Source organism: Salmonella sp. SJTUF15570 (genome assembly GCF_043357055.1).
Lineage (GTDB): Bacteria > Pseudomonadota > Gammaproteobacteria > Enterobacterales > Enterobacteriaceae > Salmonella > Salmonella enterica.
Window position 1 is genome coordinate 1 of sequence record NZ_JBEUKJ010000016.1, and the last position, 57,671, is coordinate 57,671.

General features: G+C 51.9%; 53 protein-coding genes, 2 tRNA genes, 1 rRNA gene and 7 pseudogenes. 50 read left to right on the forward strand and 13 right to left on the reverse strand.

Translation table 11 applies throughout. The features are described 5' to 3' along the window. Positions 1-134: 134 nt before the first annotated feature. From rrf to dkgB, 3 genes are all read left to right on the forward strand, one after another. Positions 135-250, forward strand: a 5S ribosomal RNA gene (gene rrf, locus ABVN44_RS21990). A gap of 191 nt (positions 251-441) precedes the next feature. Next, positions 442-518, forward strand: a tRNA-Asp gene (locus ABVN44_RS21995). Between the two features lie 164 nt (positions 519-682). Further along, positions 683-1,486, forward strand: coding sequence for a 2,5-didehydrogluconate reductase DkgB (dkgB, locus tag ABVN44_RS22000; protein WP_000154878.1), 804 nt, complete (start codon positions 683-685; stop codon positions 1,484-1,486). Between the two features lie 20 nt (positions 1,487-1,506). Here the strand turns inward: dkgB and yafC are convergent, their stop codons facing one another. Continuing rightward, positions 1,507-2,421, reverse strand: coding sequence for a DNA-binding transcriptional regulator YafC (gene yafC / locus ABVN44_RS22005; RefSeq protein WP_000648534.1), 915 nt, complete (start codon positions 2,419-2,421; stop codon positions 1,507-1,509). A 104-nt stretch (positions 2,422-2,525) separates the two neighbouring features. On the opposite strand from yafC, the gene ABVN44_RS22010 reads away from it, so the two are divergent. The 3 genes from ABVN44_RS22010 to ABVN44_RS22020 all read left to right on the forward strand — a co-directional run bounded on the left by ABVN44_RS22010 (position 2,526) and on the right by ABVN44_RS22020 (position 5,481). Next, the gene (locus ABVN44_RS22010) at positions 2,526-3,701 is read left to right on the forward strand and encodes an MFS transporter (RefSeq protein ID WP_023232359.1); all 1,176 of its coding nucleotides are present in this window, start codon (positions 2,526-2,528) and stop codon (positions 3,699-3,701) included. A gap of 131 nt (positions 3,702-3,832) precedes the next feature. Beyond that, complete coding sequence (locus ABVN44_RS22015; protein ID WP_001230970.1) at positions 3,833-4,633, forward strand: endonuclease/exonuclease/phosphatase family protein; 801 nt, start codon at positions 3,833-3,835, stop codon at positions 4,631-4,633. 77 nt (positions 4,634-4,710) lie between these two features. Next, positions 4,711-5,481: a class I SAM-dependent methyltransferase gene (locus tag ABVN44_RS22020; protein ID WP_000207237.1), complete on the forward strand. Its 771-nt coding sequence runs from the start codon at positions 4,711-4,713 to the stop codon at positions 5,479-5,481. A gap of 55 nt (positions 5,482-5,536) precedes the next feature. Here ABVN44_RS22020 and mltD read toward each other — a convergent pair whose 3' ends face one another. Together mltD and gloB are read right to left on the reverse strand one after the other, a co-directional pair. Beyond that, positions 5,537-6,904 (reverse strand): murein transglycosylase D, encoded by a 1,368-nt coding sequence (gene mltD, locus ABVN44_RS22025; protein WP_000644706.1) that lies wholly within the window; start codon positions 6,902-6,904, stop codon positions 5,537-5,539. A gap of 71 nt (positions 6,905-6,975) precedes the next feature. Further along, the gene (gene gloB, locus ABVN44_RS22030) at positions 6,976-7,731 is read right to left on the reverse strand and encodes a hydroxyacylglutathione hydrolase (protein WP_001052773.1); all 756 of its coding nucleotides are present in this window, start codon (positions 7,729-7,731) and stop codon (positions 6,976-6,978) included. Positions 7,732-7,765: 34 nt separating this feature from the next. On the opposite strand from gloB, the gene ABVN44_RS22035 reads away from it, so the two are divergent. Next, complete coding sequence (locus tag ABVN44_RS22035; protein ID WP_000801238.1) at positions 7,766-8,488, forward strand: class I SAM-dependent methyltransferase; 723 nt, start codon at positions 7,766-7,768, stop codon at positions 8,486-8,488. Here ABVN44_RS22035 and rnhA read toward each other — a convergent pair. Beyond that, a complete protein-coding gene (gene rnhA / locus ABVN44_RS22040) occupies positions 8,485-8,952 on the reverse strand; it encodes a ribonuclease HI (protein WP_000917872.1) in 468 nt (155 codons plus the stop codon). The genes ABVN44_RS22035 and rnhA overlap by 4 nt on opposite strands. A gap of 63 nt (positions 8,953-9,015) precedes the next feature. Between rnhA and dnaQ the strand changes: the two genes are divergently transcribed. Together dnaQ and ABVN44_RS22050 are read left to right on the forward strand one after the other, a co-directional pair. Next, positions 9,016-9,747, forward strand: a complete 732-nt coding sequence (gene dnaQ / locus ABVN44_RS22045) for a DNA polymerase III subunit epsilon (RefSeq protein ID WP_001670675.1) — start codon at positions 9,016-9,018, stop codon at positions 9,745-9,747. 133 nt (positions 9,748-9,880) lie between these two features. Then, positions 9,881-9,957, forward strand: a tRNA-Asp gene (locus ABVN44_RS22050). Between the two features lie 323 nt (positions 9,958-10,280). Here ABVN44_RS22050 and ABVN44_RS22055 read toward each other — a convergent pair. The 6 genes from ABVN44_RS22055 to tagK are packed head-to-tail and all read right to left on the reverse strand — an operon-like array spanning position 10,281 to position 16,442. After that, positions 10,281-11,336 (reverse strand): ImpA family type VI secretion system protein, encoded by a 1,056-nt coding sequence (locus tag ABVN44_RS22055; RefSeq protein ID WP_000367619.1) that lies wholly within the window; start codon positions 11,334-11,336, stop codon positions 10,281-10,283. Positions 11,337-11,346: 10 nt separating this feature from the next. Further along, complete coding sequence (gene tssG, locus ABVN44_RS22060; RefSeq protein ID WP_052908396.1) at positions 11,347-12,342, reverse strand: type VI secretion system baseplate subunit TssG; 996 nt, start codon at positions 12,340-12,342, stop codon at positions 11,347-11,349. Beyond that, a complete protein-coding gene (tssF, locus tag ABVN44_RS22065) occupies positions 12,339-14,222 on the reverse strand; it encodes a type VI secretion system baseplate subunit TssF (RefSeq protein WP_000371506.1) in 1,884 nt (627 codons plus the stop codon). The genes tssG and tssF overlap by 4 nt, the downstream gene beginning before the upstream one ends. A 15-nt stretch (positions 14,223-14,237) precedes the next feature. Further along, the gene (gene tssE, locus ABVN44_RS22070; protein WP_000108007.1) at positions 14,238-14,732 is read right to left on the reverse strand and encodes a type VI secretion system baseplate subunit TssE; all 495 of its coding nucleotides are present in this window, start codon (positions 14,730-14,732) and stop codon (positions 14,238-14,240) included. Next, positions 14,729-15,553 (reverse strand): type VI secretion system accessory protein TagJ, encoded by an 825-nt coding sequence (locus ABVN44_RS22075; protein WP_023232360.1) that lies wholly within the window; start codon positions 15,551-15,553, stop codon positions 14,729-14,731. The genes tssE and ABVN44_RS22075 overlap by 4 nt, the downstream gene beginning before the upstream one ends. Next, entirely contained in the window at positions 15,540-16,442 is a 903-nt protein-coding gene (gene tagK, locus ABVN44_RS22080) for a type VI secretion system-associated protein TagK (protein ID WP_000806686.1), read from the reverse strand. The genes ABVN44_RS22075 and tagK overlap by 14 nt, the downstream gene beginning before the upstream one ends. Positions 16,443-16,808: 366 nt before the next feature. On the opposite strand from tagK, the gene tssH reads away from it, so the two are divergent. The 26 genes and pseudogenes from tssH to ABVN44_RS22210 all read left to right on the forward strand — a co-directional run bounded on the left by tssH (position 16,809) and on the right by ABVN44_RS22210 (position 44,417). Then, entirely contained in the window at positions 16,809-19,448 is a 2,640-nt protein-coding gene (gene tssH / locus ABVN44_RS22085; RefSeq protein ID WP_023232361.1) for a type VI secretion system ATPase TssH, read from the forward strand. Positions 19,449-19,547: 99 nt separating this feature from the next. Then, complete coding sequence (gene tssB / locus ABVN44_RS22090) at positions 19,548-20,090, forward strand: type VI secretion system contractile sheath small subunit (protein WP_000996815.1); 543 nt, start codon at positions 19,548-19,550, stop codon at positions 20,088-20,090. A gap of 23 nt (positions 20,091-20,113) precedes the next feature. Continuing rightward, positions 20,114-21,622, forward strand: coding sequence for a type VI secretion system contractile sheath large subunit (gene tssC / locus ABVN44_RS22095; protein ID WP_000013884.1), 1,509 nt, complete (start codon positions 20,114-20,116; stop codon positions 21,620-21,622). A gap of 14 nt (positions 21,623-21,636) precedes the next feature. Then, positions 21,637-21,795, forward strand: a complete 159-nt coding sequence (locus tag ABVN44_RS22100) for a BPSL0067 family protein (RefSeq protein WP_001584850.1) — start codon at positions 21,637-21,639, stop codon at positions 21,793-21,795. Between the two features lie 12 nt (positions 21,796-21,807). Next, the gene (locus tag ABVN44_RS22105; RefSeq protein WP_024148498.1) at positions 21,808-22,251 is read left to right on the forward strand and encodes an STY0301 family protein; all 444 of its coding nucleotides are present in this window, start codon (positions 21,808-21,810) and stop codon (positions 22,249-22,251) included. Between the two features lie 253 nt (positions 22,252-22,504). Then, positions 22,505-22,990 (forward strand): Hcp family type VI secretion system effector, encoded by a 486-nt coding sequence (locus tag ABVN44_RS22110; protein ID WP_000312802.1) that lies wholly within the window; start codon positions 22,505-22,507, stop codon positions 22,988-22,990. Between the two features lie 66 nt (positions 22,991-23,056). Next, positions 23,057-23,251, forward strand: a pseudogene (locus ABVN44_RS22115) (type VI secretion system lipoprotein TssJ); the annotation flags it as partial. Positions 23,252-23,293: 42 nt separating this feature from the next. Next, the gene (locus ABVN44_RS22120; RefSeq protein ID WP_001081550.1) at positions 23,294-23,779 is read left to right on the forward strand and encodes a type VI secretion system amidase effector protein Tae4; all 486 of its coding nucleotides are present in this window, start codon (positions 23,294-23,296) and stop codon (positions 23,777-23,779) included. After that, entirely contained in the window at positions 23,764-24,147 is a 384-nt protein-coding gene (locus ABVN44_RS22125; RefSeq protein WP_000379146.1) for a type VI secretion system amidase immunity protein Tai4, read from the forward strand. The genes ABVN44_RS22120 and ABVN44_RS22125 overlap by 16 nt, the downstream gene beginning before the upstream one ends. 142 nt (positions 24,148-24,289) lie before the next feature. Continuing rightward, positions 24,290-24,775: an Hcp family type VI secretion system effector gene (locus ABVN44_RS22130; RefSeq protein ID WP_000119443.1), complete on the forward strand. Its 486-nt coding sequence runs from the start codon at positions 24,290-24,292 to the stop codon at positions 24,773-24,775. Between the two features lie 66 nt (positions 24,776-24,841). Then, positions 24,842-25,378, forward strand: coding sequence for a type VI secretion system lipoprotein TssJ (tssJ, locus tag ABVN44_RS22135; RefSeq protein WP_023206382.1), 537 nt, complete (start codon positions 24,842-24,844; stop codon positions 25,376-25,378). 3 nt (positions 25,379-25,381) lie between these two features. Further along, positions 25,382-26,725, forward strand: a complete 1,344-nt coding sequence (tssK, locus tag ABVN44_RS22140; RefSeq protein WP_000118732.1) for a type VI secretion system baseplate subunit TssK — start codon at positions 25,382-25,384, stop codon at positions 26,723-26,725. Beyond that, the gene (gene tssL / locus ABVN44_RS22145; protein WP_023232363.1) at positions 26,722-28,026 is read left to right on the forward strand and encodes a type VI secretion system protein TssL, long form; all 1,305 of its coding nucleotides are present in this window, start codon (positions 26,722-26,724) and stop codon (positions 28,024-28,026) included. The genes tssK and tssL overlap by 4 nt, the downstream gene beginning before the upstream one ends. Before the next feature lie 4 nt (positions 28,027-28,030). Further along, complete coding sequence (locus tag ABVN44_RS22150; protein WP_023232364.1) at positions 28,031-28,816, forward strand: Rap1a/Tai family immunity protein; 786 nt, start codon at positions 28,031-28,033, stop codon at positions 28,814-28,816. Then, positions 28,813-29,307: a T6SS effector amidase Tae4 family protein gene (locus ABVN44_RS22155; protein WP_023216589.1), complete on the forward strand. Its 495-nt coding sequence runs from the start codon at positions 28,813-28,815 to the stop codon at positions 29,305-29,307. Before ABVN44_RS22150 ends, ABVN44_RS22155 begins: the two co-directional genes overlap by 4 nt. Before the next feature lie 236 nt (positions 29,308-29,543). Further along, a complete protein-coding gene (gene tssM, locus ABVN44_RS22160; RefSeq protein WP_023232365.1) occupies positions 29,544-33,413 on the forward strand; it encodes a type VI secretion system membrane subunit TssM in 3,870 nt (1,289 codons plus the stop codon). Next, complete coding sequence (locus ABVN44_RS22165) at positions 33,413-34,180, forward strand: TagF domain-containing protein (RefSeq protein ID WP_023232366.1); 768 nt, start codon at positions 33,413-33,415, stop codon at positions 34,178-34,180. The genes tssM and ABVN44_RS22165 overlap by 1 nt, the downstream gene beginning before the upstream one ends. A gap of 42 nt (positions 34,181-34,222) precedes the next feature. Continuing rightward, positions 34,223-34,693, forward strand: a complete 471-nt coding sequence (locus ABVN44_RS22170) for a glucosaminidase domain-containing protein (RefSeq protein WP_000528843.1) — start codon at positions 34,223-34,225, stop codon at positions 34,691-34,693. Between the two features lie 88 nt (positions 34,694-34,781). Then, complete coding sequence (locus tag ABVN44_RS22175) at positions 34,782-35,138, forward strand: hypothetical protein (RefSeq protein WP_001519428.1); 357 nt, start codon at positions 34,782-34,784, stop codon at positions 35,136-35,138. Between the two features lie 8 nt (positions 35,139-35,146). After that, positions 35,147-35,269: pseudogene (locus ABVN44_RS22180) on the forward strand (cytoplasmic protein); the annotation flags it as partial. After that, positions 35,266-35,682, forward strand: a complete 417-nt coding sequence (locus ABVN44_RS22185) for a DUF2195 family protein (protein ID WP_001596567.1) — start codon at positions 35,266-35,268, stop codon at positions 35,680-35,682. The pseudogene ABVN44_RS22180 and the gene ABVN44_RS22185, both read left to right, overlap by 4 nt. Positions 35,683-35,705: 23 nt before the next feature. After that, positions 35,706-36,227, forward strand: a complete 522-nt coding sequence (locus ABVN44_RS22190; RefSeq protein ID WP_000968384.1) for a DUF2778 domain-containing protein — start codon at positions 35,706-35,708, stop codon at positions 36,225-36,227. Between the two features lie 395 nt (positions 36,228-36,622). Further along, complete coding sequence (locus ABVN44_RS22195) at positions 36,623-38,857, forward strand: type VI secretion system Vgr family protein (protein WP_023232367.1); 2,235 nt, start codon at positions 36,623-36,625, stop codon at positions 38,855-38,857. Between the two features lie 59 nt (positions 38,858-38,916). Continuing rightward, positions 38,917-39,375, forward strand: coding sequence for a DcrB-related protein (locus ABVN44_RS22200; protein ID WP_000186514.1), 459 nt, complete (start codon positions 38,917-38,919; stop codon positions 39,373-39,375). 15 nt (positions 39,376-39,390) lie between these two features. Further along, positions 39,391-44,085, forward strand: coding sequence for an RHS repeat-associated core domain-containing protein (locus ABVN44_RS22205; RefSeq protein WP_223508140.1), 4,695 nt, complete (start codon positions 39,391-39,393; stop codon positions 44,083-44,085). Continuing rightward, entirely contained in the window at positions 44,085-44,417 is a 333-nt protein-coding gene (locus ABVN44_RS22210; RefSeq protein WP_001750702.1) for a barstar family protein, read from the forward strand. Before ABVN44_RS22205 ends, ABVN44_RS22210 begins: the two co-directional genes overlap by 1 nt. Positions 44,418-44,473: 56 nt before the next feature. Here the strand turns inward: ABVN44_RS22210 and ABVN44_RS22215 are convergent, their stop codons facing one another. Beyond that, entirely contained in the window at positions 44,474-44,749 is a 276-nt protein-coding gene (locus ABVN44_RS22215; protein ID WP_023232369.1) for a SymE family type I addiction module toxin, read from the reverse strand. Between the two features lie 126 nt (positions 44,750-44,875). Here ABVN44_RS22215 and ABVN44_RS22220 point away from each other — a divergent pair. The 5 genes and pseudogenes from ABVN44_RS22220 to ABVN44_RS22240 form a co-directional block, all read left to right on the forward strand. Next, positions 44,876-45,049: pseudogene (locus tag ABVN44_RS22220) on the forward strand (RHS repeat-associated core domain-containing protein); the annotation flags it as partial. 24 nt (positions 45,050-45,073) lie between these two features. Further along, positions 45,074-45,307, forward strand: a complete 234-nt coding sequence (locus ABVN44_RS22225; RefSeq protein ID WP_124741005.1) for a hypothetical protein — start codon at positions 45,074-45,076, stop codon at positions 45,305-45,307. Positions 45,308-46,179: 872 nt separating this feature from the next. Next, a complete protein-coding gene (locus ABVN44_RS22230) occupies positions 46,180-46,647 on the forward strand; it encodes a hypothetical protein (protein WP_023232370.1) in 468 nt (155 codons plus the stop codon). A 29-nt stretch (positions 46,648-46,676) separates the two neighbouring features. Further along, a pseudogene (locus ABVN44_RS22235) lies at positions 46,677-46,834 on the forward strand (RHS repeat-associated core domain-containing protein); the annotation flags it as partial. Between the two features lie 130 nt (positions 46,835-46,964). Then, a complete protein-coding gene (locus ABVN44_RS22240; protein ID WP_012543321.1) occupies positions 46,965-47,243 on the forward strand; it encodes a hypothetical protein in 279 nt (92 codons plus the stop codon). Positions 47,244-47,309: 66 nt separating this feature from the next. Here ABVN44_RS22240 and ABVN44_RS22245 read toward each other — a convergent pair whose 3' ends face one another. Then, a complete protein-coding gene (locus tag ABVN44_RS22245; RefSeq protein WP_023892102.1) occupies positions 47,310-47,624 on the reverse strand; it encodes a SymE family type I addiction module toxin in 315 nt (104 codons plus the stop codon). A gap of 91 nt (positions 47,625-47,715) precedes the next feature. On the opposite strand from ABVN44_RS22245, the gene ABVN44_RS22250 reads away from it, so the two are divergent. The 10 genes and pseudogenes from ABVN44_RS22250 to ABVN44_RS22295 all read left to right on the forward strand — a co-directional run bounded on the left by ABVN44_RS22250 (position 47,716) and on the right by ABVN44_RS22295 (position 56,795). Further along, complete coding sequence (locus ABVN44_RS22250) at positions 47,716-47,874, forward strand: transposase (protein WP_371254939.1); 159 nt, start codon at positions 47,716-47,718, stop codon at positions 47,872-47,874. Beyond that, a pseudogene (locus ABVN44_RS22255) lies at positions 47,808-48,381 on the forward strand (integrase core domain-containing protein); the annotation flags it as partial. The gene ABVN44_RS22250 and the pseudogene ABVN44_RS22255, both read left to right, overlap by 67 nt. Positions 48,382-49,129: 748 nt before the next feature. Then, positions 49,130-49,627, forward strand: a complete 498-nt coding sequence (locus tag ABVN44_RS22260; RefSeq protein ID WP_048348967.1) for a Saf-pilin pilus formation protein SafA — start codon at positions 49,130-49,132, stop codon at positions 49,625-49,627. Between the two features lie 74 nt (positions 49,628-49,701). Continuing rightward, positions 49,702-50,442, forward strand: a complete 741-nt coding sequence (gene safB / locus ABVN44_RS22265) for a pili assembly chaperone SafB (protein ID WP_000691916.1) — start codon at positions 49,702-49,704, stop codon at positions 50,440-50,442. Positions 50,443-50,465: 23 nt separating this feature from the next. After that, positions 50,466-52,976 carry a fimbrial biogenesis outer membrane usher protein gene (locus ABVN44_RS22270; RefSeq protein ID WP_023231369.1) on the forward strand — a complete coding sequence of 837 codons (2,511 nt, stop codon included), beginning with the start codon at positions 50,466-50,468 and terminating at the stop codon, positions 52,974-52,976. Positions 52,977-52,997: 21 nt separating this feature from the next. Further along, entirely contained in the window at positions 52,998-53,468 is a 471-nt protein-coding gene (gene afaD, locus ABVN44_RS22275; RefSeq protein WP_023231370.1) for an AfaD family invasin, read from the forward strand. A 407-nt stretch (positions 53,469-53,875) separates the two neighbouring features. After that, the gene (locus tag ABVN44_RS22280; RefSeq protein ID WP_000119391.1) at positions 53,876-54,697 is read left to right on the forward strand and encodes a polysaccharide deacetylase family protein; all 822 of its coding nucleotides are present in this window, start codon (positions 53,876-53,878) and stop codon (positions 54,695-54,697) included. Positions 54,698-54,779: 82 nt separating this feature from the next. Continuing rightward, positions 54,780-55,017, forward strand: a pseudogene (locus tag ABVN44_RS22285) (PerC family transcriptional regulator); the annotation flags it as partial. Between the two features lie 496 nt (positions 55,018-55,513). Continuing rightward, positions 55,514-56,461 (forward strand): LysR family transcriptional regulator, encoded by a 948-nt coding sequence (locus tag ABVN44_RS22290; protein WP_000970302.1) that lies wholly within the window; start codon positions 55,514-55,516, stop codon positions 56,459-56,461. Between the two features lie 119 nt (positions 56,462-56,580). Continuing rightward, positions 56,581-56,795, forward strand: a pseudogene (locus tag ABVN44_RS22295) (hypothetical protein). A 3-nt stretch (positions 56,796-56,798) separates the two neighbouring features. Here ABVN44_RS22295 and pagN read toward each other — a convergent pair. Continuing rightward, entirely contained in the window at positions 56,799-57,518 is a 720-nt protein-coding gene (gene pagN / locus ABVN44_RS22300) for an adhesin/invasin protein PagN (protein WP_000787603.1), read from the reverse strand. Positions 57,519-57,671 lie beyond the last annotated feature (153 nt).

The window sequence follows — 57,671 nt, forward strand, 5'->3', positions numbered from 1 at the left end:
CGCAATAATTTGCGCAGCAGCAAGGCGGCAAGCGAAGGAAAGGAAGGAGCATACAGAAGTATGTGACTGACTTTACGAGCGCAGGCAACGCCGCTGATGCGATAAAGAATTGCGTACAGAGCACAAAGAATTTGCCTGGCGGCAGTAGCGCGGTGGTCCCACCTGACCCCATGCCGAACTCAGAAGTGAAACGCCGTAGCGCCGATGGTAGTGTGGGGTCTCCCCATGCGAGAGTAGGGAACTGCCAGGCATCAAATTAGAAGTATGGCATTAACTTTCGGGGCAGTTCACTACTCGACAGAGAGTAGGACAAAAGCGAAAGCTTTTGAACGTTGCGAAGCAACGGCCCGAAGGGTGAATCACGAAGTGATTCATAAACTGCCAGGCATCAAATTGCAGTAAACCGGGATGAAAATCCGGGTTGTGACAAAGAAATTCGGTGGAGCGGTAGTTCAGTTGGTTAGAATACCTGCCTGTCACGCAGGGGGTCGCGGGTTCGAGTCCCGTCCGTTCCGCCACTTATTAAGAGCCCTGAGCATTAGCTCAGGGCTTTTTCTTTGCATGTCATTTAATTATTGCTCAATTCGCAAAAATCCTCTGCATTTCTCGCTCTTTTTCTGCAAAGCGCTGAAGGTCATAATCCCCTCAGTTAACGAACATAGTGATTAAAAAGAGGAATTCTATGACTATCCCTGCATTCGGTTTAGGTACTTTTCGCCTGAAAGACGACGTGGTTATCGCTTCTGTTAAAACGGCGCTTGAACTAGGCTACCGTGCTGTCGACACTGCGCAAATCTATGATAATGAAGCGGCTGTTGGACAGGCGATTGCTGAGAGCGGCGTACCGCGTAATGAGCTGTACATCACCACCAAGATCTGGATTGAAAACCTTAGCAAAGACAAGCTAATCCCAAGCCTGAAAGAGAGCCTGAAAAAACTGCGTACCGATTATGTCGATCTGACGCTGATCCACTGGCCATCTCCGGGTGATGCTGTGTCTGTCGAAGAATTTATGCAGGCATTGCTGGAAGCTAAAAAACAAGGGCTGACTCGCGAAATTGGCATTTCAAACTTCACCATTCCGTTGATGAAAAAGGCTATTGCCGCGGTGGGCGCAGACCATATCGCCACCAACCAGATTGAGCTATCTCCGTATCTTCAGAATCGTAAGGTGGTTGACTGGGCGAAAGCGCACGGTATCCATATCACCTCTTACATGACGCTGGCATACGGTAAGGCGCTGAAAGATGAAGTGATTGCGCGCATTGCGGCTAAACATAATGCGACCCCGGCGCAGGTTATTCTGGCATGGGCAATGGGTGAAGGTTACTCGGTGATCCCTTCATCCACCAGGCGTGAAAACCTGGCAAGCAACCTGCTGGCGCAGGACCTGCATCTGGATGCCGAAGATAAAAATGCGATCGCGGCACTGGACTGCAACGATCGTCTGGTTAGCCCGGAAGGACTGGCCCCTGCCTGGGATTAATTACCCGATCCTTTGTACCTTTATCCCTCTTTCACAGCTCCTGCGGGGGCTGTTCTTATATATTCGCTCAAAAAGTCGATAAATGCCCGAATGCGTGTGCTGACTGCGCGATCGCTGTAGTAAACGGCGCTGAAAGGCATTTCTACCGGCAGACGTTTATCGGCCAGCAGTTCCACCAGTTCTCCCCGTGCGATCTCTTTATCAATCATATAATCTGAAAGACATGCAATGCCGTTACCGTTCAGGCAAAGCTGTTTTAACGTTTCTCCGCTGTTGGAAGAAATCCCACATTTGATCTCATGGAGCTGCCCGTCGCTACAGGCAATCGGCCAGGTATTGAGCGAAACAGGTTCTGAGAACCCCAGGCACAGATGCCGTTTTAACTCTTCAACGGTCTCTGGCTTGCCAAAACGGGCAATATAATCCGGTGAGGCGATAATCTTACGATAACTGGTAAATAACGGACGCGCGCGCAGACTTGAATCTGTCAACGTGCCTGCGCGTATCGCAACATCCACTTTTCGTTCAATAAGATTGATGAACGTTTCTGAGGAGACAAGAGACAACGTTATTTCCGGATACCGTTCACGAAAAGGTTTAATCAGCGGCATCAGGAAATGCAGCATTACCGGCGTTGCCGCATCGATACGCAGTAAGCCGCGCGGGGTATTACGCGACTCCATGATTTCCGTTTCTGCGGCGGCCATTTCTTGCAGTATCTGCTGCACGCGCCTGAAGTATCGCTCTCCTTCTTCAGTCAGGCTCAGCTGTCGGGTCGTACGATTAAGCAGACTGACGCCGAGCTTCATCTCCAGCTTTTTAACTGCCCGGCTGACAGCGGAATTGGCCTGTCCAAGCTGCTCTGCCGCCCGGCTGAAGCTGCCGCTTTCCACGACAGCGACAAAAATTGCAAGTTCTTCGGAGGTGGCTTTCATCTTTGCTCCTGAAGCAAAATTAAATTGATATTTTGGCTATTTTTGTCATTAAAACATCCAGGCATACTGCGTGTCATCTGATTACTGTTGTTATGGAGTTATGTATGCCTCTCGCTTTATTTGCACTGACAATAAGTGCCTTCGCTATCGGTACGACTGAGTTTGTGATTGTCGGCCTGGTGCCGACCATTGCACAACAACTGGCTGTCTCGTTACCTTCCGCCGGAATGCTGGTTTCAATCTATGCGCTGGGTGTGGCTATTGGCGCGCCGGTGCTGACCGCGCTGACCGGACGCCTGCCGCGTAAACAGTTACTGGTCGCGCTGATGGTCTTGTTTACGGCGGGGAATTTGCTGGCGTGGCAGGCACCGGGCTATATGACATTAATCGTCGCCCGTCTGCTGACGGGCCTGGCGCACGGCGTGTTCTTCTCGATTGGATCTACCATCGCGACAAGTCTGGTGCCAAAAGAGAAAGCGGCTTCTGCTATCGCTATTATGTTTGGTGGTTTAACGGTAGCTCTGGTCACGGGCGTGCCGCTGGGGACATTTATCGGTCAGCATTTTGGCTGGCGTGAGACCTTCCTTGCGGTATCACTGTTAGGGGTGATTGCGCTGATGAGCAGTCAACTGTTGATCCCGGCCAATATTCCCGGTCGGGCGGCCGCCAGCATTCGTGACCAGGTGAAAGTACTGACTCATCCTCGTCTGTTGCTGATTTACGCCGTTACGGCGCTGGGCTACGGTGGGGTATTCACGGCATTCACCTTCCTGGCGCCGATGATGCAGGATCTGGCGGGATTCTCCCCGGCAGCGGTAAGCTGGATCCTACTGGGGTATGGCGTATCAGTGGCTATCGGCAATATCTGGGGCGGTAAACTGGCGGATAAGCATGGCGCCGTGCCGGCGCTGAAATTCATTTTCGCCGCGCTGTTTGTTCTGCTGATGGTCTTCCAGGTGACGGCTTCCACGCAGTATGCCGCGCTGGCTACCATTCTGGTGATGGGGATCTTTGCTTTCGGTAACGTACCAGGGTTGCAGGTCTACGTGGTACAGAAAGCGGAACAATTCACGCCTAATGCGGTAGATGTGGCGTCAGGTCTGAACATTGCGGCGTTTAACATTGGTATTGCGCTGGGCTCCGTGATTGGCGGGCAAACGGTGGAGCATTACGGTTTGGCGCAGACGCCGTGGATTGGCGCCCTCATTGTTCTGGTGGCTTTCCTGCTGATGGGTGTCAGCGGGCGTCTTGATAAAACTGTACGCATTGCTTTGGAGTAAATTATTGATGTAAGCGCCTACTTACAAAACAAACTGCAATTGTTCGTTGAAAGTGAGTGCTAAAATCCCTATAACAGAAGAACCAGTCCGGTTGAGGACTGGTTGACGTTACAGAGGTTTGAAAGTCAAAAGTGCGAAAAAACACCTATGCGATGCGCTATGTTGCCGGACAGCCCGCTGAGCGGATTTTGCCGCCAGGGTCGTTTGCGAGCATTGGCCAGGCATTGCCCGCCGGGGAACCGCTAAGCAGTGAAGAGCGGATCCGTATCCTCGTGTGGAATATATTCAAGCAGCAGCGAGCCGAATGGTTATCGGTGCTGAAGAACTACGGCAAAGATGCGCATCTGGTCCTGTTGCAGGAGGCACAGACGACGCCTGAACTGGTACAGTTTGCCACCGCTAACTATCTTGCCGCCGACCAGGTTCCCGCTTTTGTACTACCTCAGCATCCGTCTGGCGTCATGACGCTTTCTGCCGCCCATCCTGTTTACTGCTGCCCTTTACGGGAAAGAGAACCGATTTTACGTTTGGCGAAATCAGCCCTGGTGACGGTATATCCCTTGCCGGATACCCGTTTATTAATGGTAGTAAATGTTCATGCGGTAAATTTTAGTCTGGGCGTGGACGTATACAGTAAGCAGTTACTTCCGATCGGCGACCAGATTGCGCACCATAGCGGCCCTGTCATTATGGCGGGTGATTTTAATGCCTGGAGCCGCCCACGTATGAATGCGTTGTACCGCTTTGCACGTGAGATGTCGCTGCGCCAGGTGCGTTTCACTGACGATCAGCGCCGTCGTGCGTTTGGACGACCGCTGGATTTTGTTTTTTATCGTGGTTTAAACGTGAATGAAGCCTCCGTACTGGTGACGCGCGCTTCCGATCACAATCCGCTACTCGTTGAATTCAGTCCCGGCAAACCTGAGCAATAAAGGTGCGTCAGGTCTGCCGTGGGGCAGGCCTCTTCGGGTGCTGCCCTTTACTTTTCTCATAACAGAAGGGCACTACCATGACAACGCATTCCCACCATGACAATGTTGAAAAGCAGTTTGGTTCACAGGCGAACGCCTATTTACATAGCGCCGTTCACGCATCGGGTCGTGACTTAGCGCGGCTGGCGCAAAGGCTGTCTGATTTTTCCCACGCGAACGTACTGGATATGGGATGTGGGGCTGGACACGCGAGTTTTGTCGCTGCGCAACATGCCAACTCGGTCGTGGCATACGATTTATCCGCCAGCATGCTTGAGGTTGTCGCTGGAGCGGCGGAAGAAAGACATTTAAGTAATATTACTCTCCGCCAAGGCTATGCCGAAAAACTGCCCTTTGAAGATGCATCGTTTGAGGTGGTGATTAGCCGCTATTCCGCGCATCACTGGCACGACGTTGGTCAGGCATTGCGTGAGGTTTATCGTGTATTAAAACCCGGCGGCGTGCTGATTATCATGGATGTCATGTCGCCTGGACATCCTGTACGCGATATCTGGCTGCAAACGGTGGAGGCGTTACGCGACACGTCGCATGTCCGTAACTATTCCAGTGGCGAATGGCTGACGATGGTCAATAACGCGATGCTGGTAACGAATACCGTGATAACCGATCGTTTATCGCTGGAGTTTCGCTCATGGGTAACGCGGATGCGTACGCCAGCGCCGTTGGTTGAGGCGATTCGATTATATCAGGCGAGTGCCCCGGTAGAGGTGAAGCGTTATTTTGAGTTGCAGGATGACGGCTCGTTTAGCAGCGATACTATCATGCTGGAAGCGCATAAAGCGGTATAGCAATTTAAAAGGCGCCGGGGGAAGCGGCGCCTTTTGGCTTTTTCGTCGGGCAATATCAGGAGTCTGGCGTGCTATTGTCCTTCACAAACAACGTAAGCTGATCGCCCGGTTGTAGATTATCCGTATCATGGTTCCAGCGCATCACATCTTTGATATTCACCCCGTGACGTCTGGCGATACTGGAAAGCGAATCGCCTTTACGGACACGATAGGTAATGCTATCGCTATTGTTTGCCAGTCGTTGTGCGCTGCTGCCAGCGCCTACGGTCAGGCTTTGCCCGATTTTCAGGCGCGAACCACGCAGGTTGTTCCACTGCTGCAAGTCCTTCGTGCTTACGCCAAGCCGCGAAGCAATACCGGAAAGCGTATCGCCAGAGCGCACCTTATAGCTACGGCTATTCAATGGCGTATTGTCGGCGATCAGTTGGGACTGAACGGCGTCAATCTCACCGGAAGCCAGCGACTCACGCAACTGCTCGGCATGCTTTTTGGGCACCATAACATATTGCGGACCGCTTACGCCTAAGGTAGACCCTTTTACACCGGCATTAAACGTCTTCAGCTTGCTGATAGACATGCCCGCCATATCCGCAACCTGGGCCATTTCAACTGGACTGTTTAAACGAACTCGTGCCAGCGCTCGGCTTTCATCTGTTGTTGGCAGACGTACGCCGTAGCGTTTGCTGTTTTTGAGAATTTCACTCAATGCCAGCATCTTAGGTACGTAGAGTTTCGTTTCTCTGGGCAAAGAAAGCGACCAGAAATCCGTCGGTTTTCCACGCGCTTTGTTTGCTTTAATTGCCCGCATAACACGGCCTTCGCCGCTGTTATACGCTGCAACGGTTAACAGCCAGTCGCCGTCAAACATTTTGTTCAGACGCTGCATCATGTCTAACGCGGCGGTCGTAGAGGCTACAACATCGCGACGCGCGTCATAATTACGGGTCTGCTTTAAACCATAATTGCGCCCTGTGCTCGGTATGATCTGCCAGATGCCTGCGGCATTGGCGCCAGACGTTGCGTGAGGATCAAAAGCGCTCTCCACTATGGGTAGTAGTACCAGCTCCATAGGCATGTTACGTTTCTTAACCTGCCCCGCTATCCAGTACATATACGGCTCTGCCCGTAAAGTTACATCGTGGAGATAGCTCTTATTGCGTAAATACTTCTGTTTCTGTTCGCGAATCCGGCTGTTTTCCGGAATTCCCATCTTTAGCTCGTCGCCAATGAAAGCCCACAAGTCCTGATCTGGCGCGATAGACGTTCCGTCGTCCATCCATCGTGCCTGACTCGTAAACTTTCCTGCTTCCCCTTGACCAGCTGCAGAAAGGCTCTGTGCGTGCTGTTGGACGTTGCCAGTGTTCTGAGACGTCTGGCACCCCACAAGCAGGACAGAGGCGAGTAATATCGCTTTTGCCTTCATGTGTGTGTCAATAGTTGCTTAAAAGACGACCGATCATAACGGCGAAGTTAGCGAATGACAAGTAAGAATTATCAGAACGTGTCTTTCTTTGACCTTAACCATGCAAAACGCGCTTCTGGTTGTTGCAATATTGTTTCTTTGTTTATTTCGTTAATTAAATCAATATCTTCAGTTCTTAAAAAAAGATTAATCTTACGCTCATTTTTAAGAATAACGGGTAATGTCATTTGTTTTTTTACACGTAACTCTTTAACTTTACGATAATATTCATTTATGAACGAATCGTGCGGAAGTATGCTCAATGCGAACTTAATGTTAGCTAAAGTGTATTCGTGAGCGCAGCAAATGAGCGTGTCGTCAGGCAGAGAGTTAATTTTCATAAGTGACTGATACATCTGTGATGGCGTGCCTTCAAACAGTCGACCACAGCCGCCAGAGAACAGCGTGTCGCCGCAGAATAAGTAAGGGTGGCTAAAGTAACAGACGTGTCCTAACGTGTGGCCCGGCGTGGCAAAAAGAGTAAATTTCTCGCCTAAAACGCGAATAGTATCGCCATCGCCAACAAGATGGGTTGCTCCCTTGTCTTGCGTTTCCGCCGGTCCATAAACCGTCATTTGCGGGAAGTGTTGCAACAGCTCTTTGACTCCGCCAACATGGTCGTGATGGTGATGCGTCAGAAAAATCGCCTCCGGCATCCACTTATGTTCAGCAATGGCCTTTAAGACGGGGGCCGCTTCGCCGGGATCAACAATCACACAGCGGCCTTCATCATTGGTCAGCACCCAGATGTAATTGTCCTGAAACGCGGGAATACTGTTAAGATTCATATATTACCTCTCAAATAATTAGCGGAAGGTTGCGATGAAACCGGCAAGGCTCTCTCAAACTGTCGTTGCGCCCGGATGTTGGGGTGAGTTGCCCTGGGGCAATTACTACCGTGAGGCGCTGGAACAGCAGCTAAATCCGTGGTTTGCAAAAATGTATGGTTTCCATTTGCTTAAAATCGGTAATTTAAGCGCAGAAATCAATTCCGAAGCGTGCGCGGTCTCTCATCAGGTGAATGTTTCATCGCAGGGCTCACCGATGCAGGTTCTGGCCGATCCGCTACACCTTCCTTTTGCAGATAAATCCGTCGATGTTTGTCTGCTGGCGCATACTTTGCCGTGGTGTACCGATCCGCACCGTTTATTGCGGGAAGCCGACCGCGTATTGATTGATGACGGTTGGCTGGTCATCAGTGGATTTAACCCGCTGAGTTTGATGGGGTTACGTAAACTGGTACCTGTTTTACGTAAAACACCGCCCTATAATAGTCGGATGTTTACCCTTATGCGGCAACTGGACTGGCTGTCTTTACTCAATTTTGAAGTGCTACATTATAGCCGTTTTCATGTCTTACCCTGGAAAAAGCAGGGGGGGCGGCTTTTAAATACGCATATCCCGGCGCTGGGCTGTTTACAGCTTATTGTGGCCCGTAAGCGGACCATTCCGCTTACGCTTAATCCGCTGCGACATAATAAAAGTAAAACCCCTATCCGCCAGACCGTTGGCGCCACCCGGCAATATCGCAAACCGGATGGCTAAGCTTCCGCTTGGTAGCCACTATCTTCCTGCGTGGGATTCATTGCCGCGGCGCGCGCCAGTTCATCACAACGCTCGTTTTCGGGATGGCCTGCATGGCCTTTGACCCATACCCATTTGATCTGATGCTGACCTAACGCAGCATCGAGACGTTTCCACAGATCGACATTTTTTACGGGTTTCTTTTCCGCAGTTTTCCAGCCGCGTTTCTTCCAGTTATGAATCCATTGGGTAATTCCTTGCCGCACATATTGGCTGTCGGTGCTCAATGTCACTTCGCAATGTTCTTTTAACGCTTCAAGCGCGACGATCGCCGCCATCAGTTCCATACGGTTATTGGTGGTCAGCGTGTAACCTTCACTAAACGTTTTTTCATGACCGCGATAGCGTAAGATAGCGCCATAACCACCAGGCCCTGGATTCCCCAGGCAAGAGCCATCGGTGAAAATTTCTACCTGTTTAAGCATCTCTGGTAGACTTCCTGTAATTGAAATCGATAACAAAACGCAAGTCTGACATAAATGACCGATATGAGCACTGCAATTACACGACAGATTGTCCTCGATACCGAAACCACCGGTATGAACCAGATAGGCGCGCACTATGAAGGTCACAAGATTATTGAGATCGGTGCGGTTGAGGTGATAAACCGTCGTCTGACCGGCAACAATTTTCATGTTTACCTGAAGCCGGATCGGCTGGTGGATCCGGAGGCGTTTGGCGTACACGGTATTGCCGATGAGTTTCTGCTGGATAAGCCGGTTTTTGCTGATGTGGTCGATGAGTTTCTTGATTATATCCGCGGCGCGGAGCTGGTCATCCATAACGCATCGTTCGATATCGGCTTTATGGATTATGAGTTTGGTCTGCTTAAACGCGATATTCCTAAAACCAATACTTTCTGCAAAGTTACCGACAGCCTGGCGTTGGCGCGGAAAATGTTCCCCGGCAAGCGTAACAGCCTTGATGCGCTGTGTTCGCGTTATGAGATAGATAATAGCAAACGTACTTTGCACGGCGCATTGCTCGATGCCCAGATCCTTGCCGAAGTGTATCTGGCGATGACGGGCGGACAAACGTCCATGACGTTTGCGATGGAAGGAGAGACGCAACGGCAGCAAGGTGAAGCGACCATTCAGCGAATCGTTCGCCAGGCCAGCCGGTTACGGGTCGTTTTTGCCTCTGAGGAAGAGCTGGCTGCGCATGAATCGCGGCTTGATCTGGTGCAGAAAAAGGGCGGAAGTTGCCTTTGGCGGGCATAATTTATTCCTTTTTAGGCTATAAAAATCATCCTTCGGGCGATTTTTGCAGCAACTGATTCAAAAGGTGAGAAAAAGCGTTGACGGGCGACACCGCAAACCGTAATATTCGCCTCGTTCCCAGCGGGAACATCACGGAGCGGTAGTTCAGTTGGTTAGAATACCTGCCTGTCACGCAGGGGGTCGCGGGTTCGAGTCCCGTCCGTTCCGCCAGATACAAATCTCAGGGTGTTTTTATACATCCTGTGAAGTAAAAAAAAACCGTATCACTGTAAAAGGGATACGGTTTTTTTTTCGTCTTCAAGAAGTTCCACCGCCTATCGTGGAATCTAATGCAAATGGGCCTACGCCTGGATGACGAACAGGATATTACCGCCACTTCTTTCACTGTCATGGCTATTTTGATCCCACTGACATTTAAGGCGCGGCCTCATGGCGGTGCTTAACCGGGATCGGGACATGTTCAGCGCAGAAGCAGACTGCGTAATGTTGATGTCACTCAGATAATTACGGAGAACCGCCAGACATGCGCATCATCACTCCAGGGCATCCCACTTCTCCAGCAACTCCACCGGGATCTCATTGATCACCTCCGAGAACCGTTTTCCCACCAGTCTTTCAGCCTGGCGTAACAGTGGGATGGTTGGGCTGCTGGGTTCACTGCTCTCAAACCAGCGACGAATACACCGCAGGCGTTCCAGCGCATCATTACGATCGCGAATTGGCCCCGGTTCAGCATTGTGTGGGAGGGATATACCGGGTGGCGCGTTGACAGGCGGCACATCCTCTGCCCGTGCCGGAACGGCATTATCCATAACCGTGCCTGCGGGGTCTGGCACTGGCGCTGGCGACGGAGGGATTTCCGGTGTGGTTGTCTGTACCACGTCAGGCAGCAGCGCTAACAACTGCCGCAGGCGTGAAAAATCTGGAGCCAGATCGCCTAATGTCTCACGCGCCCACACTTGCAGGCGTTCTGCGCTTTCCTGCGCTTCGCGAAACGCCGCCAGCGGTAATGCCCCACGGGCTTCGAGGTCGGCCAGTTGCTGGCGGACGGATTCGGGGGCCAGCGCATCAGCCGGGCGGGGAGCGGATAACGCGCGCTCGACATCCCGTACCTGCAGGCGCAGGGCGGCGCTGTTTGACAGCGTGATACCGCGAATGTCTGCCATCACGCCTTCGTGATCCAGCAGCGCCGCCAGGGCATTACTGCGCGCCAGCGCCGCATCTTCAATAGATTCTGCGGATGCGCCTTCGCCGGTAAGCAGCTGTGGATGGAGTGCATCGGACCAGATTACGCTCAGTTCTGCCAGTTGCGTGAGCATTTCCGCCAGTCCCTGTGCGCCAGCCTGCTGGATGCGACTGCGCAGCAGCAGGATCAACACCCGGATATCCTTACTGCGCGTGAGCAGACGGCGCGCATCACGCTCAATTTCCGGCCAGTTCACGGCTTCCGGCGTACTGACAAAATCACCATATTGCGCCTCCGCCTGGGGGGCGGCGCGGCTGAACAGCAGCAGGTACTCCGGATCGTACTCCGGATCGGGGCCGCAGGGTTGTTCCGCGCTTACCGGTTTAGTCAGGGACATGTCCATATCATTACTCTCAGTGGGTTAAGCCGTGTTCAGGTTCAAAAATCATGCCGGTCACCGGACGGTCATGCATGGCTTTACCTGCCCAGGCCGTCCAGCCAAGCCGCTGCGCGCCGCCGATCACCGCAGGCGGTGCGGCATGAGGCTTCAACTGCAGCTCAATTTCCCAGCAATATTCAAAACCAATGAACGTACGCACCAGTTCTGTCAGCACGGGCAGATTGTTGCCGCCGGGCAGAAAACGCAGGTAATCCTCCAGCGTGAGCGGGCCGATAATTAGCTGGAATTTGTACTGCATATCCGGTACGGCCTGGCCGATAAGCGCCCCGTTGCCCAGCACCGAAGACTGCGCGGGCGTGCCCAGACGGGTGATTTCATCGTTCGCCACCGTTATCCAGTGCAGGGCGAACTCTTTCACCGCAAAAGGTACGCTGAAATAGTGTGCCAGCGTGGCGGCCAGCCCGTCAGGATTGCGCGATTCGCGTACCAGATGGGCGGAGGCTGCCAGGCGAACATGATCTGACAGCGGGCTTTCGGCGCTTTCCCGTAGATCCTGCCCGCTGAGACTGGCGATATAAAACGCAAAACGGTCGTGTTCCGGTTTGTCCAACCCGCCACCAGCGGACTGGGCGCTGCGCCATGCCTGCCAGAACTGCGTCAGCCAGCGGTGGTGAAAAATATTGGAAAAATGAACCAGCGTCGGATCGTGACGACTCTCTGAGCGGTTTAGTGCCAGCTCGGTATAGTGCAGCGGCAACGGGCCGTTTGGCCCCCATAGTCCGAGGCTGTACAGGCTCAGGTGCAGGCGTCCATCCTGCCAGCTGACCTGGGCGATTTCCCGTGGCGCAAAGGTCATCGTCGGCGTCTGTCCCAGACGGAATTTTTCCATCCGTGGCTGCCAGATACTGCCTGCCGGAGTATCACAGAGCTGGGCATCCACGCGCCGCATCAGGTTCAGGAATCCGTAACGCCAGGGGGTTTTCTGCGCCTGGTTGAGAGCGCCGGTCATACGCTCCCCCGTTGCCCGGTTCTGACCGGCCAGGTCATGACATGCCCGCGTTGCATCGAGTGCAGCGTCATCTGCGAGAAGGTATTAATGGAAACATGGCGGGCAATATAGTGTTCCAGCACCAGACCGAACAGGTAAGGACTGATACCGGAAAATCCTTCTTCGTCCACGGTCAGTTCGCAACTGACGCCCCGGCCATAGACCAACAGGCCGGAGCCGGGCAGGCGGCGGGTCACCGGGGTGGTTTTGCAGCCAATCAGGCTGCGCACCTGGCGCGACTGCGGGCTGTCGTGAGCCGGGATAAACAGATTCAGCAGATCGCGCAGCGCTTGGCCGCCGGTGCGGTGATCCAGATCGGCCAGCGGCAGATAATTAAACGACAACTGCCGGATCAGCCGCCAGGCCATTTCGCGTTCAGCCAGCGGCGGCTGCGGCGGGCGCGGCGGTTTGATAAGACCCACGCCCGCCACCGGAATCGCCGCATCTACGGTCAGATCATCCCGGCCATTACGTGGAATAAGGCAGGGCAGATCGCGGTTAGTCACCATTGCCGTGACGGTGATATGGCGCAGATTTTCCGGGTAGGGCGCTTCATGCTGATCAACCAGCGACAGGAAGACTTCCGAGCCGGTATAGGGGGTTCGGGTGCCATAGCGGCGGGCGTTTTCTGACGAGCGGCGCGGCTCACGACGCAGTGAAAAATAACGCCCGTGGTTGCCTTCGTCATTATTACGGGTGTGATACAGCGGACGAAAAATCATCTTCCGTGTGGTTTCCGCTTCCAGGCCTTCGACTTCCTGGACAGAAAACACCTCGTAATCCAGCGGACGGGTACGATCCACCACCAGATGCTGTTCCGTCACGCTGTGAGTGACTTCAATCCGGGTGGTGGTGCGGGGAAACAGGTTGATCACCGGCGTACAGAACAGGCTGAACTGTGCGGCGTCCGTCTGATGAATCAGCCAGTCCGGCGGCAGGCGGTTAAGCAGTATGACAATTTCCGCCACATTGCCCTGCACCTTTTGTAACCCGGCAGACAATCCGGTCGGGGTGAAGAAGTAAAACCGTTCCGGACAGGCGAAAAATTCATGCAGCAGATTATGGCCGTGAAACACGTTCCAGGCGAGCGGCAGCAGCCCCTGCCCTGGCTCCAGCCCTTCGTGCGCCACCGGGTGTTGAAGATTCACATTCAGTTCGCCGTCAAAGTGACCGGGTTCACCGGCCAGTGTGGCGACGGCGCTGGTATGCAGCAGCTCAAACAGGTGTGACGCAATGCGTTCTTCGCCGCAGAGGTAAAAGGGCAGCCGTGCCGGACCGGCCAGCTCGCTGAAAGTCAGTTCCCCGAAGGTTCGCAGGGTGATGCGCAATGCCCCGGCGACATGAATATTAGGCGGCAGATAGCGGTGCAGGGCGGGCATATCCGGCGGCGCGGCGGTCAGGCGTACCTCCTCGATGGACAGCGGCCACAGCGTGACGTCCTGGCTGCTGCGAAACTGGCAGGCGGTATTTTCGCCTTCCGGGATAGGGGAAACGAACGCGGTATCGCGCGGCACGGTGACCCCTTTCGCCAGGTCGCCTTCCTGCGTATCGGGATACAGCTTTACCACTGCCATCGATGGCGTGGGGGTGACGTAATTGGGGCTGACGACTTCCAGTAACCGCTGTGTGAAGCGGGGAAACTCGGCGTCAATTTTTAGCTGAGTGCGGGCGCTCAGAAAGCTGAACGCCTCGATCATGCGTTCCACATACGGGTCGGCAATATCGGTTCCCTGCATCCCCAGTCGGGCGGCAATTTTGGGATGGAGGGTGGCGAACTCAGCACCAGTCTCCCGCAGGTAGCTCAGTTCGCGGTTGTAATACTCCAGTAGCCGTGGATCCATGAATAATGCCCTGTATTAAAAGAACGTAATGCGGCTCAGCTCCATATCCAGCGCGCTGCGTACCAGAAACTCCGTGGGATACGGCTGCGTCAGAATTTGTCCGCGAATTTCAAACTGTAGCGTGTTATAGCTACCCTGCCGGGTTTTATCGAGCAATGGCGTGACCCTGAGTGTGGCGGCGTTCAGCCGGGGTTCGAAACGGATAATGGCGCGCCGGATCGCCTCGCTGATATCGTCCCACTTATGCTCATACATAAAGCTGCCCGCCAGCGGCGGCAGGCCATAGTTGAGCACTGACGCCGCCGCCTGCGGATAGCGCCGGGCGTCGATGTCACCCTCGTGGCTAATGGTATTGAGCAAAAAGGAGAGATCCCGACGAATGATCTCCTTCAGTTGTACCGGCGTGACGCTGATATCCCGGTCAATTTTCTGATACGGAGCATTGTCACACAGCCGATCAAATAGGGTGGGCAGCAGGTGGTTAGCGGGTGTAAAACGAGACGTGCTCATGCGCCATCGTTTTCCTGAGCATGAAAGGTACAATGGGTCATGTCCAGCAGGCTGATATCGCCGTGGCTGGTCAGCCACACTTTCTGCCCCAGCGCCCGCACGGTGGTTTCGCCGGGGCCGTCCTGCCAGGCGGTTTCCCGGCACAGACGCAGGGCGTCAGATGCACTTTCCGAACCGCTGTAGCGGGTAAAGAGCCAGGCGCCGTGCGTATCGCCATTCATCAGGGTGATATTAATGGGTTTCCACAGCAGATCGGTCAGGCGCGTCGGTTGCGGCGATTCCAGCGAGCGTATTTGCGAAAACGGCAGCCAGATATACACGCCGCCGGTGACTAGCTCAAGTACCGGGCCAAGGCGGGAATCGCTGTCGCTCGCCCAGTCAAATGCGCCGCCGTTCCACTGCCCGCCCGTGTCTGTTATGGCTTCCAGTGCGGTATTACGGTGTTTATCAACCTCACCGGTATCGTCATGACAGGCGAGTGCCGCCAGCAGTGACTCCACCCAAACGGGCTGCGGCAGAAGAAAACCGGGTCGTTGTTCACCCTGAAAAACGGTGTGGCGGAACATTTCGCAGCGAACCAGCTCCCGGTACAGCCGGGCCTCCTGGGTATAATTGGCCTCCATCCTGGCGCATAGCTGAAGCTGGTGTAGCGCCCGCGACCAGTCTCCGGCCACACACAGCAACTGAAACAGGCTGTGGCGGCAGAGCGCTTTCGCCGGATTTTCCCGAACCTGCTGCTCCGCCATCTGAATCCCCTCCGCAATAGAGTATTCCTGTATCAGCGCGGACAGGGTAGCAGGAAGCGTGTCAGTTTTTTTCATGGGCGGTATTTCCATTTTTCTGTGTCGGAGTGATTCGGTAGTGGCTGTCGATGCCAATAATACGATGCTCGCGGCGGGTCAGATCGGGCAGTATCTCGCTATGTGCGGTTTTCCCCGCCTGTTCCGGCGAGAGCAGTTGCAGGATATCGGGCATTGATTCCATCGCCAGCCAGTGCATTTCACCCTCACCGGTCGTGTCCAGCATATCCAGAATGGCATCAATACCGGGCGCGCCTGCCACCATATCCTGTAACGTGTCGGTGTCGCCCTTTTTATCGTATAACGACGTCAAATCCTGGGTGACAGCGTCTTCATTTCGGGGAAACGGTTTAGGACGGAGGGGCTTTTCCTGCCCGGAGGGCCGCAATGCCTGCTGATATTCCTGGTAAAGCTGGTGTAGCGTGCTATCCGCTTCATGGCCGGTGTAAGAGGATGCGGTTTCCCGGACGGGAATAATATCGAACGGGTTCTGCGGATTGAGCTGTTGTTGTTTAAACCAGTCCAGATCCAGGTACTCAGCAACGGATTCAGATGACTGAACCAACTGAGGAAACGAAACATCGGGACGGGACTCATCATTGGTGCGGGCAAGGCACCAGGATGACAGACCCCATTCAATCGTATCTCCATCATTCAGCCGCATACGGTGATGAGGTTCCATCACCTGCTCATTGACGGCACAGCACAGTTCATCGGAGTGATTAACAATCCACCACGCCTCTTCGTGGCGAACAAGACTGAGCGCGATATCGTCTTTCCCATGTTGCTCAAAAAGCGGAATGTAGGGGGCGGCGGCAGTAAATACGATGTATGTCCCTGCGGGATACTGTGCGTTATCCGTTATACCCTGCGACTGTATTTTCCGTAATTCCCACATGTCTTGTTTCATTATGTCCCTTAAATGTATTTATTTTTCTGGAGGAAACGTTTAGGGAGTTTTAATTCATAAGTAATTTTAACTAAATTCATAGGGGGCATTATTGATGACACCCTTTTTATTATTTTCGTCGTGAATGCATTGTTGTATGCATAGATGTCTTTTTTGAAATATTATTTCTTTTAATTCTGCAATTTCGATTTTTATCTTGCTGTTCATTGATTATTTAATATTAACGGCTTAGTTGCTAATTAGTCCCTGATCTGTATCATTGTTTTGTTTCGATATTTTTTCGAGGCTATCAATAAAGAATTGTTTATATATTTATATGCATTGATGCATTATTTTTATGAATTTTTATGTCACAAGGCATAACACATGGAAACTCCTGTTTCACGCAGTGCGTTGTATGGAAAACTGGCCGGCCCACTATTCCGGTCGCTGGAATCGGCAACGGCATTTTGCAAACTACGCTCTAATCCCTGGGTTGAGCTGACTCACTGGCTGCACCAGTTAACACAGCAGCCCGATAACGATATTCTCCACCTTCTTCGGCATTACCAGATCCCTCTTTCTGATGTGGAGAAAGCGTTACTCCGGCAACTGGATATGCTGCCCGCCGGGGCCAGCGCCATTAGTGATTTTTCTCACCATATCGATCTCAGCGTTGAAAAGGCCTGGATGCTGGCGAGCGTCCGTTACGGCGATAACAAAATTCGCAGCGGCTGGTTGCTGCTGGCCTTGTTGACCACGCCAGAACTGCGTCGAGTACTGAGCAGTATCTGCGCGCCGCTGGCCACGCTTCCGGTTGATGAACTGACGGAAATACTGCCCTCGTTGATCGAAACATCGCCGGAAGCGCAGGAGCGCCCTTACGACGGCTCCGGCCTGGCATCAGCCATTCCCGGTGAAAGCAGTCAGGCGATTCCCAACGGCGGGCAGGACGGTAAATCCGCGCTGGCAAAATACTGTCAGGACATGACGGCACAGGCGCGCGACGGCAAAATCGACCCGGTGACGGGGCGTGAGCATGAAATCCGCACCATGACGGATATTCTGCTGCGCCGTCGCCAGAATAATCCACTACTGACTGGTGAGGCGGGCGTCGGAAAGACGGCGGTCGTCGAAGGTTTTGCCCTCGCGATTGCGCAGGGAGAAGTACCGCCCGCGCTGCGGGAAGTACGGCTGCTGGCGCTGGACGTTGGCGCTCTGTTGGCCGGAGCCAGCATGAAAGGCGAGTTTGAATCGCGTCTGAAAGGGTTACTGGAAGAGGCCGGGCGCTCGCCGCAGCCGGTTATTCTGTTTGTCGATGAAGTTCACACTCTGGTGGGCGCGGGCGGCGCATCCGGCACGGGCGATGCCGCTAACCTGCTGAAACCGGCGCTGGCGCGCGGCACCCTGCGGACTATCGGCGCCACCACCTGGAGCGAATACAAGCGGCATATTGAGAAAGATCCGGCGCTGACCCGGCGTTTTCAGGTGTTGCAGATTGCCGAACCGGAAGAGATCCCCGCAATGGAAATGGTGCGTGGTCTGGTGGATACGCTGGAAAAACACCATAACGTACTGATTCTGGATGAGGCGGTACGTGCGGCGGTACAGCTTTCTCACCGCTACATTCCCGCCCGGCAGTTGCCGGATAAGGCTATCAGCCTGCTGGATACCGCCGCGGCCCGCGTGGCGCTGACGCTGCACACGCCGCCTGCCAGCGTACAGTTCCTGCGCCAGCAGCTAAAAGCGGCGGAAATGGAACGGTCGCTGTTGCAGAAGCAGGAAAAAATGGGGATTCAGTCAGATGAGCGGCGCGATGCGCTGACGGCGCGAATTTTCTCGCTCAACAATGAACTGACTGCATCCAGCTCCCGCTGGCAGCGGGAGCTGGAACTGGTACATACGTTGCAGGAACTGCGTGTCGCAGAGTCTGATGCTGATGACAAAACCACGCTGCAACAGGCCGAAACGGCGCTAAGGGAGTGGCAGGGCGACGCGCCGGTGGTGTTCCCGGAAGTCAGCGCGGCGGTTGTCGCGGCGATTGTCGCCGACTGGACCGGTATTCCTGCCGGGCGCATGGTGAAAGATGAGGCCAGTCAGGTGCTGGAACTGCCTGCCCGACTGGCGCAACGCGTTACCGGGCAAGACGGCGCGCTGGCGCAGATTGGTGAACGTATTCAGACCGCCAGGGCGGGACTGGGCGATCCACGCAAACCGGTGGGCGTGTTTATGCTGGCCGGGCCGTCCGGTGTCGGTAAAACCGAAACCGCGCTGGCGCTGGCGGAGGCTATCTACGGCGGTGAGCAGAACCTGATTACCATCAATATGAGCGAGTTCCAGGAGGCTCACACCGTTTCCACGCTGAAAGGCGCGCCCCCCGGCTATGTGGGCTATGGCGAGGGGGGTGTGCTGACGGAAGCGGTGCGTCGCCACCCCTGGAGCGTAGTGCTGCTCGACGAGATCGAAAAAGCGCACCATGACGTCCATGAACTCTTCTATCAGGTGTTTGACAAGGGCGGGATGGAGGACGGCGAGGGTACACATGTCGATTTCAAAAACACCACGCTATTACTCACCACCAACGTGGGTTCCGACCTCATCAGCCAGATGTGTGAAGATCCGGCTTTAATGCCCGATGCTACGGGGCTTAAAGAGGCGCTAATGCCGGAATTGCGCAAGCATTTCCCGGCGGCATTTCTGGGCCGCGTGACGGTGATCCCTTACCTGCCGCTGGATGAAACGTCGCGTGGCGTGATTGCCCGTCTGCACCTTGACCGGCTGGTGGCGCGGATGGGTGAACAGCACGGCGTGACGCTGACGTATAGCGAGGAACTGGTCGCACATATTGTGGCGCGCTGTCCAATGCATGAAACGGGCGCGCGGTTGCTGATTGGCTACATCGAACAGCACATCCTGCCGCAACTGTCGCGCTACTGGTTGCAGGCCATGACGGAAAAAGCCGCTATCAGGCAAATTGATATCGGCGTTAATGGTGATGAGCAGATTGTTTTTGAGATCGTTTGCTGAAACCGGCCGTTCGAAGTGTCCGTAGTGCGATTTTAAAAACTGTACCGGTATACCGCTCCCCTTGCGGCAACCAGTTGACTAAAAAGGAAATGAAGGATTATGGCTATCAACAATAGCGCGCAGAAATTCATCGCGCGCAACCGCGCGCCGCGCGTGCAGATTGAATATGACGTAGAGATTTACGGTTCCGAGAAAAAAATCGAGCTGCCGTTCGTGATGGCGGTGCTGGCCGATCTGGCCGGGAAACCGCGTGAAGAACTGCCGCCGGTGACGGATCGCAAATTCCTCGATATTGATATTGATAACTTCAATGAGCGCATGAAAGCCATTGCGCCGCGCGTGGCGTTCGCTGTGCCGAATACGCTGACGGGTGAAGGTCAGTTGATGGTCGATATCACGCTGGAAAATATGGACGACTTTTCGCCGGCACAGATTGCCCGCAAGGTGGACGCCCTGAACCAGTTACTGGAAGCCCGCACCCAACTGGCGAACCTCCAGACCTACATGGATGGCAAGGCCGGGGCGGAAAATCTGGTCAATAAACTGTTGCAGGACCCGACCCTGCTGAAAACGCTGGCGAATGCGCCGAAACCGGCCGCTACCCAGCAAGGTGTGTCAGCGGATAATGAATCAGCGGAATAATGTCGAATTTTTAAGGAATTTTCATGGCAAACAGTAATATGCAGGCAACCGACGCAGTTGCTCAGGATACCGTCTCCGCATCCGGTGAATTTGATGCGTTGCTGAATCAGGCCTTCCGACCCAAGACTACCCAGGCGGCAAAAGCCGTGGAAGCCGCGGTGCAGACGCTGGCGCAACAGGCGCTGGCGAACACGATCACCGTCAGCGATGACGCCTATAAAAGCATCAGCGCTATTATTGCGCAGATCGACTTTAAACTGACCGAACAGATCAAACTGATCCTGCAACATCCCGACTGGCAGAAGCTGGAATCCTCGTGGCGCGGTATGGAGCATCTGGTTTACAACACCGAGACCGACGAAAAGCTGAAAATTCGCTTCATGAATCTGTCAAAAGATGAATTGCGGCGCAACATGAAGCGTTACAAGGGCATCGCCTGGGATCAAAGCCCGATGTTCAAGAAACTGTATGAAGCCGAATACGGCCAGTTAGGCGGCGAACCTTATGGCTGTATCATTGCGGATTACTACTTCGACCATACACCGCCCGATGTGGATCTGCTTGGCTCTATCGCCAAAGTCGCCGCGTCGGCCCATGCGCCGTTTATTGCCGGGGCTTCCCCCTCGGTACTGCAAATGGACTCTTGGCAGGAGCTGGCGAATCCCCGCGACCTGACCAAAATCGTCACCCAGAACCTGGAATATGCGCCGTGGAACTCGCTGCGGGCCAGCGAAGACTCCCGTTATATTGGCCTGACGATGCCGCGTTTTCTTGCCCGCCTGCCGTATGGCGCAAAAACCAACCCGGTGGACGAGTTTGATTTTGAAGAAGATGCGGATGGTTCTGACCATACCAAATACGTCTGGAGCAACGCGGCCTACGCGATGGGCGTAAACATCAACCGTTCCTTCAAACACTACGGCTGGTGTACGTTGATTCGCGGTGTGGAATCAGGCGGTGCGGTGGAAAATCTTCCCTGCCATACCTTCCCGACTGACGATGGCGGCGTGGACATGAAATGCCCGACCGAAATCGCCATCTCTGACCGCCGCGAGGCTGAACTGGCGAAAAACGGTTTTATCCCGTTGATCCACCGTAAAAACTCAGACTATGCCGCCTTTATCGGCGCACAGTCGCTGCAAAAACCACAGGAATACTACGATCCGGACGCGACGGCCAACGCTAACCTGTCTGCCCGTCTACCGTACCTGTTCGCCTGCTCGCGCTTCGCTCACTTCCTCAAATGTATCGTCCGCGACAAAATCGGTTCCTTTAAAGAGCGTGAGGATATGCAGCGCTGGCTAAATGAATGGATTATGAATTATGTCGACGCCGATCCGGTGAACTCCTCGCAAGAAACTAAAGCCCGTCGTCCGCTGGCTGCCGCTGAAGTAGTGGTGGAAGAGGTCGAAGGCAATCCAGGTTATTACGACGCGAAATTCTTCCTGCGTCCGCATTTCCAGCTTGAAGGGCTGACGGGATCGCTGCGCCTGGTGACAAAACTGCCGTCAGTGAAGCAGGGCAATGCCTGATATATATTTTGTGAATGTTTAAGCGAGTGAAGTCAGAGAAGATAGAGAATATAAAGAGGGATATGAAGAAAAGAATTTCGTCTCGCCCACGGTCTCGTAAAGGTGGGGTACGTAATGATGACACATATCCGAATGCCAGTAACAATGCCGAAGCTTTTTATATTATTGAGTAGGAAATACATATTATGACCATAAGCTCAACTTTTCATCTGTTACCTATTGTTCTGCTCTTTTCACAATATGCTGTGGCCTGGGAAGTCAGTTGCCCGGCTGTTATTGATACTCAGTCTTCTGCTGTGAGCCTGAAGTCTGATGTCCCAGCGGCGTGGCAGCTTTCTCCCCGATATATGTCGCGTTTATGGTTAAGTAGTATTGGGGTAACGCAGGGTAAACCTGAAAACCTGATGGATCTCAAACCAGAGACTAAAAAAGTAAACGGTGAAAATTGGTCTGTATGGGAAACAGAACGTGGTAGCGATAAAGAAACCGATCGCTATTGGGTTTCGTGTATTTATGGTCATGAACAGATATGGTTGACGCAACCAATACCTGCTTCTTCTACTCGCTGTAAGACTCGTAATTTTGAGGGATCGCCAGAAGACCAGTCTGTATCTTTTATCTGTAATTAGCGATTTGAGACGTGAAAATTTCAGTACAGGTTATGGTTTTTATTATCGGAAGTTATGAAGCATTATTTATATGCATTAAATAATGCAAATTCATAAAATAACTAAATACATTATCGGTACCGGAAAAATATACAGTCCTCTGTTCTCCTGAAGTTATTGGAGAAGGATTCTGTACGGCAATGATTTATCTATAAACAAAAAGATATAGATAAAATCAGGTTTATTTTAAGTAAAACTTAATAAGGATATAAAAATGGCTTATGACATTTTTTTGAAAATTGACGGCATTGATGGCGAGTCAATGGATGACAAACACAAAAATGAAATTGAAGTACTGAGCTGGCGCTGGAATATTCATCAGGAATCCACCATGCACGCCGGTAGCGGCCTCGGCTCCGGTAAGGTCTCCGTCACCAACCTGGATTTTGATCACTATATCGACCGCGCCAGCCCGAACCTGTTCAAATACTGCGCCTCCGGCAAGCACATTCCGCAGGCCATTCTGGTTATGCGTAAGGCTGGCGGCAATCCGCTGGAGTACCTCAAGTATACCTTCACCGACCTGATTGTCGCCGTGGTTTCCCCGAGCGGCAGCCACGATGGTGAAATCGCCTCCCGTGAAACGGTAGAGCTTTCTTTCAGCACTGTGAAACAGGAATACGTGGTGCAGAACCAGCAGGGCGGCAGCGGCGGCACTATCACCGCAGGTTACGATTTCAAGGCGAACAAAGAAATTTAACGGCTGTTTTTCCGGCCAGATTTATATCTGGCCGGATTTATTGTTTTGATTTTAAAGGAATTTACAGTGAATGAATGGCGTAACCCCACTCGGTGGTTATGTGCGGTAGCTATGCCTTTTGTACTGCTCCTGCTTTCCGGATGCGGCAGTAGCGATTCGCTACCTGACCCCTAATCGCAGCGGCCTGGCTTGAGCGTGAAAGCATTTTACAAGGTGAATTCTGACAATCAGAAGAAAGCGGCGTCCATGAAGATACGTGTTGAGAATTAATGATCTACACAGAATTTTTAGAGGGTAAGCAAAATGAACAGACCTTCATTCAATGAAGCGTGGTTAGCTTTTAGGAAGGTGAATCATTCCGTCGCTGATGTGGGTAGCATTATTGGTGGAAACGTTGGGAAAAATATAACTGGTGGTTATTTTCAAAATGCCTGCCCTATTCGAATGAGCTATGTTTTGAATGCGACAGGATTCCCAATAGCCCGTAACTCTCCGTATGCAAAGGTTAGTGGTGCCGATAATAAATTCTATATTTATCGCGTGAATGATATGATTGATTATCTTACTCATACTATGGGCAAGCCTGATCTTATTGTTAATAATCCGAAACAGAGTGACTTTATAGGGAAGAAAGGAATTATCGTAGTAAAAGGGCATGGCTGGAGCAATGCCAGAGGACACGTTACATTATGGAATGGCAGTATCTGTTCAGATCAGTGCCACTTATTAAATGACCCAGATAATGGACCATTTGTTCCTGAAGTTGGGACTCTGTGGATACTGCCGTGAAATGGTTAATATTAGTTACTTTCAGCATAAGTGGAATGCTGGTATGGCAGCCATCCTTTGCACAAGAAGCATTGACCACACAATATTCACAGTCGGAACTCTTAAAAAACTGGGCGCTGAGTCATTGTCTGGCATTAGTATACAAAGATGATGTCGTTAAAAACGATGCCAGAGCTACGGCCAGTGCTTACCTTGAATATGGTAAACAATCTGTGGAGATTTACCATGAAATTGATGAGATTGCGAAAAAATATTCAGGGTTGAAATATAACGGCTCGATATCATCAGATTTTAATACCATGAAGTGCATAGATTTTATCCACGACAGGGAATTAAATGAATTAATTAAAAGGCGTGTCGAGAAGTAAAATTCAAAGATATTAAAAGCATACGTTCTCTTGCTCTGATGAATTTATGGGTAAGAAAGAGCTGTACAGGAATAGTTAATCTGTTCACCTAATAAAGCAGATAAATCAGGGCTTAATTTAGGTAGTTAAAAGGATAGTAGATATGTCTTATGACATTTTTCTGAAAATTGACGGCATTGACGGCGAGTCAATGGATGACAAACACAAAAATGAAATTGAAGTACTGAGCTGGCGCTGGAATATTCATCAGGAATCCACCATGCACGCCGGTAGCGGTCTCGGTTCCGGTAAGGTCTCCGTCACTAATCTTTCATTTGAACATTACATCGATCGCGCCAGCCCGAACCTGTTCAAATACTGCTCTTCCGGTAAGCACATTCCGCAGGCCATTCTGGTTATGCGTAAGGCTGGCGGCAATCCGCTGGAGTACCTCAAGTACACTTTCACAGATCTGATTATTGCAATGGTATCGCCCAGCGGAAGCCAGGGAGGGGAAATTGCGTCTCGCGAATCAATTGAACTCTCCTTCAGCACTGTGAAACAGGAATACGTGGTGCAGAACCAGCAGGGCGGCAGCGGCGGCACCATCACCGCAGGCTACGACTTCAAGGCCAACAAAGAAATTTAACGGTTGTTTTTCCGGCCAGATTTATATCTGGCTGGATTTATTGTTTTGATTTTAAAGGAATTTACAGTGAATAAATGGCGTAACCCCACTCGGTGGTTATGTGCGGTAGCTATGCCTTTTGCACTGCTCCTGCTTTCCGGATGCGGCAGTAGCGATGCGTTACCTGACCTCGAATCACAGCGACTCGACCTGAGCGTGAAAGCCTCCGATAAGGTGAATCCTGACAATCAGAAGAAGGCCGCGCCCATTGAGATACGTGTTTATGAACTAAAAAATGACGCCGCTTTCACGACAGCTGATTACTGGTCGCTCCATGACAACGACAAATCCGTCCTTACCGACGATTTAGTGCGTCGCGACAGCTTTATTTTGCGTCCCGGCGAAGAGAAAAAACTGCGTCGCCCGCTGAATGCGCAGACCACGGCAATCGGCGTACTGGCCGGATACCGTAACCTGGCCAAATCGGTCTGGCGGGTAACCTACAAAATTCCGGAAGCCCCGGAAAAAGCCTGGTACAGCAGCTTCATATCGGGGAAAGGAAAAGTGCAGTTGGAGGCGGAACTGGAACAAAGCGCCATTGTAATTACGGAACGGGATAAATGAATTATGAGCTGGAATGACCGCGTAGTCTGGAGTGAAGGACAATTTTTACTGCCGCAGATGTTTCAGCAGCAAGAGCGTTATCTGGAACACGTCATGCATTACCGCAGCCTGCCGCTGACCCCCTTTTTCTGGGGATTCAGCCACTACAATATTGATGGCGAAGCGCTGAACATCGGTAAACTGATACTGAAAGAGGCATCAGGGATTTTTCCTGACGGCACGCCGTTTAACGCACCGGACCACACCCCGCTGCCGCCGCCGCTGACCATCCTGCCGGAGCACCTGAACCAGCAGATTTGTCTGGCGGTACCGGTACGCGCGCCGAACAGCGAAGAAACCACGTTTGACAATAACCCGGAATCACTGGCGCGTTTCTCGGTACATGAACACGACATCCGCGACGCCAACTCGCTGGGACGTGGCGCGCAGTTATTACAGCTCAGTCACCTGCGCCTGCGGCTGCTGCCGGAAAAAGCGGTGACGGGCGCCTGGATTGGCCTGCCGCTGACCCGCATCACCGGGCTAAACCCTGACGGGCGGATAGATATCGACCACGACCTGATCCCGCCCATCATTAATTATCAGGCCAGTTCACTGATGTGTACCTGGCTGTCGTGGATCAACGATCTCATCCGAATGCGGGCCGATTCGCTGGCGGAACGGCTGACAGGCAGCGACAACCACGGCCATGAAGCAGCGGAGGTCTCCGATTACCTGCTGTTGCAAATTCTCAATCGCTTTGAGCCGCTGTTGACCCACCTGGCGAAAACGCCGCTGGCCCCGGAAGTGTTGTATCGCTACCTGTCCGAACTGGCCGGGGAACTCTCCACCTATGTGCGTCCACAAACGCGACGGCCCGCTGAATACAAAGAGTACAAACACCTGACGCCCTATGCCGGGTTGAAATCGCTGGTTGATGAGGTGCAGTTCCTGCTGAATGCGGTACTGATCCGGGGCGCGCAGCGCATCGAACTGAAAGAGGGGACTTACGGCATCCTGAATGCGGTGGTGGCTCCTTCCGATCTTGCCGATTTCAGCACGCTGGTACTGGCGATAAAGGCTTCAATGCCGACCGATGTGCTACTGCAACATTTTGCCGCCCAGACCAAAATCGGGCCATCCGATCGCCTGCCGGAACTGATCCGCTCGCATCTGCCGGGGCTGGCTTTGCAGGTTCTGCCTGTACCACCGCGCCAAATCCCGTTTCAGGCCGGATACATCTATTACGACATCCGCCGCGAGGGAGCATTGTGGGAACACATTGCCCGTTACGGCGGGATGGCCATGCATACCGCCGGGGAATTTCCGGGGCTGGAGACAGAACTGTGGGGAGTGCGCGATAAATGACAGACAGTACCCTGACGCCGCCAGCGGCGGACATGATGTCCTTTTTGTCCACCACGCCGGAGCATAAGGACAGTGAATATGAAACGCCGGTACACACCAGCCAGCGCACGGAACTCAATGTCATCGTTGAAGACGGTCCGGACAGCAAACTTCGGCTGGCTGAAATCAGCTCGGCGGCTAATCCGTTGCTCGCCGCTGCCCGGCCTTTATTGTGCGCTCTCGCAGCCATGCCCGCTAAACTGGATGCGGCCCTGGTAGAGCCTTACCGTAATCTGTTGGTACGCGAGATGCATCTGTACCAGACATTATGCGATCAGGCGAACCTGCGGCGCGAGCACGTACTGGCGGTACGTTACTGCCTGTGTACGGCGCTTGATGAAGCCGCCAATAACACAACCTGGGGACGGCGCGGCATCTGGGCCGGAAAAAGCCTGCTGGTAACATTTCATGGTGAAAGCGAAGGCGGGATAAAACTTTTCCAGATCATCGGGCGTCTGGCGGCCAGCTTCCAGGAGCATGGCAACGTACTGGAGGTTATCTACCACCTGCTGGGGCTGGGATTTGAAGGCCGCTACAGCGTGCAGCCAGACGGGCGTAAGCAACTGGACAATATTCGTCAGCAACTGCTGACACAGCTTTCACAGCGTCGCGATCCGGTCATGCCCGCGCTCTCGCCTGACTTTCAGGGGGCGATAAGCGGACGACTGCGGCGGATGCGCCGGGTGCCGGTCTGGCTGAGCGCCGGGATAGCCCTGTTGGCGATGCTGACGCTGTTTGGCCTTTACAGCCACCGGATGGATGTGCAGACCGTCACCGTACAACAGCATATTGATGCGATTGGTATAAAACTGCCGCCGCCGCCCGTGCCGGTTCATAAGCTGCGGCTGAAAATCCTGCTGGCAAACGAAATCGCCCGTGGCCTGCTGACCGTGGACGAAGATGACCAGCACAGTAGGGTGGTCTTCCGTGGCGACGCCATGTTTGTACCGGGACAAAAAACGGTGAGTGACGCAATCCGGCCAGTGATTAACAAAGCGGCGCGGGAAATCGCCCGCGTGGGCGGCGCAGTCACTGTAACGGGTCACACTGACAGCCAGCCCATTCATTCGGCTGAATTCCCATCCAACCTGGTGCTGTCGGAAAAACGGGCGGCGGAAGTTGCGGCGTTGCTGACCTCCGGCGGCGTACCTGCCGGACGGGTACATATCGTCGGCAAGGGCGATACGGTGCCGGTGGCGGATAACGGCAGTAAAGCCGGGCGGGCGAAAAACCGTCGGGTGGAAATTCTGGTAGTGGAGTGAATGAATGATGAAAAAATCAACCTATGATGTGTCTCATCATTCGGCAGTATGTGGCGTGACGGGGGATTATTATCGGATCTCAGCGACATATCACATAAAACGATCTATCCGTGTTTTTTTGATCATTTTATGTTGTTTATTACCCGGTGGCGTTTTTGCCGGGTCCCTGATTAACGCTGGATTCATTTCCCCCGATAATGTCAACCTCAGTATACGGGATTTTCTGGGATTTTATGCCAGTGATAACTTACAGGAAAAAGATAATACACTGATGTATGTGTTGGGGGTAGCGGATGCCACAGAAGGTAAGACGTGGTGTGGATATGGTCAGGTTGACAGTATAACAATAAACCATACTGTGCTGGCCTGGCTTGATCGGTACTCTGTGAAAAAGCCTGATGCAAGAGCTTCGGTGCTGATAGAGGAAGCATTAGTTAAAAATTTCCCCTGTCAGGGGACTGAACCCTCCGTAAAAATTGCTTCCCGGTCATCTCCTGTGTTATCCCTGACGCCGGATGCGCTTAATCTTTCAGGTAATGACTTTTTTAAATTTTGGGTATCTGGTAATCAACTGGATAAACTCAGGGCGGGTATCTATCTGCTTGGCGTGGAGGATGCAACGGAGAAAAAACTATGGTGTGGATACGATTTATTTAAGACGCTAACATTAAATGAAATTGTCTATGTTTTTCTTAAAAATAAAACACATAAAGAACTTAATTCTCGCGCGGCTGAGCTTATTATGGATAAATTAATTAAATATTCATGTGATACAGGGGTTAAAAAATGAAACCTTTATTCTCAGTGCTAAAGTCTAATCATAATTCATCATCTTTTGAAAGTCCTGATTTTGTTGATTCGAAAGATTTCTATGCAGGCATTGGTTATGACCAGGGGAAACTTGGTGCTCAGTTTGAAAATACCTGTGCGGCCCGTATGAGCGTGGCATTAATTAAATCAGGTGTGAAGTTTAAAGGCCGTCTTCTCCCGATAAAAGAGGGCAAGTGGAAGGGCCGGAGCATTGAAACAGGCGCTAAAAATCTGGCAGATATACTTTCGCAGGCAACTGTTTTCGGTAAACCTGCGGTCTGGCGTGATCCGACTAAATTTCAGACAGAACTGGGTAATAAAAAAGGTGTGGTCTTCTTCTGGAAAATTGATGGATATAATGGTGGGAGTGGTAGTCATATCGATCTGATTGAGCCGACCAGTGCCGGGGCAGTATGTCATTCACACTGTTATTTTACCTGTAAGCAAATTTGGTTCTGGGAATTACGCTAAAATTCTGAAATTCCGTTCGTGTGATTTGAGTGAAATGGAATGTAATAATGCCGGAATTCTGAAGGGTTGAGAGACGAAAACACACGTTCAGGGTCCGTGAAGTATTTTTGACTTCCGGATTTATTATTTTTCAAGAGCTTTCTATATTTTTTTTAAATTAATTACGGTAACGGGAGATTGTTTTCTGGTCTCAGCGCTTTGCTGTTACTGATTATTGGGTGGCGAGTCGAAATATAATGCAAAAATTTCTCAGTCTGCTTTTTTCCCGGCGCGCGCTGGCGATTGTGGGCGTTCTGGTTCTGGCGCTGCTGGTCTGGTTTGTCGGGCCGCTGGTGTCATTTGATACCCTGCGCCCGCTGGCCTCCGTGGGTAGCCGGGTAGTGACCATTGCCCTGTTGCTGATGCTGCTGGTACTGTGGCTGGTCAACTGGTCGATGAGTATCATCGGCATCAGTGTCCTGTGCCTGGCGATTGGCTTCGTCACACCGCTGCTGGCCCTGGGCGATGTCCATCCGTTTGCGCCGCTGTGGGTCCGCCTGACATTAATTGGTTTCATCCTGTTGGTGTATGCGCTGTACGGCCTGTACCGGCTGTGGCGTGCGCTGCGTATGGATGAACAACTGCTGCGTCGCTTCCTGCATCCGCGCGGGGAAGAGGTACCGGTGGCAGGCGAGATCAAAGCCGACCTGCGCACCGTCAACCATATTGTCACGCAGGCCATCCGGCAGCTGCGGCAGTTGCGGGTGGATATGCCTGGCTGGCGTAAAATCTTCGAGGGAAAACGCTTTCTGTATGAGCTGCCGTGGTTCATGGTGGTCGGCAGTCCCGGCGACGGCAAAACCACGGCCCTGCTGAACACCGGATTGCAGTTCCCGCTGGCGGAGCAAATGGAGCAGACCTCGCGTATCCTGACAGTACCGGGTGGCGGCACGCTACACTGCGACTGGTGGTTTACCAACGAAGCGGTGTTGATTGATACCGCCGGACGCTACGCCCGCCACGATGACGGCGGCGAAGCGAGCGCCGCGCAGCGTAACGCCGGAGAGTGGCAGGGCTTTCTCGGTCTGCTGCGTAAACATCGCCCCGGCGCGCCGCTTAACGGCGTGATCCTGACGCTAAACGTGGCGGATTTAACCGCACAGTCACCGGCGGAACGCCTGGCGGCCTGCGCCGCTCTGCGGGCGCGACTGGCAGAACTGCGCGAGACCCTGGGGATTCGCTTTCCGGTCTATCTGGTGGTCACCAAAATGGATTTGTTGCCGGGGTTCAGCGAGTATTTTCGTACGCTGACCAGCCATCTTCGCGCACAAATCTGGGGCTTCACGTTGCCGTACAGCCGCAGGCGAAAAGCGGGCGACCCGCAGGCGCTGCACGCCGCCTGCGCGCAGGAGCTGGCGCGCCTGACGCTGCGGTTGGATCAGGGACTGGATACCCGGTTACAGGAAGAGTACGACCTTAAAAGCCGCCAGCGGCTGTATACCTTCCCGCGTGAGTTCGCCGCCCTCGGCGAGCCGTTGCTGGAGGCTATTGAACAGATCTTCCTCGATTCAAAATTCGATGCCACGCAACTGAATAACACGCTGCGCGGGGTCTTTTTCACCAGTGCCGCGCAGGCGCAGGCCGACGCCGTGGCCGACCAGTTGAGTATCTGGCAGCGCTTTGTCCGGGCGATAAAAACCGCCCGTGGCGAATCATCCGCCTCTCTCCCGCACGCTCTGCCGGACGGCAACCGTAGCTACTTCCTGCATGACCTGCTGACACAGTTTATTTTCCGTGAAGCGCACCTGGTGGAGCCAAACCTCCAGTGGGCCTGGCGTTACCGCCTGCTGCGCCTCGGCGGGCACCTGCTGGTACTGGTGCTGGCATTCCTGTTGTGGCAGGGGATGCAGACCAGCCAGCAGACCAACGGCGACTATCTGAATGAAATCAGCGCCCGCGCGACCCGGCTGGACGGTGATGTGAAAGCCTACACCGGTAAACCGGCGATGGCTCCCGTCCCGGCACTGCTGGACAGCGCAAGGGAACTGTCCGCCTGGCCGGAACTGGACCCGGACGCGCCGCCGCTGACCTGGCGCTACGGCCTGTACAGCGTACCGCCGGTAACCGACAGCGTGGCGTCGCTGTACAACCGCCTGCTGGATCAACTGCTGCTGCCGCCGCTGGTGAAACGGATGGAGTATGTGCTGGCGGACGCCATTGCCCGTCAGGACAGTAAAGCGGCCTACGATGCCCTGCGCATCTATCTGCTACTGAATCTGGATAAAGATCACGAAGATAAATACAACGCGGCGGAGATCCAGTCGTGGGTGATTAACGATCTGGGGAACAGCGACAGTGTGGCCGGGTTCGGCGGGCGCGCCGCCGTGCTGACGCATATCGAAGCGCTGTTTGACGGCAGCCGGGTGGTGCATTCACCGTATGAGAAAAATGAGGCGCTGATCCGTCAGGCGCGGGCATTCCTCGACGGTCACACCAGTACCGAGCGTATCTATGCGCGGGCGCTGGCGGCAATGGAGAGCGAAGCGCCGCAGGAGTTCACGCTGGTACGCGCTGTGGGCGCGGATGCGGGAACGGTGTTTGTGCGTAGCAACGGCGCGCCGCTGGATCGGGGCGTGCCGGGTATTTTTACCCGTGAAGGTTACCGGGAGCTGTTCGACAAACGATTACCGGAATTTGTGGCGGCGGCGACGGCGAACGATGGCTGGGTGATGGGCCGGGAGAGTACGCCAAAAAAGCTGACTGACAGCCTGCGCAGCCAGATACCGGGGCAGGAGCAGTCTGTCGCCCGCGAAGTCCGCCGTTTGTACCTGACGGAATATGCCCGCCGCTGGCAGGATTTTCTGGACAGTATCCATAGTATCAACAGTGCCGGGGAAGAGGGCAGTTCCGGCCTGGCCTATGATTTACAGGTGCTGCGCACCCTGGCGTCGCCGGACTCACCGCTGATGCGGCTGGGAAAAGCGGTGGTGGAGCAGACCACGCTGGTGCCGCCGCCGGACCCGCAGGCCAGACAGAAACAGCTGGCGCAGCGCGCGTCCGGTAACGCGGGGAAAGTGGTACAGACGGCAAAACTGTTCCAGGATATTCACCCGGAAGAACGGCTGGAAAAAACGCTGGTGGATGACCGTTTCGCCGCGCTGCGCGAGGTCATTGCCGGGCGGACGGACGGCGGACAGAGCGGCGGTGGGACGATGCAGATCGCTTCGCTGCTGACCATGCTCAACGAGTATTACACCCAACTGACCATTGCTGATAGCGCGCTGGCGGCGGGGACGTTGCCAGCGCGCATTACTGCCGCAGACAAGTTGCAACTGGAGGCGGCGAAACTGCCTGCGCCGCTGAAAAACATCCTGCTGGATCTGACGAAGCAGGGAACGCGCAAAATCAACGCCGGGACCGGCGACGTGCTGAACACCCAGATGGAGGCGATGATGGGCGACGACTGCCGTGACGCCATCGACGGGCGCTATCCGTTCGCCGACAGTCCGCAGGAGGTCAGCGCCGAGGACTTTAACCGCATCTTCGCCAGCGGCGGCGTACTGGATGCTTTCTGGAGCAAACAACTGGCTCCGCTGGCGGACACCGCCAGCGACCCGTGGCGCTACAAACCGACCGAAGGCAACATGACGTTGCAGGGGCCGGATTTAACGCCGTTTCAGCAGGCGAAGCAGATCCGCAGCGTATTTTTTAACAGCGAGGGCGGGAAAAAATTTTCCTGGTCGATGCAGATTAGCGTGGTGGATATGGACCCGGCCATCACGGAACTGGTGATTGATATCGACGGCCAGGTGCTGCGCTACGCCCATGGTCCGGACCGGCCCCTGAAAGTGACGTGGCCGGGACCGCGCAACGGCTCGATGGCGGAAATCACCGCCAGCCCGCGTATTCGCCAGGACACCTCAACGCTACTGACCGGCGGGCCGTGGGCGCTGTTTCATCTGCTGGACGCCGGAATGGTACAGGAAACGGCGGTGCGGGGGCGTCAACTGGTGGAATATGATTTTGACGGTCGCCGGGTGGTGCTGGAAATCACCGCCGGGCGGGATTTTAACCCGGTCAGCCGGGAGCTGTTGCAGAACTTCAGTTGTCCGGCGAGGGCGTTGTAATGCGCCGGCCAGCGGTAGTATCAGCCCCGGCGATGTTCGGCAGGCTGCCGGACCAGCGCGACTATGTGCGCTGGCGGGTGGGCGCTGAAGAGGGACGAATATGGCAGGACTGGCTGAACCGCCAGACATGGGTGGGCAGCGGGCGGCATATCGTGTTGCCGGAAGGCCAGACGACCGATGAAGAACGTGACGACTGGATGCACCTGTCGCCGCGTGGCGAACATGATATGCCCGCGCCGGAACACCATCCGCTGCCGTGGAGCTTTGTGATGTCGCCGGGATTTTTGCCGATGGGTGGGACGACTGACTGGCTGACCGGAGTGCTGATGGCGTCACGGGATAGCGTGGGACGCCCGTGGCCGCTGGTGATTTACCAGCGCTGCGGTCGGGAGTGGCTGGACGAGAGTTTGCAGGAGACGCAGGGCTGGCTGTACTGGCTGGCGAGGCTGGCGGCGCAGCATATCACGCCGGACACGATGCGGCGCGGGCGGCTGACCGAGCAAGTGGACCAGCTATGGGCGATGTGGCAGCCGGGGCCGTGGTGGGCGCAGTGGCTGCGCGGGTTACGACGTACATCGCAGCGCAGCCGGGAATTGACCGGGCTGCCGGATGAAGCACCGGTAGTAGAACTGCCGGGCGTGCGTTATCTGCCGTGGCCGGGCTGGCCGGGTAAGACGCTGGGGCAGGCAACACCGGGGCAAGGCTGGTTCTGGCAGCAGAACAGTGAAGGGCGGTATGTGGATGCGCTGCGACTGGCGGAGAAATAATGAACATGGTGGTTTTAAAAACATCTGCTAAGGAATGAAGAAATGGGTAATTATGATAAAGCGTGTAATAACGTGGGTGCGGTAAGATTTGTCCAGGAGCACATGAAGGTTTGTGAGATAATTGCAAAAGAGCTTGACGTACCGGTAGAGAATATACTGGGTCTTGCTGCTGCCGAAAGTCAATATGGTACAGGTCGTATTGCCAGGGAATATAATAATTACTTTTCTCTCCAGGCTCCTGCATCATTTCAGTCAGGTCGGGTTCATCCAAAGGATAGTAACAAAACTTGGGTGGCTATTTTTTCTTCGTTTTCAGTTTGTGCGCGATCTTTTGCTGTCAAGTATGGTGACGCTGTTCGGGGGAAAAAAGATGCTCTGGCCTTCTCTGAAGCTCTGGTAGCAGCTGGGTTTAATTCAGGATCTCATATTACTGGTGGTACGGATAATTACGCCAGGATAACTGCTGGAATAATTATTATGGTCGGTCGGAGAATAGCATGCCCCGTAAAATAATGCTTGTTTTTTTCTCTTTATATCTGAGTTCTGTTATGCCCAAGCGGTTGTATCTGAATTTAATTTGTCAGATATAAATCGCGGTGGAATGACGAAAGCACAGGCAGAAAAACTACTCATTATTGCACTTAAATATCAAAAATATGATTTATCGCTGGATGGCGTTTTTGTTGACGGTGATTTGCAGGATAAACACGGAAATCCTCCCCATCCGGGATATTATGATTTTAGCCTTGGCTATGATACACCGACTGCCGGAGCAATCGATTATTGGGGACTGTTTTCAGTAAGTTCTCAAACTGGTGATATATGGGAAATAAATAAATGTGAGAGAGTTATATTTCCGCAGTTGCAAAAAATACAACAAGAAATAATGAAAAAAACTGGCGCGACATTTGCCAGTGAAGTGGTACAGCGCCGGGGGCTGGGCTGTACAGATGAATAGCGGGATAGTTGGATCTACCGGGCATACGTTACCTGCCAGGGCAAGGCTGGTTCTGGCAGCAGAACAGTGAAGGGCGGTATGTGGATGCGCTGCGACTGGTGGATGAAAAAAATAGAGGTCAGATGCTGTGAAAAAGTACGCTGTAGAGGTTCTGTTTATGTCTGCCTGTGCAGGAATGTTCCTGCCCGTATTTGCCTGGGGCGGAACAGATGTAAACATTGATAACCCGCTGGCGGAGTGTGTGGATATCCATCCCGTTCATCGTCAGGAAATGGATAACCTTACCATTCTGAAAACAACGGTCACACTGAAAAAAAGTACCGGTGAATGTGGCTGTTTCTCAACATTAATCAACTATACCAGCTTACTGGCGCAGGATGTTGAGGGTTACGGACGCGGAAGTGCATATTCCCTTCAGGAGGGGAATATCTCACTGGCGAAGATGCAGGGACGTTATCCTTTCAGCTTTGTATTATCGGTGGATAACCAGTCTGTACGGGATCAGAAGCTGGCGCTAATGATACGTTGTACACCACCGCTGTAATACACAGAATAGTCAGGGAGAAGATGATGGCGGTAAGACTGACTTTTGACGGGCAAAAGCTGACATGGCCTGGTATCGGGATATTTAAGGCGACCACGGGGTTACCGGATTTACAGTGGCCAGATAAACAGTGTGTGCCGGATGCGGCGATACCGGAAGGGAATTATAAATTGTTTATTCAGTTTCAGGGGGAGGCACCGATAAGAAATGCTGCGGATTGTGATCTGGGACCATCATGGGGCTGGAGTACCATTCCGCGAGGCCAGGCTGCCGGAACATGTGAGATATACTGGGCGAACTGGGGATATAACCGTATCCGGCTGGAATCAGCGGATGAGAAGACCCGAAAAGCCTGTGGGGGCAAGCGGGGTGGTTTTTATATCCATGATTCCACCAAAGGTTACAGTCATGGTTGTATTGAAGTGGAACCGGTGTTTTTCCGTATTCTGAAACAGGAGACGGAAAAAGAAAATGGTGAAAAGACATTTACGGTTAATGTTAAGTATGTTTCTGGTCAGCAAACGAATGGTGGAACAAAACAATAATACCGTTAAAACCGGATGAAATTATCGTGTCTGGACGTGCTGTGGTTGACAATCATTACAATGGTGGCCAGATAAGTAACGAGCACCAATGATAAAGTATATGACTGGCGGTGTGCTGGTTATTAATCAAATTTTTATAAAATGCAATGCGAATCTGGTAAGCGTAATAAAAATAAAATCATAATATTGTTATATTCATTTCCTTATTTATGTAATTCAGTATTTATGTTATGTCTAATTTTTGTGTTTTTATTTTCATGGCTCTTGTCAGCAATATACCCTGTTCTTCTGGTAAATATTTAAATATAACAGGCTGGTTGCATTATAAAGTGCGGGGCACTGTTTCCTGACGGTGAGTCTATTTATTTTAATCCGGTATTAAAGGAGTCACTACCATGAGTTTTGTATCCACAAATAATAAATCCGGTATAGGAGGGCTGACGACAACCACGCCGCCGATAACCGGAGAAAGTGGCGGTGTCACCGCAGATTCAGTCGCCGGAAGCGTGGCAGATGCGGCGGAAGCCGCTGTGGAACAGGCTGCGGGATCGCTGTTTGGCGCATTGCCGGAGCCATCAGGACTGGTGAAAGCCGCGGTGGCAGCGGCGCAGGCTGCCGCCGCCGCAGGTATGGCGCAGGATGCGGTATCGGCCATCGTCTCCGCTGTTGCAGGCGGGCCGGGGGCGCATAATGTGACGGTCAGCGGCAGCGCCGTACCGCCGGGCGCATTACTGTTCGCCAGCCTGGACGGCGGCGAAACATTAAGTGAACTGTTCAGCTATGTGGTACAGCTAAAAACGCCCGACACCCTGAATCTGGGCTATGTCTCCCCGGCGGCCAACCTGCCGCTCAAACCGATGGTGGGCAAAGATCTATGCGTCAACATCGAACTGGATGGTGGCGGTAAACGGCATATCAGCGGGCTGGTCACGGCGGCGCGGGTGGTGGGCCATGAAGGGCGTTCGGTTACCTATGAGCTGCGTATGGAGCCGTGGGTAAAACTGCTGACCCATACCAGCGACTACAAAGCATTCCAGAATAAAACCGTGGTGGATATTCTGGATGAAGTGCTGGCGGAATACCCCTACCCGGTGGAAAAGCGGCTGGTGGAAAGCTACCCGGTACGTACCTGGCAGGTGCAGTACGGTGAAACTGATTTTGATTTTCTTCAGCGACTGATGCAGGAGTGGGGCATCTACTGGTGGTTTGAGCACAGCGAGGACAGCCACACGCTGGTGCTGGCGGATGCCATCAGCGCCCACAAAGCATGTCCGGACTCGCCGCTGGTCGAGTGGCACCAGGAAGGGCTGAAGCTGGACAAGGAGTTTATCCACACTATCACGGCAAACGAGAGTCTGCGGACTGGCCAGTGGGTGCTGGATGATTTCGATTTTACGAAGCCACGTTCATTGCTGGCAAACACGGTGGCAAACCCGCGTGAAACCGGTCATGCCACCTACGAGCATTATGAGTGGCCGGGAGACTACTTCGACAAGAGTGAAGGCGAGATGCTGACGCGCATTCGTATGGAAGCGCAGCGCAGCCCCGGCAGTCGGGTGCTGGGGGGAGGGAATATCCGCACACTCATGACCGGTTATACCTTCACGCTGGAAAACTATCCCACCGCCGAAGTCAATCAGGAATACCTGCTGATGCAGACCTTGCTGTTTGTGCAGGACAACGCGCAGCACAGCGGGCAGGACCAGCACTTTACCTTTTCCACCCGTTTTGAACTGCACCCCACCCGCGAGGTGTACCGCCCGCAGCGGACGGTGAGCAAACCCCACACCAAAGGGCCGCAGAGCGCCATCGTCACCGGCCCGGCGGGCCAGGAAATCTGGACGGATCAGTACGGGCGGGTAAAGGTACAGTTTGGCTGGGATCGCTACGGCAAAATGGATGAAAACAGCTCCTGCTGGATACGCGTCAGCTACCCGTGGGCGGGCAAAGGCTTCGGGATGATCCAGATCCCGCGTATCGGCCAGGAAGTGCTGGTGGATTTCAAAAACGGCGATCCGGATCTGCCGATCATCGTGGGGCGTACCTACAACCAGGACACCATGCCGCCGTGGGGACTGCCGGGCGCGGCAACACAGAGCGGGATATACAGCCACACTATCGGCGGCGGACCGACCAATGCCAACGCCCTGCGTTTTGAAGATAAACCCGGTAGTGAAGAGGTCTGGCTACATGCTGAAAAAGATCAGCGTATTGAAGTTAATAATAATGAAAGTCACTGGGTGGGGAATAATCGGGTTAAGGTCATTGATCAGTCAGAAATAGCCACTATTGGCGCTGTCCGCGACCATAAAGTTCAGTATGACGATACCTCTCTGGCCGGAGGAAATAAAACCATTCAGACGGTAAAAGAGTTATATCTGGCAGCGGGTGATTCTATTACTCTGAGTTGTGGTGACACCGTTCTGTACATGAGCAGTAAGGGGGAATTTTACGTAACCTGTAAAACGTTCAATATTACTGCAACAGATGCCGATGGTCAGATTAATACTATAAAAGGGCAGCTGGATTTAAATATGGATAAAAGAGAACCCAAAGTGGGAACATTTGGTGAGTCAGAAAAAACAGCAATGGCAGCAGTAATTAAGGAAACTTTTCCACCCAAAGAATAGTTTTTATTTTAGTGCCGGACTTATCAACACTTTCAGACCAAAAAGGATTTTATATAATCATGACGAACTATTATATCAACGAAGCCATCTTGAGTTTCTCCGGTAATATATCCCAGGACAGCACCCTCAATATGATCCGCCTGAGCGATCCGGATGCGGCGCTGATTATCAGCCGCGGCAAAATGCAGGACGGTGATGAACTGGCGTCCCAGGTTGAACAACAGATGAAAAAACTGGAAAAGCAGGTTAAGGAACTGCGTTATACGCCAGCACAGGTTGTCCGGCTGGGTATTGACGGGAAAATGGAAGGGCTGGAAATACAGAGTCAGTTCATCCGGGGTAATGAGCATGTATATCAGTACCAGGCGGTATTTGTGCTACAGAGCAGCCGGGTAATGATGGCCCTGACCTATGCCCGCTCAACAGCGTTAACCGAAGTGGATAGGGTGCGCTGGGCGGATATCAAAAAGAATCTGCGTTTCAGGTTGGACCCGGAAAACACGGCAACCGGACAATAACACAGGGAGTGTGGTATGGGAGAAGCATTCTGGGCGGCAAGGGAAGGCGACGCGCTGCTGCATACGTCCTTTCTGGCAGATCTGGTGGGCAGTGCGCTGGAATTCGCCATCAATGCGGTTATTGATTTTGCGGCACTGGCTGTTGTGGCGCTGGCGACGGGGGCTACGGTGGCAACGCTGGGATGCAGCGCTGTATTACTTGTGGGGACCGTGGTCGGCGCGACGATGTTGCTGAGTGGCGCCGGGGAGAAAATCAGTAAAGCCTGTGAAGGCATAGCCAACAGCCTTTTTCCGCCGAAAATTGAGGGATATATCCTGACCGGCTCAGGCGATACCCGGATTAACAGCAAACGGGCGGCGCGGGCGGCGGCAACGGCATTATCACGCCATGATGTAGAAACCCTGGATGCGCAGGCGCAGGCAGAGGCAGAAGAAGAAAAACGCAGGCAGGACGCCAAATCAATGTGGGATGTGGCCGGGGAATATCTGAATGCAGTAAAAGGCCGGGCAGAGAATATGGCTAAGGGCGTCGTTTCCGTGGTGAGCCGGATGGGATCAGCGGAAGGATGGGCCTCGCTGGGAAATGATGCTCTGGCGGAGGCGGGCGATATGCTTTCCGACACGGGCCACTTTATTTCAGAGATGTGGCAGCCCACGGTGGCAACGGCATATCCGGGGTCTGACCCGAAACAGGATGATAAAATCGACTGCCACAAACATCCCTCTTCATTCACCCAGTTTATGGCGCAGAAACTGCAGGCGCTGACGGATGACCCGGTGGGGACGGTACTGGGGGCGATGAACACTTTCGATGTGCTGGAAACCGGTTTTCAGGCGGCAAGCGCGCTTATCGGCAGCGTGTCGAACCTGTTCAAAGGCGACGATGAGCCGCCCGCAGCAGAATATATCGCCGAAGGGACGCGGGATGTGCGTATCAACAGCCAGCCTGCGGCGCGCAGCGGGGTACGCTGTACCTGCGAGGCAAAAGTGGTGGATGAGCCTGAGAACGGCGTACATGTATCCGGTGATGTACGTATCGGCGGGCCGCTTCTGGTGGTACGGGATATCAAAAGCGGTAAGTCACAAATAACCCTGGTGACCACCATTGCGCTGACGTTCATGCAGCCCGGACGGGCGTTAGCTAAAAGTGCCTGCTTTATGATGGGATTGGGCATTAACATGATGGTTCAGAAGGCGGGGAGTGCGCTGAACCGCCCGGTAAACGCCGCCACCGGAGCCAAGTACCTGGCAGGCGATGATGACGTTGATTTCAGTCTGCCCGGCCACTTCCCGCTGGAGTGGCAGCGGACCTACAGCAGCCGTGATGAACGGACGGAGGGGATGTTCGGGCGGGGCTGGAGCGTGCTGTATGAAGTGTGCCTGGAGCGTACGCCGGACAACCCGGATGAAAACTGCATGACGTATGTATCCCCAATGGGACGGCGAATTGACCTGCAGGCGGTGGAGCCGGGGAGCGGTTTTTACAGCCCCGGCGAGGGGCTGGCAGTGCGGCGCAGCGAACAGGGCCACTGGCTTATCAGCAGTGATGACGGCGTGTACAGGCTGTTTGAAGCGGACCCGTTCAGCCCACAGCGTCGGCGGCTGAAAATGCTGGGCGACCGCAACAGTAACTGCCAGCACCTGACCTACGACAACCACGGGCGTCTGGTGGAAATCAGCGGCGATCGGCAGCGCCCCTGCATCCGGCTGCACTATGAGCTGGCAGCGCACCCGCAGCGCGTGACGCGCATCTTCCGCCATTCCCCGGAAGGGGAGCCGGAGCTGCTGCGGCGTTACCGCTACGATGAGGCGGGGCGGCTGAACGGGGTGGTGGACAACGCAGGTCAGTATCAGCGCGAGTTTGCGTACGACGACAACGACTGCATGACGATGCACCGGGAGCCGGGCGGCGAACGGTATTACTACACCTGGGCGTGGTTTGAAGGCCCGGACGATGCGGCGTGGAGGGTGACGGGCCATCATACGGACAGCGGCGAGCAGTACCGTCTGGACTGGAATCTGGCAGAACGTTCGCTGTGCGTGACGGATAGTCTGGGGCGTACGCGCTGCCACTGGTGGGATGCGCAGGGCCTGGTGACGGCGTACCGGGACGAGGCCGGGCAGATGACCACTTTCCGCTGGAGCGATGAAGAGCGGTTACTGCTGGGGATGACGGACGCGCAGGGCGGCAAATGGCGTTATGTCTATGACCGTCTCGGCCACCTGACGGAGACGCATGACCCGCTGGGCCGGGTTGAGCAGACGCAGTGGCATCCGGTGTGGCACCAGCCGGAAACGGAGGTGGATGCCGCGGGGGCGGCGTGGCGTTATGAGTATGATGAGCGGGGCAACCTGCAGGCGGTCAGCGACCCGCTGCACCAGCGCACGGTATACGGGTACGACCGGCACGGTCAGGTGGTGCGGATAACCGACGCGCGGGGCGGAGATAAATACCTGCAGTGGAACGAAGACGGGCAGCTTATGCGCCACACGGACTGTTCTGGCTCGCAGACGGCATGGTTTTATGATGAACGCACGCGGCTGGAAAGGGTGACGGACGCGGAGAGTAACAGTACGCGTTACAGCTATGACGGCAACGGACATCTGACGGAGGTCATGTTCGCGGACGGGCGTACGGAGCGTTACCAGCCGGATGCGGCGGGACGGCTGGTGAAATACACCAGCCCGGCGGGGCAGATAACACGCTGGCAGCGGGACGGCCAAGGGCGGGTGCGCAGGCAGACGGATGCGACGGGTCGCAGGACGGCGTATGAGTACGACGCTTACGGGCGGCTGACCACGCTCACGAACGAGAACGGGGAAAGCTACCGGTTCCGGTACGATGTTCTGGACCGGGTGACGGAACAGACGGACCCCGGCGGCAGCCGCCGGGCATACGGGTATAACGCGCTGAATGCGGTGACGGCGGTGATATACGGCGGGGAGCGCGGGGGAGAAATCCGTCACGGTCTGGAGCGTGATGCGGCGGGGAGGCTGACGGCGAAAATCACGCCGGAGACGCGCACGGAATACCGGTACGACGCGGCGGACCGTCTGCTGGAAATCCGCCGCAGGCGGCATGATGCGGCGGAAGGCGGAGAGCCGGAAGTTATCCGGTTCAGCTACGACAGTGCGGGTAACCTGCTGAGCGAGGAGACGGCGCAGGGCGTGCTGCAGAACCGGTACGATGTTCAGGGCAACCGCACAGAAACGCAGATGCCGGACGGGCGGACGCTGCGGTACCTGTACTACGGGAGCGGCCATCTCCAGCAAATCAACCTGGGGCGTGATGTCATCAGCGAGTTCACGCGCGACCACCTGCACCGTGAGGTGCAGCGGAGCCAGGGGCGGCTGGACACGCGGCGGATGTACGACCGGACGGGCCGGTTAACGCGGAAACTGACCTGTAAAGGAATGCGCGGTGTGGTGCCGGAGACGTTTATTGACCGGGAATATGCGTACAGCGGCCAGGATGAGCTGCTGAAAAAGCGGCACAGCCGGCAGGGGGTGACGGATTATTTTTACGACACGACGGGGCGTATCACGGCGTGCCGGAATGAGGCATACCTGGACAGCTGGCAGTACGACGCGGCGGCGAACCTGCTGGACAGGCGGCAGGGAGAGACCGCGCAGGCGGGTGCAGGCAGCGTGGTGCCGTTCAACCGGATAACGTCATACCGTGGGCTGCATTACCGTTACGATGAATATGGCCGGGTGGTGGAAAAGCGGGGCCGCAACGGTACGCAGCACTATCGCTGGGATGCGGAGCACCGGCTGACGGAAGTGGCGGTCATCCGGGGGAGCACCGTACGGCGTTACGGGTACGTGTACGACGCGCCGGGCAGGCGGGTGGAGAAGCACGAACTGGACGCGGAAGGAAAGCCGTATAACCGGACGACGTTTTTATGGGACGGAATGCGGCTGGCGCAGGAGTGCAGGCTGGGAAGAAGCAGCAGCCTGTATATCTACAGCGACCAGGGGAGCCACGAGCCGCTGGCGCGGGTGGACAGGGCGGCGCCGGGCGAAGCGGATGAGGTGCTGTATTACCATACGGACGTAAACGGCGCGCCGGAGGAGATGACGGACGGCGGGGGCAATATTGTCTGGGAAGCGGGCTATCAGGTATGGGGGAACCTGACGCATGAAAAAGAAACCCGGCCCGTACAGCAGAACCTGCGTTTCCAGGGGCAATATCTGGACAGGGAAACGGGGCTGCATTACAATTTGTACAGATTTTATGATCCGGATATCGGGAAGTTTATATCGGGCGACCCGATCGGGCTGAGGGGCGGAATAAACTTATATGCGTATGCACCGAATCCGTTAAGTTGGATCGATCCGTTAGGTCTTAAATGTTCTCACTCTGCTAAGAATCCGAAAGAATTCCATTCGGCTATAAGTGATAAGTGGGGGCATAAAATGACTCCCGCAGAAATGAGAGAAGTACAAAAAACAATAGATAATATTAAATTAAATAGACCTGCTTATCCTCGTGATGGAATACCTTTTGAAAATAATTTCAAAATATCACCTGATAGCCAACGCCTTAATACGGGAAGTGGCCCTTATAGAGAATGGACTGTAAAAACTCCTGGTGTTGGAAATCGAGGTGCTAGACGTATTGTTGTTGATACGAAAACAGGTCAGGCATACTATAGTCATGATCATTACGACTCTTTCATAGAGATAGATCTTGGAGGATGGAAGTAATGAAGATGATTACTTTATCTATTGATTTAAAAGAGATAAATGGTGTTATTGAATTTCATAATAAATTTAAGCAACTGTTTGGTTTTCCTGATTTTTATGGTAATAATTTTCATGCGTTTGTTGATTGCCTTACTAGTTTGAGAATCCCGGAAGATGGGATGACATCTGTAAATATAAAACAGGATGAATATATATTACTTGAGGTTAGTAATATCAATCATTTATCTGACGATCTTAGACACGATTTTCTCTTGTCAATACAAGAAGTAAATAATAGAAGTATTTTGTTTGGTGAGAAAGCTTCTATATTATTATTGCTTTGTAAATCTTAAAGTTAACAAAAATAAAGCCGGGAAAGAAAATTAAATCTTCCCGGCTCTTTTATTATTTAATTCCCGTTCACCACATCATTTACCCCCGCCTTAATATGCTTCATCGACTTTTTCACCTGATAAAGCTCCTTCCGTAGATCCCTCACTTCGTCCGTCTCTGCAATCAGGATCAAACACCCCTCGGAGCTCTTCACGGTCACGCTCGCCCCGGTATCAAATCCCGCTTCTGCCAGCCAGTCGCCCTTAAGGTGCTGGCTGGGGATTTGTGAGTAACAGGCGGTCATGCAGGTTTCGCTGTTGATGTGGCGGACGCTGACGCCGGAGGCATTCATATTTGCTGACTAAATAAATTCTTATTTATCCGCCGGATGCTGGCTGATTGTGGAGCTCAGGGTGAGTGAGTATGGGCGCGACATCCTGGCACCGCGCCCCCCTCTCCCCGGCCAGTGATGAGCAACCGGCTGCCGGGGCCGTATTTTGACGATGAAGCGGGCCTGCATTAAAATCTGTTCAGATATTATGCACCGGAGTGTGGCAGGTTCGTCAGTCAGGGCCCGACAGGGCTGTAAGGGGGATTAAATCCTTACCACTATCCGTTGAATCCCGTCACAGATACAGATCCGCTGGGATTGTTTACATGTGAATTATGTAGTCGCATGATAGATGAGACTAATAATAGTCTGGATAATCTTCCATTTAATCCGGCAAAAATGTTAACGGCTAGTTTAAATATAGCTAATTCTGCAAGATTGCACACAAGTGGGGTAGCCAAACTCGGGATAGGTATTGCTGCTGATGGATTTATTACATTGTCTCCAGTGGGCAATGTTTCTCTGGTAGGGGGGAATATCACATTAGCAACTGCTTCATATAACAGGGCAAATTTATGATTATCAGAATCACTTAATGAAACCGACAAGGATAGGTGCTGCAAAAATTTATTAGGTGTATTGCCTTATAGTGAACAGTTTGACGATCCAGATGAGCCATCAATTAGCGATGTGTATAAAGAGAAATTCCATAACATGATGGATTCTCCAATGAATTTCATCAAAAAGATAGGGACATTGATGTTTGATGAATATGATTAATAAAATATCCATGTTGATCTTTATTATTGGAAGTGTAATCGCGATAATATGGATGTTATATGCCACTTTATCGAAAAGAGGGATGTTTAGAGATAATCTTAAAAAAATAATCAAGATAATATGTGATTTATTTTGGGGGATAGGCTGATAACTCTGAGTAAAGAATATCAGAGACTGTACATGAAATTATTAATCCTTCGTTGAATAAAAGCCGGGAAATCATTATGGGCGGATAACCGCATCACGGAAGATATGCAGTAACTGTACCGGTATGACCGTTACGGGAGGCTGACGCCAGAGCAGATGGCGGGGCAACTGGAGCCGGAGTACACACCCCAAAGGAAAGAGAGGTTTGTGTGTATTATTCATTGTGTGATCATAGCGGTACAGGTACTTCTGCTGGTTTGTTATTCACACTATCAGCCCCTGATGCTGATTTATCACCAGGAATATCAGAGTCTGGAGGGGATTCTTATGGGGGCACTTCTTGCGGGAATGGCTTATACAGATGCTTGTGATCAAACTGATAGTTATAAATATACAAAAGGTGTGAGTATGGGACCCGGATTTGGAGACTAGGGGGAACTCACATGCTCCCGGCATTCGAGGTGTCTATCGGAGATTTTCGATCTGATGGATAAGGAATATGATTGGTTATCAGGTGAATTCAAGTGAAAAGAAATAGATTTTTTCTATCGTTACTATTTATGGTGTTGATTGTGTTGTTCGTTATTCTATTTTTTACATGGTTAGGTAGAGAGAATATTAAAAATGATAGCGCTATTCGAGACGTTGCGAAAGAAGAAGTTGATAAGCTTTTTTCTCTTTATAATAAAGGGGAGTATGCTGAGATATATGATTTGTCATGTGACTCTTTCAAAAATGCCACTGCGAGAAAAGATTTTTTAACAGTTATGGAAACTAAAATGAAAATACTCGGTGAATTTAAAGGGCGAAAACTTCAATATAGTAATGTCATTAATTCAAAATCCGTGGAGTTATATTATAGAGTGGACTATATTAACTATTCTTTAATTGAAGAATTTAACTATATTAAAAATGATGGACAAAAAATATGCTTGCAAGCAATGTATACGGATGATGCGGGGAAACATGGGGAGGTAATTAAATTACATTAACGTGTGATAACTCCAGTTAGAGCCTATCCCAATGCGATGAAGAATCGGGGCTGTATTATAACTAGCGCCGTTTCTATAATCCGGGACTGGGAAGGTATATTACGTAGATCCAATAGGGCTGAAAGGGGGATGGAGCCGATATCATTATCCTCTGAATCCTATTACAGATAGTGATCCTCTTGGCCTTATTACTTGTGGTACTGATAGAGGTGATTCTGGCAAGTTATTAAGATGAAAAATGGTTGAAAATAATTGCATTAGTGAATGCTCATTTATGCCTTTACCTACAAAAAGTAACGGATTTGCTTGCTGGAATTGTGTTAACGAATGCAAATAAAATCAATGCTGTTGATGTTTTTACTACAGGAATAAGTATGGTTAACGATAAGGATACAGCTATATTAATTAGTGATTTAATGTTGAGATTCGGTAAGGAGCTTGATGAATCTGTTGCTGTTGTTCAGTCCCGTTGTGATGAGGATGAATTTAAGGTATATCGAGAAGCGGTTGGTTTGATCATGGGTGAAATGCTTATTAAAATAATGAATCCATTATATGAAAAACATCCCGAAATAAAACCAAAAGGATTGAAATAAAACATCTGGAACCGGAGGAATAATGTGTAAAAGCCGGAGGGGTTATCTTTTCCCGGCTTTTTATTATCAATTACTCATTAACTCCTGTTCCGTTCTTTTGCGTTTAATCACCGGAATATCTCCGGTATTGTTCAGCGCCCCCAGAAATTTTTTTAACCACTGTTCTGCACTCCGTTTATTAATGCGGGTTACGCCCATCCCTTCAATACAGACAAAGAGTCCGTGGGTATGCTGCGGCGTGATCACGATGCAATCCCTCATTACCCGCACCTTGACGGGCATCCCGTTAATAAACCCCGCCTGCGGCATCCATTCACCGTACAAACGAACTGAAAGTCTCTCAATGCGTGAGTATGTAAGTATCCCGCATAATCGAGCCATTCACATTTAGAGATCATCCGACATAATCAATCTGCCAACGCAGGAGATCGCTGTGCGTAAAGCCCGTTTTACTGCGCACCAGATCATCGCTGTGATTAGAACAGTCGAATCCGGACGGACTGTTAAAGATGTCTACCGGGAGGCCGGTATTTCTGAAGCCACCAGGGACAACTGGAAGTCTGGATACGGCGGCAGGGATACGCGTGGAATCACAAAAGGCTCCACCGTATTTACTGTCTGCTCAAGCTGAATTTTCGCCGTAAGGGTAAACAACGGCTGCCGGTACGCAATCCCTCGCCACAGGTCACGCCGGAAGCGCTGAACCAGAGCTGGTCTGTGGGCGTCGTTTTCGCAAGTTCAATGTTGTTGATGACTGTAATCGTGAAGCGTTGTCGATAGAAATCGATCTGAATCTGCCAGCTCTGCGAGTGGTCCGTGTACTCGACAGGATTACAGCAACCGCGGTTATCCGGCCATGCTGCGTATGGATAAGGGACCGGTATTTATCTCGCTGGCACTGGCTGAATGGGCAAAGAAACATGTAGTAAAGCTGGCGTTTATCCAGCCGGGTAAGCCGAAGAAAAACGTTTTCATCGAGCGTTTTAACCGGACATACCGTACAGAAATACTCAATTCTTATCTGTTCAGAACGCTGAATGAGGTGCGGTAAATTACGGATAAAGGGTTATCAGAATATAACTGCGAACGTCCACATGAATCGCGGAACAATATGATACCCAAGGAATACCGCCAATAACGTTATCTGGCCGGAATCTTAAAAATGCATGGAACTAAAACGGGTCTATTTACGGGGGCACCTGCGATGAATTTCGCTGCACTGAAAAGCGATACCGGATGAGAGCTGCTTCAAATTAATGTGCCATGTTCACGGGGAGGTGGTGCGACGTTTGCATAATCCAGCAAGAACTGAAAGGAAGGGGAGAGCTTTTTCATGCCTGTATAATCAGTCTGGCCTGTGTCAGTCAGCTCTTAGTGTTGAGACTCTCGTTGGAGCTTTATAATTGCTTTTCCGTTTCGGAAAACAAGATTTTCCATTAAAGATCTTCCCTGCGAGGAAAAGTTAACTAATAATCTTACCGTCGAGTTAGGAGATGTATGTTTAAATATAAACAATGTTGCAACGATGCCTGATAATTATCCTCTCTTCGAAGATAAGTTTCCCACACCCAGTGTGGTGGGTGTCATTGTAATGTTATCACTTGAATGTAAATGGAAGGTATAATTGCTTTTTGACTAGCATTCTATTCCCCCCTGACAACACAATGTTAACATCAATACTGGTTATATTTACAACAACGTGATTAAGAGGTGCTCTGATATATAGATTTTTATGACATTACTTATTTGAATTGGTAACAAATACCAATAAGTACAAGCTGTTATTACCAGCCACGGATTTTTCCATACGGTAAGATTTGGTATGGCGTTATGTATTCTGGATGTGCTGGATTATTTTAATTTGGTTAAAAAAAGGTGGTTTTTCGATGAAAAACGTAAAAAATTTAATTATCGCAAGTGCATTAAGCATTATGGCTGCTAGTTGTTATGCTGGCTCGCTCGTGCCGAATACAAGCACTGGCGTGTCGGCGGATGTAAATTTCAGTAATCCTGGACAACTACAAGCACGGCTTACTCCAGTGTCTGGCTTGGTGGCAGGGCCTCATAAGGCTGATGAGGCTATTGCTGTGCTTTCGGTAAGCGGTTCGAGCAAACAATACGCGGTAACGGGAGATTATTCTAAACCTGAAGTAGTGGGCAACGCCAGCGATGTGTGGACGGTAACTGGTAAAAATGGTAATACCATTAAAGTTAACTTTGGGGGGGTAGGCTGTGGCAATAAAGGTTCATTAGTGGATGGTGCTTCGCATAAGTGGTGGGTATATAACATGGCAGATAAAGTCGCTGTGAAATTGTCTGGATCACAAACGGTAAAGGCTGATACTTATCCAGTGACGCTAAACATAGCGGAGTATCAAGCTTAATAGTAAACAACTTTTATTGCGCCTTATTAAGGCGCAATAAATATCAAGTCATACATTTTTTTATAACTTGTAATATGAAAATTATTAGTTTTGGTGTAATGGCGGCTGTTTTATTCGTCTCTAATTCTATAACTCCTCCAGTGTATGCCTCTGAGCAGAAATTAAATTTAAACGCTAAATCATTCAGCGTGAAGCTGGGGGCTACACGGGTGATTTATCACGCTGGTACAGCTGGAGCCACGCTCTCGGTGAGCAACCCGCAGAATTACCCTATTTTGGTTCAGTCTTCAGTCAAAGCAGCAGACAAAAGTTCGCCTGCTCCCTTTTTGGTGATGCCGCCTCTATTTCGTTTAGAAGCGAACCAGCAGAGTCAACTGCGTATTGTCCGTACTGGTGGTGACATGCCAACGGATCGTGAAACTTTACAGTGGGTCTGTGTAAAGGCGGTACCACCCGAAAATGAACCGTCGGATACACAGGCTAAGGGCGCGACCCTTGACCTCAATTTGTCCATCAACGTCTGTGATAAGCTGATTTTCCGCCCGGATGCCGTGAAGGGGACGCCGGAAGATGTTGCAGGAAATTTAAGATGGGTGGAGACGGGCAACAAACTTAAGGTGGAGAACCCCACCCCGTTTTACATGAATTTAGCCTCCGTCACAGTAGGGGGAAAGCCCATTACAGGGCTTGAGTATATCCCCCCCTTTGCTGACAAAACACTAAATATGCCAGGTGGCACTCGTGGTGATATCGAGTGGAGCGTTATTACAGACTTTGGTGGTGAAAGTCATCCGTTCCACTACGTCCTTAAATAAATCCAGGGGCTTAGCGGCAGAATATGAAGTTCAAACATCCTGCCTTGCTACTGTTTATCGCGGGAGTAGTTCACTGCGCAAATGCGCACGCTTACACATTCGATGCATCGATGTTGGGCGATGCAGCGAAAGGGGTTGATATGTCGCTCTTTAACCAGGGGGTACAACAGCCAGGGACTTATCGCGTGGACGTGATGGTGAATGGTAAACGTGTCGACACCCGTGATGTGGTGTTCAAATTGGAAAAGGATGGGCAAGGAACGCCTGTTCTGGCTCCTTGTTTGACGGTCAGTCAGCTTTCACGCTACGGCGTAAAAACGGAAGATTACCCTCAGTTGTGGAAAGCAGCAAAGCCCCCAGATGAGTGTGCGGATCTGACCGCCATTCCACAGGCTAAAGCGGTACTGGATATCAATAATCAGCAACTGCAACTGAGTATTCCGCAGTTGGCGTTGCGTCCGGAATTTAAGGGGATCGCTCCAGAAGATCTTTGGGATGATGGTATTCCGGCGTTTCTGATGAACTACAGTGCGAGGACAACGCAGACGGATTACAAAATGGATATGGTGGGGCGTGACAACTCTTCCTGGGTACAACTGCAACCGGGAATCAATATAGGTGCGTGGCGTGTCCGCAATGCGACCAGCTGGCAGCGGAGTAGTCAACTGTCGGGGAAGTGGCAGGCAGCATATACCTATGCTGAGCGTGGACTGTACTCACTAAAAAGTCGTCTGACTCTGGGGCAAAAGACTTCGCAGGGGGAGATATTTGATAGTGTGCCATTTACCGGTGTGATGTTGGCATCGGATGACAACATGGTGCCCTACAGTGAGCGGCAGTTTGCTCCGGTAGTGCGTGGGATTGCCCGCACGCAGGCTCGGGTGGAGGTCAACCAGAATGGTTACACCATTTACAACACCACCGTGGCGCCCGGACCGTTTGCACTGCGGGATCTGTCGGTAACAGACAGTAGTGGTGATCTGCATGTCACCGTGTGGGAGGCCGATGGCAGTACACAAATGTTTGTGGTGCCGTATCAGACCCCGGCGATAGCACTGCACCAGGGATATTTGAAGTACAGCCTGTTGGCGGGCCGATACCGATCGTCAGACTCTGCAACGGATAAGGCGCAGATCGCGCAGGCTACGTTGATGTATGGTCTGCCGTGGAATCTCACTGCATACGGCGGTATACAGAGTGCAACGCACTATCAAGCTGCATTGCTTGGTTTGGGGGGATCTCTCGGGCGGTGGGGGAGTTTATCTGTCGATGGAAGCGACACACACAGTCAGCGTCAGGGGGAGGCGGTACAGCAAGGAGCCTCCTGGCGACTGCGTTACAGCAACCAGCTGACTGCGACGGGGACAAATTTTTTTCTGACGAGATGGCAGTATGCCTCGCAGGGCTATAACACCCTATCCGATGTGCTCGACAGTTATCGACATGATGGCAACCGTCTATGGTCGTGGCGGGAAAATTTGCAGCCGAGCTCGCGTACTACCCTGATGTTGAGTCAGTCATGGGGGAGGCATTTGGGCAATCTGAGTTTAACCGGTTCCCGTACCGACTGGCGTAATCGCCCCGGTCATGATGACAGCTACGGACTGAGTTGGGGAACCTCTATCGGAGGGGGCTCGCTGTCATTGAACTGGAATCAAAACAGAACGCTGTGGCGCAATGGCGCGCACCGTAAAGAGAACATAACCAGCCTGTGGTTCAGTATGCCATTAAGCCGCTGGACGGGGAATAATGTAAGTGCTAGTTGGCAGATGACTTCACCATCACACGGTGGTCAGACGCAACAAGTGGGGGTCAACGGAGAGGCATTCAGTCAGCAACTGGATTGGGAGGTGCGTCAGAGTTACCGTGCCGATGCCCCGCCAGGTGGTGGTAATAACAGCGCATTGCACTTGGCATGGAATGGAGCTTACGGCCTGTTAGGTGGTGACTATAGCTACAGCCGGGCGATGCGCCAGATGGGAGTCAATATCGCGGGAGGTATAGTTATCCACCATCATGGTGTGACGCTGGGGCAACCTTTGCAAGGCTCAGTGGCGCTGGTTGAAGCGCCAGGGGCCTCGGGGGTGCCAGTTGGCGGCTGGCCTGGCGTTAAGACGGATTTTCGTGGCGACACCACAGTGGGCAACCTGAGCGTCTATCAGGAGAATACAGTCAGCCTCGATCCGTCGCAACTACCGGATGACGCAGAGGTCACACAAACCGATGTGCGCGTGGTGCCAACCGAAGGGGCGGTGGTGGAAGCGAAGTTTCACACTCGCATCGGGGCCAGGGCACTGATGACGCTGAAACGGGAAGATGGTAGCGCCATTCCTTTCGGGGCGCAGGTTACAGTCAATGGGCAGGATGGCAGTGCTGATCTGGTGGATACTGATAGCCAGGTTTATCTCACTGGTCTGGCGGATAAGGGCGAACTGACGGTGAAATGGGGAGCACAGCAATGTCGGATTAACTACCAGCTACCTGCCCACAAGGGAATCGCGGGCTTGTATCAAATGAGCGGTCTCTGCAGATAGCCGATTCTGAAGGAGAGAATAATGTGGATGAAAATACAGCGAGTGAAAACGGTTATCTATAGCGTAAGCTTACTGGTCACTGCCAGTAGCTTGGTGCCGATAGCGAACGCCGCAGAAAAACTTCAGACAACGCTACGTGTAGGGACTTACTTTCGGGCCGGGCATGTGCCAGATGGGATGGTGCTTGCGCAAGGCTGGGTGACTTATCACGGCAGTCACAGCGGGTTTCGGGTATGGAGCGATGAGCAAAAGGCGGGTAACACGCCTGCCGTATTGCTGCTGAGCGGGCAACAGGATCCTCGCCATCACATTCAGGTTCGCCTGGAGGGCGAGGGGTGGCAACCAGATACGGTGAGTGGTCGTGGCGCCATTTTAAGAACCGCTGCAGATAACGCCAGTTTCAGTGTGGTCGTTGATGGCAATCAGGAAGTGCCTGCGGACACCTGGACGCTGGATTTTAAGGCCTGTGCATTGGCGCAGGAGGATACGTAGCCGTCTGTTCCACTCATACTTCCTGTATCAGTGAATAAGGCGAATACTGTATATCAGGTTCGAGGATGTATTGAAAATTTACTCAAGGCAAATATGGTTAGCAATCTTCATTGCAGAAAAATCAATTGCTGATTGATTTTAAAATCTGAAATTCATCTTTTTTTGTAGGGAGAGGAATATTATGTTTCGTAAAATAATTTAACGGACACTGATGCCTTTATTATTTTCTGTTTTGTGGATTTGTTTGATTCACTCTTTTGTGAGCGGGGCTTTATAAGCCCTTAGTATAAGGTTTGTTTATCTGTCAGGTATTCATATGTGATATTTAAGATTTTATGTTTAGGGGGCTTTTTCTTGTCCCCTCAGGCGTAAAAATAATTTATTTTTTACATAAAGGAATAAAGCATATGTCTTATGCACGACATTTACCGGTATTAATGTATCACCATGTCAGTGATAAACCCGGACAGATAACCTTATCTCCCCGTACGTTCCGGGCGCAGATGAAATGGCTGGCTGAATCTGGCTGGAAAACCGTTACTGCTGCAGAGGTGGAAGCTTTTTATCATGGTGCAAGATTGCCTCGTAAAAGCGTCATGCTGACCTTTGATGGCGGCTGGCTGGATAACTGGTTGCAGGTTTTTCCGGTGCTGCAGGAGTTTAATCTGCATGCGCATCTCTTTCTTGTGACCAGTTTGATCAGTGACGGACCGGTCCGTATTCCTGCAGGCGAACCGGTGTACTCTCATGATGAGTGTCAGATGCTGGTTAAACAAGGCCGGGCTGATGAGGTCATGCTGCGCTGGTCAGAGGTCCGGGAGATGCACCTCAGTGGCCTTGTTGAGTTTCACTCGCACACGCACACCCACCGACGCTGGGACCAGAAACCTGTGTCCCGTAATCCGTCGGATTTGCTTCGTGTCGATATTCTTCTTAGTCGTAAGCGGATGAGGGAGATGCTGGGTTACTGCAGTCAGCATCTGTGCTGGCCTGAGGGCTGGTATTGTTCTGACTATATTCATGTGGCTGAAGAGCTGGGGTTCACATACCTGTATACCACAGAAAGGCGTATGAACAATCCAGTCATCGGTTCACAGCGTATTGGTCGTATCAACACAAAGGAGCGAAAGAATGTGGGCTGGCTGAAACGTCGTCTGTTTTATCACACCACGCCCGGATTTTCTTCGCTGCTGGCCCGGCATAAGGGGGCACGTCGGATAGCTGACTGAGCCGGAGACCAGGATGAAAGTGCTGCATACCGAATCCTCCCCCATCATCGGCGGGCAGGGGTTGTAGGCTATATCCCAAATGATGGTGCTGATTTTGAGCAGAAATAAGATAACACCGGAGGCCGTGATAGACCCGGTTGCGCAGAATCTGGAGGCAGCAGGTCACTGGCGCAGGGCTTCTACCCGTTGGCTTTTGGTCATGGGCGATTTTGAATGTACAGAGGCCCAGCGGGAGTGGTTGTTGTTGCGCCGGAATTATTGCCTTGCGCAGATATCTTCCCCTGGCGCCAGTAAAGCTGGATATCAGCGACGTGACGAAATGAGAGGAGCCTGCACATAGGTTTGTGTTTTGAGTAAGTGTCTTATTTAAACCGTCTGTTCTGTTTCCTCCGCTTTCACAAATAATATCGAGCCGGGTGGGGGGTATGCAAGTAAGAATAATCTGGCGATGTTTTGCTTGTTTCCACGGGATACTTTGTTAGGTGAACGATGCAATTAATGTGCTCCAGACTGCGTCACAGAAAAGGAGAATGCCTTTGCAGAACGGGTGCATGACAATGAACCACTTTATTATTGAGATCTGGTTCGGCGACAACCTTGACGATCACTTCTGAGATAGGGTATTTACACTGAGTGGTAAACAGGTTCAATTAGTAACCGGAGATGGATGCAAAATCATGATCGATTCAGATGCTATTTTGCAGCCAATAGATTTTTTATTATGATGATATCAAGGACATTGAGGCACACAATGACGCATCAGTAAGTCGTTGATAGCTCCTTTAATATAAGAATTTCTTTTATCAACGGAAGATAATGATGGAACTGATCAATAATCGTGGTATGCGAGACTGGATGATATTTATTAAAGTGGCGGAAGTAGGGAATCTTTCCCGGGCTGCACGGGAATTAGATATTAGCATTTCTGCTGTCAGTAAATCGCTTAGCCGCCTTGAGAATTCTATTGAGGTTACTTTACTTCGGCGCGATTCACATCACTTAGAACTGACTGGAGCTGGTCAGACAGCCTATGCAAGCATGAAAAGGATAACATCTTCCTTTCAGTCCTTGCTGGATGAATTGCGAAATCCGGATAAAATTATCAGAGGGAGTATAAAATTTTCGGCTCCGGCTATTGTCTGTGAGTTTCTTGCCAATAAGTGGATATGGGAATTTACAGCTAGCTATCCGGATACAAAAATCTACCTGGATTCACGAGAGCGTAGCGATTTTTTTAGTAAATCCCTGGAGTTTGATGAGCTGGTTTTTAAAAGTGGCATAATCGAAAGTGAGGATCTCGTGTATCGAAAGATAAGCCCTTTGAAGTTGGTTCTTTGTGCGAGTCCGAAATATATCAGAAAATATGGCAGGATCTCACACCCTGGCGATTTGGAAAATCACATTATTGTGGGTCTTCACAACCATGGTCTTTCCGGACCTCTTACTCTTTTCCGTCAGGATGAATCATACACTATTAGTGGCGCTGTTAATGTTCATTTATCTTCCAATAATCTTTTGAGTGTTCTTAATTTGGTTTTAGAAGGAAAGGGTATCAACCTCATGACTCCGGCCTGGCTTGCCACCAAATACTTAAAAAATAATGAACTTGAAATTATACTTCCTGAATGGAGGGTTCCAGATCTCCCCATTTATCTTGTATGGCGTCATCGTCAGTATTATTCTCCTTTATTTCAACGCTTTCTGTCTTTTATTGAAGATAAATGGAATAATCGCCCACAAATTGATTTTCTGAATGATGATTAACCCGTTTGGAATGGTTTTGACACGTTCCTGACTTAAACCCACATGATGATGACTGAATTGAGGCATCGAGATATGCGACTGGTCAGCCAGTCGTCTTTTGACGATGCCCAATACAAAACATGATGCCGACTGACGGAAATGATAATACCCGGAAACAGGACGGGGCTGTTTTGGGCAGCCGGAAGTTAAGCCCATACCAGAAACGTTGCAGTGTACTGAAAAATGGCGCCAGGTTGCACCTGTTCAACGATTTTCTGAAGGCGCAGGAGTATTCATTACTGATATCCTCCATTGCGCCTTCGGGAACCCACAGGACCAGCTATTTTACCGATAGTGTTTAAAAGGCGTAAGTAATGCCGAGCATGAAGTCATTGGAGGCAGCCTTTGTGTCTGCATCATAAGCGGTATGTTCATCACCAGCATAGTGATTTTTTGAAATGCTTACTTTGCCTGCATTAATGTATTTATAACTGGCGTCAATCATAATATTATCTGTTACAGCATATTTTGCACCGATACCTGCGCCCCAGGCAAAGTTATTTTTTGAAGCAGACAGAGTTTCATTAATACCAAAACCAACAGGAATGGTGTTATTACTTAGCTTCACATGAGCGAGGCCAACGCCTGCGCTGATATAGGGAGTAAATGCCGTACTATTGTGAAAATCATAATAGCCATTAACCATGTAAGTGGTCATTCGGACCTGATTTTTTACATTTATGTGTACTGGATCACCAAATGCAATAATATCCTGCCCGCCTTTAGCATCCGTCTCACCTCTGAAAGTGGTATCCAGTTCTAAACGTACTGGAAGCTGGAATGGATCATAAAAGTCATAACCGATAGCAACCCCGCCGCCAAAAACGCCTTTGGTACGGTCAGGTAACGTTGCATGACCATTAACTATCTCATCCTGGCTGAAGGTTGAGTTGATTCCATAGACATTGACTACGGATGTCCCCGCTTTCCCGGTGATATAGATCCCTTCTTTTGCTGATGCAGTAGCGGACCAGGCTACCACAAGGGGAATGATGCAGACTGCGAAAAAGTTTTTCATTTCAGAACCTGCCTTAATATTGGGCTAAAAGACAAGTTTCACGGTATAGGGTGTGATATAACGATTACATAAACGAAGCCCAAAAAACGGTCTATTGTAACGCTGGGTTTTCTGTAAGCGGGTAAAAAATGAGATGAAGATTTTAAATAACAA

What these genes read in the sequence shown, in the direction of transcription:
- ABVN44_RS22280 (WP_000119391.1), top strand. Translation starts at nt 53,876, where the DNA reads ATGTCTTATGCACGACATTTACCGGTATTAATGTATCACCATGTCAGT.
- tssC (WP_000013884.1), top strand. Translation starts at nt 20,114, where the DNA reads ATGGCAAACAGTAATATGCAGGCAACCGACGCAGTTGCTCAGGATACC.
- tssB (WP_000996815.1), top strand. Translation starts at nt 19,548, where the DNA reads ATGGCTATCAACAATAGCGCGCAGAAATTCATCGCGCGCAACCGCGCG.
- ABVN44_RS22055 (WP_000367619.1), bottom strand. Translation starts at nt 11,336, where the DNA reads ATGGACATGTCCCTGACTAAACCGGTAAGCGCGGAACAACCCTGCGGC.
- safB (WP_000691916.1), top strand. Translation starts at nt 49,702, where the DNA reads ATGAAAATTATTAGTTTTGGTGTAATGGCGGCTGTTTTATTCGTCTCT.
- pagN (WP_000787603.1), bottom strand. Translation starts at nt 57,518, where the DNA reads ATGAAAAACTTTTTCGCAGTCTGCATCATTCCCCTTGTGGTAGCCTGG.
- tssH (WP_023232361.1), top strand. Translation starts at nt 16,809, where the DNA reads ATGGAAACTCCTGTTTCACGCAGTGCGTTGTATGGAAAACTGGCCGGC.
- ABVN44_RS22075 (WP_023232360.1), bottom strand. Translation starts at nt 15,553, where the DNA reads ATGAAAAAAACTGACACGCTTCCTGCTACCCTGTCCGCGCTGATACAG.
- ABVN44_RS22120 (WP_001081550.1), top strand. Translation starts at nt 23,294, where the DNA reads ATGAACAGACCTTCATTCAATGAAGCGTGGTTAGCTTTTAGGAAGGTG.
- ABVN44_RS22270 (WP_023231369.1), top strand. Translation starts at nt 50,466, where the DNA reads ATGAAGTTCAAACATCCTGCCTTGCTACTGTTTATCGCGGGAGTAGTT.
- tssM (WP_023232365.1), top strand. Translation starts at nt 29,544, where the DNA reads ATGCAAAAATTTCTCAGTCTGCTTTTTTCCCGGCGCGCGCTGGCGATT.
- ABVN44_RS22100 (WP_001584850.1), top strand. Translation starts at nt 21,637, where the DNA reads ATGTTTAAGCGAGTGAAGTCAGAGAAGATAGAGAATATAAAGAGGGAT.
- ABVN44_RS22190 (WP_000968384.1), top strand. Translation starts at nt 35,706, where the DNA reads ATGATGGCGGTAAGACTGACTTTTGACGGGCAAAAGCTGACATGGCCT.
- ABVN44_RS22020 (WP_000207237.1), top strand. Translation starts at nt 4,711, where the DNA reads ATGACAACGCATTCCCACCATGACAATGTTGAAAAGCAGTTTGGTTCA.
- ABVN44_RS22170 (WP_000528843.1), top strand. Translation starts at nt 34,223, where the DNA reads ATGGGTAATTATGATAAAGCGTGTAATAACGTGGGTGCGGTAAGATTT.
- ABVN44_RS22260 (WP_048348967.1), top strand. Translation starts at nt 49,130, where the DNA reads ATGAAAAACGTAAAAAATTTAATTATCGCAAGTGCATTAAGCATTATG.
- ABVN44_RS22165 (WP_023232366.1), top strand. Translation starts at nt 33,413, where the DNA reads ATGCGCCGGCCAGCGGTAGTATCAGCCCCGGCGATGTTCGGCAGGCTG.
- mltD (WP_000644706.1), bottom strand. Translation starts at nt 6,904, where the DNA reads ATGAAGGCAAAAGCGATATTACTCGCCTCTGTCCTGCTTGTGGGGTGC.
- ABVN44_RS22225 (WP_124741005.1), top strand. Translation starts at nt 45,074, where the DNA reads ATGATAGATGAGACTAATAATAGTCTGGATAATCTTCCATTTAATCCG.
- ABVN44_RS22200 (WP_000186514.1), top strand. Translation starts at nt 38,917, where the DNA reads ATGACGAACTATTATATCAACGAAGCCATCTTGAGTTTCTCCGGTAAT.
- rnhA (WP_000917872.1), bottom strand. Translation starts at nt 8,952, where the DNA reads ATGCTTAAACAGGTAGAAATTTTCACCGATGGCTCTTGCCTGGGGAAT.
- tssL (WP_023232363.1), top strand. Translation starts at nt 26,722, where the DNA reads ATGACAGACAGTACCCTGACGCCGCCAGCGGCGGACATGATGTCCTTT.
- dnaQ (WP_001670675.1), top strand. Translation starts at nt 9,016, where the DNA reads ATGAGCACTGCAATTACACGACAGATTGTCCTCGATACCGAAACCACC.
- ABVN44_RS22105 (WP_024148498.1), top strand. Translation starts at nt 21,808, where the DNA reads ATGACCATAAGCTCAACTTTTCATCTGTTACCTATTGTTCTGCTCTTT.
- gloB (WP_001052773.1), bottom strand. Translation starts at nt 7,731, where the DNA reads ATGAATCTTAACAGTATTCCCGCGTTTCAGGACAATTACATCTGGGTG.
- yafC (WP_000648534.1), bottom strand. Translation starts at nt 2,421, where the DNA reads ATGAAAGCCACCTCCGAAGAACTTGCAATTTTTGTCGCTGTCGTGGAA.
- dkgB (WP_000154878.1), top strand. Translation starts at nt 683, where the DNA reads ATGACTATCCCTGCATTCGGTTTAGGTACTTTTCGCCTGAAAGACGAC.
- ABVN44_RS22130 (WP_000119443.1), top strand. Translation starts at nt 24,290, where the DNA reads ATGTCTTATGACATTTTTCTGAAAATTGACGGCATTGACGGCGAGTCA.
- ABVN44_RS22155 (WP_023216589.1), top strand. Translation starts at nt 28,813, where the DNA reads ATGAAACCTTTATTCTCAGTGCTAAAGTCTAATCATAATTCATCATCT.
- tssK (WP_000118732.1), top strand. Translation starts at nt 25,382, where the DNA reads ATGAGCTGGAATGACCGCGTAGTCTGGAGTGAAGGACAATTTTTACTG.
- ABVN44_RS22210 (WP_001750702.1), top strand. Translation starts at nt 44,085, where the DNA reads ATGAAGATGATTACTTTATCTATTGATTTAAAAGAGATAAATGGTGTT.
- ABVN44_RS22215 (WP_023232369.1), bottom strand. Translation starts at nt 44,749, where the DNA reads ATGAATGCCTCCGGCGTCAGCGTCCGCCACATCAACAGCGAAACCTGC.
- ABVN44_RS22245 (WP_023892102.1), bottom strand. Translation starts at nt 47,624, where the DNA reads ATGGCTCGATTATGCGGGATACTTACATACTCACGCATTGAGAGACTT.
- tssF (WP_000371506.1), bottom strand. Translation starts at nt 14,222, where the DNA reads ATGGATCCACGGCTACTGGAGTATTACAACCGCGAACTGAGCTACCTG.
- ABVN44_RS22175 (WP_001519428.1), top strand. Translation starts at nt 34,782, where the DNA reads ATGACGAAAGCACAGGCAGAAAAACTACTCATTATTGCACTTAAATAT.
- ABVN44_RS22205 (WP_223508140.1), top strand. Translation starts at nt 39,391, where the DNA reads ATGGGAGAAGCATTCTGGGCGGCAAGGGAAGGCGACGCGCTGCTGCAT.
- tssE (WP_000108007.1), bottom strand. Translation starts at nt 14,732, where the DNA reads ATGAGCACGTCTCGTTTTACACCCGCTAACCACCTGCTGCCCACCCTA.
- ABVN44_RS22035 (WP_000801238.1), top strand. Translation starts at nt 7,766, where the DNA reads ATGAAACCGGCAAGGCTCTCTCAAACTGTCGTTGCGCCCGGATGTTGG.
- ABVN44_RS22290 (WP_000970302.1), top strand. Translation starts at nt 55,514, where the DNA reads ATGATGGAACTGATCAATAATCGTGGTATGCGAGACTGGATGATATTT.
- ABVN44_RS22110 (WP_000312802.1), top strand. Translation starts at nt 22,505, where the DNA reads ATGGCTTATGACATTTTTTTGAAAATTGACGGCATTGATGGCGAGTCA.
- tssG (WP_052908396.1), bottom strand. Translation starts at nt 12,342, where the DNA reads ATGACCGGCGCTCTCAACCAGGCGCAGAAAACCCCCTGGCGTTACGGA.
- ABVN44_RS22150 (WP_023232364.1), top strand. Translation starts at nt 28,031, where the DNA reads ATGATGAAAAAATCAACCTATGATGTGTCTCATCATTCGGCAGTATGT.
- ABVN44_RS22010 (WP_023232359.1), top strand. Translation starts at nt 2,526, where the DNA reads ATGCCTCTCGCTTTATTTGCACTGACAATAAGTGCCTTCGCTATCGGT.
- ABVN44_RS22195 (WP_023232367.1), top strand. Translation starts at nt 36,623, where the DNA reads ATGAGTTTTGTATCCACAAATAATAAATCCGGTATAGGAGGGCTGACG.
- tagK (WP_000806686.1), bottom strand. Translation starts at nt 16,442, where the DNA reads ATGAAACAAGACATGTGGGAATTACGGAAAATACAGTCGCAGGGTATA.
- afaD (WP_023231370.1), top strand. Translation starts at nt 52,998, where the DNA reads ATGTGGATGAAAATACAGCGAGTGAAAACGGTTATCTATAGCGTAAGC.